The 57671-nt window shown below is 64.7% G+C and carries 54 protein-coding genes (1 of these 54 running past the window's edge); 42 read left to right on the top strand and 12 right to left on the bottom strand.

Going from position 1 to position 57671, the window contains the following annotated elements; all coding sequences use genetic code 11:
* Positions 1-180, top strand: partial view of a DapH/DapD/GlmU-related protein gene (locus ACIPVK_RS14655; RefSeq protein WP_407612716.1) — the end only. The gene continues 390 nt to the left of window position 1, outside the view; only the last 180 of its 570 coding nucleotides appear in the window; the start codon falls outside the window, past its left edge; it ends in the stop codon at positions 178-180.
* Positions 181-192: 12 nt separating this feature from the next.
* On the opposite strand, the gene ACIPVK_RS14650 is transcribed toward ACIPVK_RS14655, so the two are convergent.
* Both ACIPVK_RS14650 and ACIPVK_RS14645 read right to left on the bottom strand, forming a co-directional pair.
* Positions 193-1470, bottom strand: coding sequence for an MFS transporter (locus tag ACIPVK_RS14650; protein ID WP_407612715.1), 1278 nt, complete (start codon positions 1468-1470; stop codon positions 193-195).
* Positions 1467-2036 (bottom strand): winged helix-turn-helix domain-containing protein, encoded by a 570-nt coding sequence (locus tag ACIPVK_RS14645; protein WP_407612714.1) that lies wholly within the window; start codon positions 2034-2036, stop codon positions 1467-1469. The genes ACIPVK_RS14650 and ACIPVK_RS14645 overlap by 4 nt, the downstream gene beginning before the upstream one ends.
* 411 nt (positions 2037-2447) lie before the next feature.
* Here ACIPVK_RS14645 and otnK point away from each other — a divergent pair, with 411 nt between their 5' ends.
* From otnK to ACIPVK_RS14605, 8 genes are all read left to right on the top strand, one after another.
* Entirely contained in the window at positions 2448-3695 is a 1248-nt protein-coding gene (otnK, locus tag ACIPVK_RS14640) for a 3-oxo-tetronate kinase (RefSeq protein WP_407612713.1), read from the top strand.
* Positions 3696-3711: 16 nt separating this feature from the next.
* Positions 3712-4491 (top strand): 2-oxo-tetronate isomerase, encoded by a 780-nt coding sequence (gene otnI, locus ACIPVK_RS14635; RefSeq protein ID WP_407612712.1) that lies wholly within the window; start codon positions 3712-3714, stop codon positions 4489-4491.
* Positions 4488-5270, top strand: coding sequence for a DeoR/GlpR family DNA-binding transcription regulator (locus ACIPVK_RS14630; RefSeq protein WP_407612711.1), 783 nt, complete (start codon positions 4488-4490; stop codon positions 5268-5270). The genes otnI and ACIPVK_RS14630 overlap by 4 nt, the downstream gene beginning before the upstream one ends.
* 14 nt (positions 5271-5284) lie before the next feature.
* On the top strand, positions 5285-6247 hold the full coding sequence (gene denD / locus ACIPVK_RS14625; RefSeq protein ID WP_407612710.1) for a D-erythronate dehydrogenase: 963 nt from the start codon (positions 5285-5287) through the stop codon (positions 6245-6247).
* Positions 6248-6274: 27 nt separating this feature from the next.
* Positions 6275-7726, top strand: a complete 1452-nt coding sequence (locus tag ACIPVK_RS14620) for a GntP family permease (protein ID WP_407612709.1) — start codon at positions 6275-6277, stop codon at positions 7724-7726.
* A gap of 45 nt (positions 7727-7771) precedes the next feature.
* Positions 7772-8395, top strand: coding sequence for an aldolase (locus ACIPVK_RS14615; RefSeq protein ID WP_407612708.1), 624 nt, complete (start codon positions 7772-7774; stop codon positions 8393-8395).
* A gap of 150 nt (positions 8396-8545) precedes the next feature.
* The gene (locus ACIPVK_RS14610) at positions 8546-8959 is read left to right on the top strand and encodes a helix-turn-helix domain-containing protein (protein WP_407612707.1); all 414 of its coding nucleotides are present in this window, start codon (positions 8546-8548) and stop codon (positions 8957-8959) included.
* Between the two features lie 229 nt (positions 8960-9188).
* On the top strand, positions 9189-9590 hold the full coding sequence (locus ACIPVK_RS14605) for a VOC family protein (RefSeq protein WP_407612706.1): 402 nt from the start codon (positions 9189-9191) through the stop codon (positions 9588-9590).
* A 414-nt stretch (positions 9591-10004) separates the two neighbouring features.
* Here ACIPVK_RS14605 and ACIPVK_RS14600 read toward each other — a convergent pair whose 3' ends face one another.
* Positions 10005-10532, bottom strand: coding sequence for a GNAT family N-acetyltransferase (locus ACIPVK_RS14600; RefSeq protein ID WP_407612705.1), 528 nt, complete (start codon positions 10530-10532; stop codon positions 10005-10007).
* 186 nt (positions 10533-10718) lie between these two features.
* On the bottom strand, positions 10719-11732 hold the full coding sequence (locus ACIPVK_RS14595; RefSeq protein WP_407612704.1) for an AraC family transcriptional regulator: 1014 nt from the start codon (positions 11730-11732) through the stop codon (positions 10719-10721).
* Between the two features lie 80 nt (positions 11733-11812).
* Between ACIPVK_RS14595 and ACIPVK_RS14590 the strand changes: the two genes are divergently transcribed.
* Together ACIPVK_RS14590 and ACIPVK_RS14585 are read left to right on the top strand one after the other, a co-directional pair.
* A complete protein-coding gene (locus ACIPVK_RS14590) occupies positions 11813-12655 on the top strand; it encodes an NmrA family transcriptional regulator (protein ID WP_407612703.1) in 843 nt (280 codons plus the stop codon).
* Complete coding sequence (locus tag ACIPVK_RS14585; protein ID WP_407612702.1) at positions 12652-13140, top strand: DUF1772 domain-containing protein; 489 nt, start codon at positions 12652-12654, stop codon at positions 13138-13140. Before ACIPVK_RS14590 ends, ACIPVK_RS14585 begins: the two co-directional genes overlap by 4 nt.
* Before the next feature lie 79 nt (positions 13141-13219).
* On the opposite strand, the gene ACIPVK_RS14580 is transcribed toward ACIPVK_RS14585, so the two are convergent.
* The gene (locus ACIPVK_RS14580; protein ID WP_407612701.1) at positions 13220-13615 is read right to left on the bottom strand and encodes a VOC family protein; all 396 of its coding nucleotides are present in this window, start codon (positions 13613-13615) and stop codon (positions 13220-13222) included.
* 210 nt (positions 13616-13825) lie between these two features.
* Here ACIPVK_RS14580 and ACIPVK_RS14575 point away from each other — a divergent pair, with 210 nt between their 5' ends.
* Positions 13826-14665 carry a DUF1206 domain-containing protein gene (locus ACIPVK_RS14575; protein WP_407612700.1) on the top strand — a complete coding sequence of 280 codons (840 nt, stop codon included), beginning with the start codon at positions 13826-13828 and terminating at the stop codon, positions 14663-14665.
* 84 nt (positions 14666-14749) lie between these two features.
* Complete coding sequence (locus ACIPVK_RS14570) at positions 14750-14923, top strand: hypothetical protein (protein WP_407612699.1); 174 nt, start codon at positions 14750-14752, stop codon at positions 14921-14923.
* A 50-nt stretch (positions 14924-14973) separates the two neighbouring features.
* Here the strand turns inward: ACIPVK_RS14570 and ACIPVK_RS14565 are convergent, their stop codons facing one another.
* Positions 14974-15696 carry an AAA family ATPase gene (locus ACIPVK_RS14565; RefSeq protein ID WP_407612698.1) on the bottom strand — a complete coding sequence of 241 codons (723 nt, stop codon included), beginning with the start codon at positions 15694-15696 and terminating at the stop codon, positions 14974-14976.
* 42 nt (positions 15697-15738) lie between these two features.
* Entirely contained in the window at positions 15739-16179 is a 441-nt protein-coding gene (locus tag ACIPVK_RS14560) for a VOC family protein (RefSeq protein ID WP_407612697.1), read from the bottom strand.
* Positions 16180-16383: 204 nt separating this feature from the next.
* On the opposite strand from ACIPVK_RS14560, the gene ACIPVK_RS14555 reads away from it, so the two are divergent.
* The 3 genes from ACIPVK_RS14555 to ACIPVK_RS14545 all read left to right on the top strand — a co-directional run bounded on the left by ACIPVK_RS14555 (position 16384) and on the right by ACIPVK_RS14545 (position 22028).
* Positions 16384-16695, top strand: coding sequence for a hypothetical protein (locus tag ACIPVK_RS14555; protein ID WP_217387869.1), 312 nt, complete (start codon positions 16384-16386; stop codon positions 16693-16695).
* A gap of 143 nt (positions 16696-16838) precedes the next feature.
* Positions 16839-18203 carry a dihydrolipoyl dehydrogenase family protein gene (locus tag ACIPVK_RS14550; RefSeq protein ID WP_407612696.1) on the top strand — a complete coding sequence of 455 codons (1365 nt, stop codon included), beginning with the start codon at positions 16839-16841 and terminating at the stop codon, positions 18201-18203.
* A gap of 252 nt (positions 18204-18455) precedes the next feature.
* Complete coding sequence (locus tag ACIPVK_RS14545) at positions 18456-22028, top strand: DNA polymerase III subunit alpha (RefSeq protein ID WP_407612695.1); 3573 nt, start codon at positions 18456-18458, stop codon at positions 22026-22028.
* 17 nt (positions 22029-22045) lie between these two features.
* Here ACIPVK_RS14545 and ACIPVK_RS14540 read toward each other — a convergent pair whose 3' ends face one another.
* Positions 22046-23155 carry an ATP-binding protein gene (locus ACIPVK_RS14540; RefSeq protein ID WP_407612694.1) on the bottom strand — a complete coding sequence of 370 codons (1110 nt, stop codon included), beginning with the start codon at positions 23153-23155 and terminating at the stop codon, positions 22046-22048.
* A gap of 244 nt (positions 23156-23399) precedes the next feature.
* Here ACIPVK_RS14540 and ACIPVK_RS14535 point away from each other — a divergent pair, with 244 nt between their 5' ends.
* From ACIPVK_RS14535 to ACIPVK_RS14520, 4 genes are all read left to right on the top strand, one after another.
* Positions 23400-23777: a glyoxalase superfamily protein gene (locus tag ACIPVK_RS14535; protein ID WP_302266166.1), complete on the top strand. Its 378-nt coding sequence runs from the start codon at positions 23400-23402 to the stop codon at positions 23775-23777.
* Between the two features lie 160 nt (positions 23778-23937).
* Positions 23938-24138 carry a helix-turn-helix transcriptional regulator gene (locus ACIPVK_RS14530; protein ID WP_407612693.1) on the top strand — a complete coding sequence of 67 codons (201 nt, stop codon included), beginning with the start codon at positions 23938-23940 and terminating at the stop codon, positions 24136-24138.
* On the top strand, positions 24135-25331 hold the full coding sequence (locus tag ACIPVK_RS14525; protein ID WP_407612692.1) for a type II toxin-antitoxin system HipA family toxin: 1197 nt from the start codon (positions 24135-24137) through the stop codon (positions 25329-25331). The genes ACIPVK_RS14530 and ACIPVK_RS14525 overlap by 4 nt, the downstream gene beginning before the upstream one ends.
* Before the next feature lie 67 nt (positions 25332-25398).
* Positions 25399-25602, top strand: a complete 204-nt coding sequence (locus ACIPVK_RS14520; protein WP_407612691.1) for a hypothetical protein — start codon at positions 25399-25401, stop codon at positions 25600-25602.
* Here ACIPVK_RS14520 and ACIPVK_RS14515 read toward each other — a convergent pair.
* Positions 25584-26036 (bottom strand): carboxymuconolactone decarboxylase family protein, encoded by a 453-nt coding sequence (locus ACIPVK_RS14515; RefSeq protein ID WP_407612690.1) that lies wholly within the window; start codon positions 26034-26036, stop codon positions 25584-25586. The two genes, ACIPVK_RS14520 and ACIPVK_RS14515, sit on opposite strands and share 19 nt — an antisense overlap.
* A 589-nt stretch (positions 26037-26625) precedes the next feature.
* Here ACIPVK_RS14515 and thrS point away from each other — a divergent pair.
* From thrS to ACIPVK_RS14485, 6 genes are all read left to right on the top strand, one after another.
* Entirely contained in the window at positions 26626-28629 is a 2004-nt protein-coding gene (thrS, locus tag ACIPVK_RS14510; protein ID WP_407612689.1) for a threonine--tRNA ligase, read from the top strand.
* 5 nt (positions 28630-28634) lie between these two features.
* Positions 28635-29243 carry an HIT family protein gene (locus tag ACIPVK_RS14505; protein WP_407612688.1) on the top strand — a complete coding sequence of 203 codons (609 nt, stop codon included), beginning with the start codon at positions 28635-28637 and terminating at the stop codon, positions 29241-29243.
* A gap of 393 nt (positions 29244-29636) precedes the next feature.
* Complete coding sequence (gene pdxS / locus ACIPVK_RS14500) at positions 29637-30551, top strand: pyridoxal 5'-phosphate synthase lyase subunit PdxS (protein ID WP_264268996.1); 915 nt, start codon at positions 29637-29639, stop codon at positions 30549-30551.
* A 919-nt stretch (positions 30552-31470) separates the two neighbouring features.
* The gene (locus tag ACIPVK_RS14495; RefSeq protein ID WP_407612687.1) at positions 31471-31752 is read left to right on the top strand and encodes a pyrophosphorylase; all 282 of its coding nucleotides are present in this window, start codon (positions 31471-31473) and stop codon (positions 31750-31752) included.
* A gap of 52 nt (positions 31753-31804) precedes the next feature.
* Positions 31805-33715, top strand: a complete 1911-nt coding sequence (locus ACIPVK_RS14490; protein WP_407612686.1) for a hypothetical protein — start codon at positions 31805-31807, stop codon at positions 33713-33715.
* A 5-nt stretch (positions 33716-33720) separates the two neighbouring features.
* Positions 33721-34248, top strand: coding sequence for a hypothetical protein (locus ACIPVK_RS14485; RefSeq protein ID WP_407612685.1), 528 nt, complete (start codon positions 33721-33723; stop codon positions 34246-34248).
* On the opposite strand, the gene ACIPVK_RS14480 is transcribed toward ACIPVK_RS14485, so the two are convergent.
* A complete protein-coding gene (locus tag ACIPVK_RS14480) occupies positions 34245-34547 on the bottom strand; it encodes a hypothetical protein (protein WP_407612684.1) in 303 nt (100 codons plus the stop codon). The genes ACIPVK_RS14485 and ACIPVK_RS14480 overlap by 4 nt on opposite strands.
* Positions 34548-34615: 68 nt before the next feature.
* Between ACIPVK_RS14480 and ACIPVK_RS14475 the strand changes: the two genes are divergently transcribed.
* The 7 genes from ACIPVK_RS14475 (at position 34616) to ACIPVK_RS14445 (ending at position 45046) form a co-directional block, all read left to right on the top strand.
* Positions 34616-35041, top strand: coding sequence for a hypothetical protein (locus ACIPVK_RS14475; RefSeq protein ID WP_407612683.1), 426 nt, complete (start codon positions 34616-34618; stop codon positions 35039-35041).
* Between the two features lie 348 nt (positions 35042-35389).
* Entirely contained in the window at positions 35390-39520 is a 4131-nt protein-coding gene (locus ACIPVK_RS14470; protein ID WP_407612682.1) for an RHS repeat-associated core domain-containing protein, read from the top strand.
* Positions 39514-39954 (top strand): hypothetical protein, encoded by a 441-nt coding sequence (locus tag ACIPVK_RS14465; protein WP_407612681.1) that lies wholly within the window; start codon positions 39514-39516, stop codon positions 39952-39954. The genes ACIPVK_RS14470 and ACIPVK_RS14465 overlap by 7 nt, the downstream gene beginning before the upstream one ends.
* Before the next feature lie 2108 nt (positions 39955-42062).
* The gene (locus tag ACIPVK_RS14460; protein ID WP_407612680.1) at positions 42063-42542 is read left to right on the top strand and encodes a hypothetical protein; all 480 of its coding nucleotides are present in this window, start codon (positions 42063-42065) and stop codon (positions 42540-42542) included.
* Between the two features lie 89 nt (positions 42543-42631).
* On the top strand, positions 42632-43156 hold the full coding sequence (locus ACIPVK_RS14455; protein WP_407612679.1) for a hypothetical protein: 525 nt from the start codon (positions 42632-42634) through the stop codon (positions 43154-43156).
* Between the two features lie 494 nt (positions 43157-43650).
* Complete coding sequence (locus ACIPVK_RS14450) at positions 43651-43833, top strand: glycohydrolase toxin TNT-related protein (RefSeq protein WP_407612678.1); 183 nt, start codon at positions 43651-43653, stop codon at positions 43831-43833.
* Between the two features lie 871 nt (positions 43834-44704).
* Entirely contained in the window at positions 44705-45046 is a 342-nt protein-coding gene (locus ACIPVK_RS14445) for a hypothetical protein (protein ID WP_407612677.1), read from the top strand.
* A 791-nt stretch (positions 45047-45837) separates the two neighbouring features.
* On the opposite strand, the gene ACIPVK_RS14440 is transcribed toward ACIPVK_RS14445, so the two are convergent.
* Positions 45838-46593 (bottom strand): GNAT family N-acetyltransferase, encoded by a 756-nt coding sequence (locus ACIPVK_RS14440; RefSeq protein ID WP_264268994.1) that lies wholly within the window; start codon positions 46591-46593, stop codon positions 45838-45840.
* Positions 46590-48611, bottom strand: a complete 2022-nt coding sequence (locus ACIPVK_RS14435; RefSeq protein ID WP_407612676.1) for a M3 family metallopeptidase — start codon at positions 48609-48611, stop codon at positions 46590-46592. Before ACIPVK_RS14435 ends, ACIPVK_RS14440 begins: the two co-directional genes overlap by 4 nt.
* Positions 48612-48690: 79 nt before the next feature.
* Between ACIPVK_RS14435 and ACIPVK_RS14430 the strand changes: the two genes are divergently transcribed.
* The 9 genes from ACIPVK_RS14430 (at position 48691) to secF (ending at position 57502) form a co-directional block, all read left to right on the top strand.
* Positions 48691-49953, top strand: coding sequence for a CapA family protein (locus ACIPVK_RS14430; RefSeq protein ID WP_407612675.1), 1263 nt, complete (start codon positions 48691-48693; stop codon positions 49951-49953).
* A gap of 136 nt (positions 49954-50089) precedes the next feature.
* Positions 50090-50761, top strand: coding sequence for a pyridoxal 5'-phosphate synthase glutaminase subunit PdxT (gene pdxT / locus ACIPVK_RS14425; protein WP_407612674.1), 672 nt, complete (start codon positions 50090-50092; stop codon positions 50759-50761).
* Positions 50762-50763: 2 nt separating this feature from the next.
* A complete protein-coding gene (locus ACIPVK_RS14420) occupies positions 50764-51519 on the top strand; it encodes a YebC/PmpR family DNA-binding transcriptional regulator (RefSeq protein ID WP_407612673.1) in 756 nt (251 codons plus the stop codon).
* A gap of 9 nt (positions 51520-51528) precedes the next feature.
* Positions 51529-52137: a crossover junction endodeoxyribonuclease RuvC gene (gene ruvC, locus ACIPVK_RS14415; RefSeq protein ID WP_264268989.1), complete on the top strand. Its 609-nt coding sequence runs from the start codon at positions 51529-51531 to the stop codon at positions 52135-52137.
* A gap of 122 nt (positions 52138-52259) precedes the next feature.
* Positions 52260-52880: a Holliday junction branch migration protein RuvA gene (ruvA, locus tag ACIPVK_RS14410; protein WP_407612672.1), complete on the top strand. Its 621-nt coding sequence runs from the start codon at positions 52260-52262 to the stop codon at positions 52878-52880.
* 9 nt (positions 52881-52889) lie between these two features.
* Positions 52890-53948 carry a Holliday junction branch migration DNA helicase RuvB gene (gene ruvB / locus ACIPVK_RS14405; RefSeq protein ID WP_407612671.1) on the top strand — a complete coding sequence of 353 codons (1059 nt, stop codon included), beginning with the start codon at positions 52890-52892 and terminating at the stop codon, positions 53946-53948.
* Between the two features lie 175 nt (positions 53949-54123).
* Positions 54124-54573, top strand: coding sequence for a preprotein translocase subunit YajC (gene yajC / locus ACIPVK_RS14400; RefSeq protein WP_407612670.1), 450 nt, complete (start codon positions 54124-54126; stop codon positions 54571-54573).
* A gap of 219 nt (positions 54574-54792) precedes the next feature.
* Positions 54793-56526 carry a protein translocase subunit SecD gene (gene secD, locus ACIPVK_RS14395; RefSeq protein WP_407612669.1) on the top strand — a complete coding sequence of 578 codons (1734 nt, stop codon included), beginning with the start codon at positions 54793-54795 and terminating at the stop codon, positions 56524-56526.
* The gene (gene secF, locus ACIPVK_RS14390; protein WP_407612668.1) at positions 56519-57502 is read left to right on the top strand and encodes a protein translocase subunit SecF; all 984 of its coding nucleotides are present in this window, start codon (positions 56519-56521) and stop codon (positions 57500-57502) included. Before secD ends, secF begins: the two co-directional genes overlap by 8 nt.
* The last annotated feature ends 169 nt before the right edge of the window (positions 57503-57671 follow it).

Below are 57671 nucleotides of genomic sequence, written 5' to 3'. Positions count from 1 at the left end.
CCGGCACCCGTGGCCATCGGCCGCAATGTGTGGATCGGGTCCAACGCCACCATCCTTCCGGGGGTCAGGATCGGGGACGACGCCGTGGTGGCTGCCGCGTCCGTCGTCACCAAGGACGTCCCCGCGGGGGCCGTGGTGGTGGGTTCGCCGGCGCGGGTGGTGCGCTCGGTCACCGAGTAGCGGGAACCGGCTTCACCGGGGGCGTTGCCGGTCTTCGGGTCCGGCCGCAACGGTGGAATCGGGCACCCCGGCACCGGGCCCCACCCTGTGTCCGCGCCGCAGCATGGCCAGCGCACAGGCGGAGACCACCACACCGGCAACGATCATCAGCCAGCGGTAGTCCATGACCGCCACCAGCAGGGCGCCTACGGCAATCGAGGCCAGTTGCGGGACGTTGAGGACCAGGTTGGTGGCCGCGGCGGCCCGGCCCTGGAGCCGGGCCGGGGTCATGCGCTGCCGGGTGGTCACCAGTGCCACGAAGATCCATGGCACACCCACGCCGGCCAGGAAAAGGGCGGGGATGACGAGGACCAGCAGCAACCCGTGGCCGGCGACCAACGGCACCAGGTCGGACGCCGCGGCAAAGGCGGCCACCGCGATCAAGGCCAGTCCCAGGCCGACTGCCCTTCCCGGCCCGGCCTTGCGCATCAGCGTGGCCGCGGTGAGACCGCCCAGGATGCTTCCGGCTCCCTGCAGGCTCATGAGCACCCCGAAGAACCCCGGTTCCAGGCCCAGGCCCTTGTCGATCAGTTCGAAGAGGGCCGAATCGAACATCCCGATGACGCCCAAGGCCGTCGCGGTGACCATCACCATGCGCCACAGCAGCGGGATGCCCGCCAGGTGGCGGAACCCCGCGGAGTTCTCGTGCCAGAACCCGCCGCGTTCGGATGCCGCCTCGGGGGCGGATTCCCGCACGGACACCGTCAGCAGCAGGGCCGCGGTGAGCAACAGCGCCCCGGCGACGCCCAGGGCCAGCGCGCCGCCGCCCCACAGCGTGTAGAGCGCGGCGCCCAGCAGGGGAGTGAAGATCCGAAGGCCCTGGTCGATGGTGGACAGCATGCCGTTGGCGCTGTCCAGGTGCTCGTCATCGAGCATGTCACGCACCAACCCGGACTGGGCCGCGCCGTTGAGGATGCCCAGCAAACCGTAGATGAAGGCCACCGCGTAGATCAGCCAGAGCTCTCCGGGTTCGGTGACCAGCAGGAGCAGCAGCGCGCTGCCGGCGGATACCGCATTGCCCAGCACCAGCAGCCTGCGGCGTTCGAACCTGTCGGCGAGCGCACCGACCAGCGGGGAAAACACGATGGGCAGTCCCAGCGCCAGGAACACGAGGCCGGCCGCGCTCGAGGAGCCCGAGATGTCCTTGGCCCAGATGGACAGCGTCAGGAACAGGGCGCTGTCGGCGAGGTTGCCGATGGTCCAGACACCGGCGAACCGGCGGAAGACCGGGATGGACAGCAGCTCTTTCACGATTCCCCGCCCTCCTGGATGAGGTCGTGGGCCAGGGTGGTGGCCATGAAGACCCGCACGGGGGCGGAGCCTTCGGGGCGCAGGGCCGGGTCGGTGATGCGATCCAGGAACGGGGCAATGAGCCGCTGGTAGTGCTCGTTGAGGGTATCGGCTTCCTCGGGGGTCAGGAACAGCGTGGAACCGGCCTCGAAGAGGTGTCCCTTCCAGGTTTCGGGAACCGGCAGGTGCCGGCCGGCGCGCATGCGTTCGAATTCCCACTGCTGGAGCATGTCTCCAAGCGCCACGGCTGTGGTTTGGGCATCGGGGTCCACCTTGTTCCTGTCCAGGTTCTGGGTGACGTCGGTGATTTGCCAGGGCCTGTTGCGACCGGTGGCTCCGGGGGCGCGCTCGATGTAACCGTGTTCGGCCAGGGTGCGCAGGTGGAACGAGCAGTTGGCCGGGCTTTCGCCGACGTACTCGCTGCAGCGGGCCGCGGTGATCGGTCCCTGGGTGCCGACAAGCTCGAGGAGCCGGATGCGCAGGGGATGGGCCAGTGCCCGCATGGCCTTGCGATCGGTGATGTCCATGGACCACACGCTAGTGTCGAAAGAACTCTTTCGCAAGAGTTCTTTCGATATGGCGGCCACCGATCGCCGAGGGCATTGCGCGATGGCCAGGCCGCGGTCCGTGCGGAACTTCTCCTTGGCGGACACCGCGCTGGGGCGCAGGGCATGTGCGCGGTTTAGGCCCATTATGGTGCGCGTTACTGGGGCATGTGACGGGGTTGACGATGATGGGAATATTTGTGAAAGACAGGTATCTCATCGGCCTTGTCGGACCGGCACCAGGGGTTACCCGGTCCCGGTAATCTGGAAGTTTTACGTTACGCCCCAGCCTCGCTTGTCAAGTAAGCCATTGCTCCAGGGTGTGTGAATATGGTAACTTTTGTGAAACATTGTAAACAGCGGTGAAGGCGCCGCGGCAGACGGGGAGTGAACATGGATGTTCGGCTTGGTGTAATCGCCGATGATTTTACTGGTGGGACCGACATCGCGAGTTTTCTCGTGGCCAACGGGCTGAAGACCATCCAGCTCTCGGGTATCCAATCGCTCGACTCCTTTGCCGATGATGTGCAGGCAATTGTGGTCAGCCTCAAGAGCCGTTCCAATCCGGTAGATGAAGCCATTGAACAGTCGCTGCAGGCCCTTGAACTGCTCAAGACTGCCGGTGCTCGACAGATCTTGTTCAAATACTGTTCAACGTTCGACAGCACCTCCCAGGGGAACATTGGTCCTGTCACCGATGCGCTCCTGAACGCCTTGGACGAGAACTTCACCGTCGTCTGCCCGGCGCTGCCGGTCAACGGGCGCACCACGTACCAGGGCTACCTATTTGTCAACGGCGTGCCACTCCACGAATCGGGAATGCGTAACCACCCGGTCACCCCGATGTCCGATTCAAGCCTGGTCCGTCTCATGGACGGCCAGTCCCGGGGAACCGCTGGGCTGGTACCTGTGGAGACCGTTGAGCGGGGTCGCGAAGCAGTGGGCGATGCCCTGGCCGAACTGAAGGCCGCGGGAAACCGCTATGCGGTACTTGATGCCCTTAACGACCGGCACCTGGATGTACTGGGCGAGGCCGTTGCCGAGATGCGCCTGGTCACCGGCGGCTCGGGACTTGGTGGAGCCATCGCCCGGGCGCTCCCGGACACGGCCGTAGGCGAACGCTCGTCCTTCACTCCGCGGACCGGGCCTGCTGTGATCCTGTCGGGTTCCTGCTCGGTCATGACCAACGACCAGGTAGCCGACTACAAGACCAAGGGCCCTTGTCTCGCTGTGGATGTCGACCGGCTGCTGACCTCGCCAACGGGCCATGACGCGGATGTTCTGGCGTGGTTCAACGAACAACCCTCCACCGGCCCGGCTCCGCTGATCTTTGCCACTGCCGGCCCCGACGAAGTGCAGCGTCTCCAACGGACCTACGGATCGGTTGAAACAAGCCAGGCCATCGAGGGATTCTTCGGGCGCATCGCCATCCGGCTGGTGCAGGACGGAATCCAGCGCATGGTGGTGGCTGGCGGCGAAACCTCCGGTTCGGTCACCACCGCGTTGGGTGTCACGGGATTCGAGGTGGGCGAACCGATCGCCCCTGGCGTTCCCTGGGTCCGGACGCTTGATGGACAGGTCGACTTGGCCTTGAAATCGGGAAACTTCGGAACCATTGATTTCTTCAGCCAAGCCCAGTAAGTCCAGGAAGCCGATCATGCCGAAATTTGCAGCGAACCTGTCCATGATGTTCACAGAATTGCCGTTCCTCGAGCGTTTCGAGGCCGCGGCGACCGCTGGCTTCAACGCCGTCGAGTATCTCTTCCCCTATGACTTCGAGAAGTCTCTGATCGCGGACAAGCTGAAGACACACTCTCTCGAACAAGCGCTTTTCAACGCCTATGCGGGGGATTGGGACGACGGCGAGCGCGGGCTGGCCGCGCTGGAAGGACGCCAACAGGACTTTCGGGCTTCGATCAACCAGGCCTTGGACTATGCCCGGGCCCTCGCCTGCCCCAAGATCCACATCATGGCAGGAATCAGCGAAGTCACCGCCATGACCGAGGCCCTGTATGTCGAGAACGTGCGGTATGCGGCCGATCTGGCGGCCGCGCTTGACATCGAGGTGCTGATCGAACCAATCAACGCCCGCGACATGCCCGGATATTTCCTGGGCAGCGTTGCCCAAGCAGTCGACCTGCTTAAGCGGATCGACCGGCCGAACGCCCGCCTGCAGTTCGACTATTACCACGCCCAAATCACCGAGGGCGATGTCACCAGGCTGATGCGCGATTCCATTGATTCCATCGGCCACATCCAGATCGCCTCGGTGCCCGAGCGCAACGAGCCGGATGCCGGGGAGCTGAACTACCCCTACGTGCTGGCCGCATTGGATGCCGCGGGATACCGCGGATGGGTGGGGTGTGAATACCGGCCGGCAGGGGAAACCACCGCGGGCCTGGGCTGGCTCGCTGCATACCGTAACGACGCCAAGTGATTCCCCTAGAGCGCCAGCGCGCCATCCTTCAGATGCTTCAAGAGCAAGGAAGCGTCAGCATCACCAGCCTCGTCGAGGCCCTGGGCGTATCTCACATGACGGTTCGCCGCGACATTCACCGGCTCGAGGAACTCGGCCGTGTCGTCTCGGTCCCCGGCGGCGTGAGCAGGCCCGAGCGACTGGCCCTGGACCAGTCACATACGGTCAAGGAAGGTCTGCAACAAGCGCAGAAACTGGCCATCGCACAGGCTGCCGCCGAGCAGGTCCAACCCGGCAACGTGGTGTTCCTCGACGCCGGAACCACCACGCTGGCCATCGCCCAATGCCTGGCCCCGATGCCGAACATGGTCTTCGTGACCAACGACCTGTCGATTGCCCTGAGTCTCTCCGAGCGCTCGAGCAACGAACTCTACTTCGCCGGCGGCGCCCTGGACCGTGCCAACCTCTCGTCGGACGGTTCACTGACAGCCCGCATGATTGCCCAGTTCAACGTCGATGTGGCGTTCATGTCCACCTCGTCCTTTGATCTGCGCGGAACCTCCGTGCCCACCGACGCCAAGCTGGCGGTCAAACGGGCCATCAAGGAGACGGCCGCACGCACCATCTTGGTGAGCGACAGCAGCAAGTACGGCCGGGTGGCCAGCTTGCAGGCAGTCAAGCTCACCGACATCGACGGAATCATCACCGATTCCGGACTTGCCGATTCGGCGGTCGAGAAGATCAAGGAACTGGGCATTCCCCTCACCCTGGTCGACCCCCATCTCGAATTCTCCAACTAAAGAAAGTTTCAAAGATGAAAATCATAGTTACCGGCGGTGGCGGATTCCTCGGTAGCCGCGTCATCCAGCTGCTCCTTGAGCGCAAGGATGCAGGGACCGGCACCGTGGAATTCGACCAGATCGTATCCTTGGACCTGGCAGATTGCCCGGTCGAAGATTCGCGCGTCACCTCGGTCAAGGGAAGCATCGGCGACATCGAATTGCTTCACGGTCTGGTCGCAGCGGACACTGTGGGCATCTTCCACCTCGCGGCCGTACTCAGTGGCGGCTCCGAGGAAGACTTCGACCTGGCGATGAACGTCAACGTCGACGGAACCCGGGCACTTCTTGAGGCGGCCCGGAAAACCAAGGCCGCCCCGCGCTTCGTGTTCACCAGCTCCTTGGCCGTCTTTGGCGGAGAAATGCCGCAGACCGTCCCGGAAAACCTGGCCACGCAGCCGGAGTCGACCTACGGCACGGTCAAGTCCATCGGCGAGCTGCTGGTCAACGAGTACACCCGCAAGGGGTACATCGACGGGCGCATCTGCCGCCTGCCGACAATTTCCGTGCGCCCGGGCAAGCCGAATTCCGCGGCGTCGTCCTTTGCCAGCTCGATCATCCGCGAACCATTGAACGGCACCGGATCGGTGTGCCCGGTACCGGTCGAAACGAAGATGTGGCTTTCCTCGCCCAACGCCGCGGTCGCCAACCTGGTCCATGCCTTTGAGCTTGGTGGGGATCTGCTCGGCGGCTGGCGGGTGCTAAACGTCCCGGGACTGAGCGTCACCGCCGGGGAAATGCTCGAAAGCCTGGCCCGCGTTGGCGGCCAGCAAGCGCGGGGCTTGGTGGAGACCAAATACGACGCGAAGATCGATGCGATCGTCGGTTCATGGCCCGGTGCCTTCGACGTCGAACGCACGCGCAGCCTCGGCTTTGTTTCCGACACCGACTTCGACCAGGTCGTTCAGCAGTACTGCGACGATTTCATCGCGAACTAACTTTCCCCAGATCCTAGGAACACCATCATGAATTTTGCGGTTGAAACAATCGCAACTGCCAGCCCGGCGGCAATCGTCGGGCTTGTGGTTGCCATAGCAGTGCTTATCTTCCTTGTGCTCAAGACCAAAGTGCACGCACTGCTGGCCTTGATCATCGCGGCGTCCATTGCCGCGCTGGCCGCCGGCATGACGCCCGAAGCGGCGGTTGCCTCGATCACCGCCGGGTTCGGTTCCACCCTTGCCACCATTGGCCTGGTCGTGGGCTTTGGCGTGATGATGGGCCGCATTCTGGAAGTTTCCGGGGCCGCCGAAAAACTGGCCATCTCCATGATCCGCTGGCTTGGCCGCAAGCGCGAAGACTGGGCGCTGTCGGTCGCCGGCTACATCATCTCCATCCCGATCTTCGTGGACAGCGCGTTCGTGATCCTCACCCCGCTGGTCAAGGCGCTGTCCGCCAGCACCGGCCGCTCGAAGCTGACACTGGGCATCGCCATGGCCGGCGGCATGGTGCTGACCCACCACGCCGTCCCGCCGACCCCGGGCCCACTGGGTGCCGCAGGCATCTACGGCGTGTCGATTGGCGACATGATCCTCTACGGGTTGCTGCTGACCCTGCCTGCACTGGTGACCGTCACGCTCTACGCCCGTTTCGTTGGCCCAAAGATCGACGCCATGGCACCGGTTTCGGTGTCCGTGGCGGCCGGAGGCGGGGACAGCATCCTGCCCGTCGCCGACGACAAGACCACCGCCAAGGAAGCCTTCAAGGAATTCAACGAGCTTGCGGATGAACGCCTGAAGGAACTCCCTTCCCTGTTCCTTTCCCTGCTTCCGGTTCTCGGGCCCATCGTCCTGATCTTCCTGAACACCGGCATCTCGGCCGTTGCCAAGGCCACCGACGGGGCCATCCCGGACATGGTTGTCCAGATCGCCTCATTCATCGGCAACCCTGTGATCGCTGTAGGCATCGGCGTGTTGCTGGCCATCTACGGGCTGGCCCGCCAGATGGACCGCAACTCCGTTCTTGCCGAGATGGAAAAGGGCGTTGAATCGGCCGGCATCATCCTGCTGGTCACCGGTGGCGGCGGGGCGCTCGGTGCAGTGCTGCGCGACAGCGGTGTTGGCGATGCCATCGGCCAGTGGGTCTCGACCCTCCCGTTGCCGAGCATCCTGATCCCGTTCCTGATCGCAACCATGGTCCGCCTGGTGCAGGGCAGCGGGACCGTTGCCATCATCACCTCGGCATCCCTCTCTGCGCCGATCCTGGCTCAGATCCCCGACGTCAACATGGTCCTGGCCGCACAGGCTGCCTGCTTGGGCGCCATGGTGTTCAGCTACTTCAACGACAGTCTGTTCTGGGTCGTCAACCGCATGCTTGGAGTCACCGACGTGAAGCGGCAGATCCTGACCTGGTCCATTCCGACCACGGTTGCCTGGGCCACGGCCCTGGTCACGATCCTGGTCGCCGACATCTTCCTCTGATGGGTGCACACCCATCCACCAACATTCCAAAGCAAAGGGCAGTAAGTGAAGTTTCTCGAGACTAGAGCAGAAATGGTGGAGCTGGCGGCAAGCCTTTTCCAGCGTGGATACTCGGTGGGCAGCGCCGGCAACATCAGCGTCCGCGTAGCCGACGGCTACCTGATGACGCCCACGAACTCATCGCTGGGGCGGTTGGACGCCGAACGCTTGTCGCTCCTGGACCACGGGTGGAACCACATTTCGGGCGACGCCCCCTCCAAGGAAGTCGTCATGCACCGGGCCATGTACGAGGCCCGGCCAGACACCGGGGCCATCGTCCACTTGCACTCCACGCACGTGACAGCGCTCAGCTGCCTGGCACCAGGCAACGGGCCCTTGATCAAGCCGCACACCCCATATCTGGTGATGCGCTTGGGGGAGGACATTCCGTTGGTTCCCTACTACAAGCCCGGGGATGCCGGCATGGAGCGTGACATCTTTGAAGCCGCCCGGGAGGCCAAGGCCATTATCCTGGGAAACCACGGAAGCATTGTCGCTGGGAAGAGCCTGGTTAATGCGGTGGATTCCGCCGAGGAACTGGAAGTGTCCGCGCAGCTGGCGCTGTTGCTGCGCGGGCGGGACACCCGTCCGCTGACCGCGGTGGAGATCGATGCCTTGATGAACCGGTAGCACCGGTCGGCTGCGGTCGTCCTATTTGGGCGATAAGAGGGCCCGTGTCTGGTGATAGCTATGCAGTCGCCAGACACGGGCCTTTTCACGGGGCGGCGACAGCCACGGGACAGTGCAGACGCCGGTGCGTTCGCTGATAGCCTCGAACCCATGAAGCCGTACGAGCTCGAGGCGCTCACCGCACTGCGCCGGGCCAAGGACATGATCGACCGCGAGTACGCCAAGCCCCTTGACGTTCCCACCATGGCGGCCAAGGCCATGATGTCCCCGGCCCATTTCTCCCGGCAGTTCAAGGCCGCCTATGGGCAGAGCCCGTACGCATACCTGATGACCCGGCGCATCGAGCGTTCGATGGCGTTGCTTCGCTCCGGGATGAGCGTCACCGACGCCTGCATGGCGGTGGGCTGTACCTCCCTTGGCTCCTTCAGCACCAGCTTCACCCAGATCACCGGGGAAAGCCCCAGCGGCTACCGGAACCGGGAACATGCGGCGGTGGAGGCCATGCCCGCCTGCATCGCCAAGTCCGTGACCCGCCCCAAAAGCACCAGGACGCCCCGGTACTAGATCCCCGGGATCTCGCCCAGCGCGTCGGCGGACTCTTCCCTCGGCGGGCCCACGGCACCCGGTGGGTTGCCGTGGGCTCCCCGGACGGCAAGCGCTCGCCGGAGGGAAGGCGGGTCCCGCATGTTCGAGGTAAAGCAGCGGCTTGATCTCCCCGCCCCCTCGGGCCGCTGCCGGACATCGAGCAGGATCCAAGAAGCGCGCCCGGGGACCTGGTGCCTATCGTGGAGACATGGACATTTCACTGCAGTACTCACACATCACCGTCAACGACGTCGACGAAGCCATCCCGTTCTACCGCGACGGGCTGGGGCTGAAGGTGGAGAACGATGTGGCCTCGGGGGAGCACCGCTGGGTCACCCTGGGTTCGGACACCCAGCCAGGACTGGGGATCGTGCTTTCGGACCCTCACGCGGGGCGCTCGGAGGCCGACGGCAACGCCATGCAGGAGCTGCTCACCAAGGGCGTGCTGCCGATGACAGTCTTTTCCACCAGCGACGTTGATGCGCTTTTCGAGCAGGTGCGCGCCACCGGGGCCGAGGTCCTGCAGGAGCCCATCGAGCAGCCGTGGGGCCCGAAGGACTGCGCGTTCAGGGACCCCTCGGGCAACATGATCCGCGTGTCCCAGCGCTAATACGAAACCCCGCCGGAACCACAGCAGGCCGGGCACCGTCACTTTGACGATGCCCGGCCTGCTTCAAAGGTGCTGGTGCCTACCGGATCGGCGGGTACGGCCCGATGGGCTCGGGCTCGTCGGGCGGGTAGGGGCGTTCCGGATCCGGGGGATGGGGAACGGGGCCCGGATCGGGCGGAGGTTCATTCGGTGGAGCGGGCGGAACCGGTGGAACGCGGCCGGGGTCGCCCGGGCGGACCGGGGGCTCGGGAGGCTGTGGGATTGTCATGGTCACGCACTTTCTTCCGATAGTGGATGCAAGCCCAGTGTAGGGCCCGCCCGGGTGGCGGCGGAACCCCCGCTGCGGCGGGGCATCACGGCGTCGCGGCCAGCGGAACGGGCACTGTTCCATGCAGGAGATGCCCACCGCGTTGCTCAGGGCTGATCCTGTTCCAGGATCCTCTGATACAGGACGTGGTCCTGCCACCGACCCGCAATCTTCAGGTATTTCGGAGCGAGTCCGAACCGTCTGAAACCGTTCTTCTCCAGCACTCTCTGCGAGGCGGCATTGTGGGGGAGGGTTCCGGCCTGAAGCCGGTGGAGGTTGAGCGCGGTTGCAAGATCAATGGCCTCGGCGACGGCTTGGGACGCGAGGCCGGCCCCGTTTTCGTCCCGACTGACCCAGTAGCCCAGCGCACCCGATTGGAATGCTCCGCGAACGATTCCGCTGATATTCAATCGTCCCGCGAGGCCGCCGGTCGCGTTGAGAATGACCAGTGGAACCATGTCACCATTTTCATGGGAGTGAAGTGCGTGTCGGGCAATTTCCCCCTGCTTGGCCACTGTGAAGAACGCGTCGTCACGTAGCGGGTCCCATGGACCAAGGAACGTCCGGTTCTTGCGGAGAAGCTCGGTCAGTTCCGGGACGTCGCCTAGTTGTAGGACCCGGGTGGCGATTTCCATTGCACTTTTCCTTTCCTCAGGGAACTCATTTCGTGGGACATGAAAAAATGCGCGGGCGAACAAGCCCCACGTAAGCATACGGACTGCGACGAGTCACCCAATAACGCGCACGGATGCCGGTCGAACGCACCGGGAATCGACCAGCGGTTCTCTCGGAGTCTCGTTTCAATCGACGTTTGGGAACACCTACAAGTTGGCCGGCACGGCCTTCATCGGTTCGGGCGGGATTTCGTTGTGTGGTGATGTGCCCGCTTCGGCGGCAGGGGTGAGGTAGGTGCGCTCCCGGTACCCGGTGGGGCTCACCCCGAACCGTCGCTTGAAGGCCGCGCTCAAGGCGAAAGGGGTGCCATACCCGACCCTGGCGGCGATCTGTGTGGTGGTCAGCCGGGGGTCTGCGAGCAGCTCGCTGGCGAGCAGCATCCGCCAGTTCGTCAGGTAGGTCATGGGTGGTTCGCCGACGCCGGCGCGAAACCGGGCGGCAAGGGTTGCCCGCGACACGTTCAGGCGCCGTGCGAGCGATTCCAGGCTCCAGGCCTCGGCGGGGGACTCGTGGAAGAACGCCAGCGTCCGGGCGATGAGCGGATCCGTGCCGCCGGCGAGCCAGCCTCGGGCCGTCTCCGGGTGGAGTCCGGCCCAGGCGCGGATCGAGTGAACGAGAAGCACGTCGAGCAACCTGTCGATGGTGCTGCCTTGCCCCGGCGCGTCGCTGGTGATTTCACCTTCAAGGAACCCCAGCAGGGACGGACTGACGTGGCCGGCCGGAACGACGGCGATGCGGGGCAGTGCCGTCGTGACGGCCGCGCCGATCTCGGCGTCGGTTTCATAGGTGCCGATCAGCATCGTCGTCTCGCCGGCGGGGGCGTTGCCCCAGGTGCGTATCCCGTGGTCCATGCTTGTTTGGAGGTCCTTCCCGGACGGTGAAGTGCAGCGCTGGCCGGGATGGATGAGAACATCCGGGGCGCGGGAAGGATCATCCGAGACGGTGTAGGGGTCCGGGCCCCGGACGATTGCCACGTCGCCCGCCCGCAGCTCGAAGCGTTCATTGTCGGCTTCCAGCCATGCATTCCCCGACATCATGGACATGACCGTCAAGGGTGCACGGTCCCGCACATTGATGGACCAGTGCGGGGACATGACCACGCGGAGGGCGAAGGCGCGCCGCGCCCGGGGTCCGTCGAGGAGGTGAGTGAGTGGATCCATGCTTCAACTCTAGACGATCGCGTATGGATGTAAGCCGCAGGGCTATTCAAAGTGTGAACCAGCTGCCGTTGACTTGAGTCATGACCAATTCAAATGTGCTTGTCCTTGGCGGTACCGGTCGCACCGGCGGCCGCATCGTCCGCCGTCTTCGCGATCGCGGAATCCAGGCCCGTGTCGCCTCCAGGCGGGGAAGGGAGCCGTTCCGGTGGGAGGACCGCGCAACCTGGGATGTCGCGCTGCGCGGAGCCTCGGCCGCCTACCTCTGCTATTCACCGGACCTGGCCTTCCCGGGCGTGGCCGAAATGATCGGGGAGTTCGCCGGACGGGCGCGGAACCTGGGGGTGGATCGGATGGTGTTGCTCTCGGGCCGCGGGGAAGCCGGTGCCCGCGCCAGCGAGAAAGCTGTCCAGGAAACGGCGGCGCAGTGGACGGTCATCCGTTCCTCGTGGTTTGCACAGAACTTCAGCGAACACTTCCTGCTGGGCCCCACGCTGCGCGGGCGGCTGGTCCTGCCCGCGGGCGATGTCCGCGAACCCTTCATCGACATCGACGACCTGGCCGAGATCGCAAGCGCCGCGCTCACCGAGGACGGGCATGCCGGCACCGTCTACGAGGTCACCGGCCCGCGCCTGTTGTCCATGCACGATGTTGCGGCCGAGATCTCCGCTGCTGCGGGACGAAACATCGAATATGTGCCCGGCACGGCGGAAGAGTTCGTTGCCGACGTGGCCCGTGACGGAGTCCGGCCCGACGATGCCCGGCCGCTGGCCGAGCTCTTCGAATCGATCCTCGACGGGCGCAATGCCTCCATCGCCACCGGTGTGGAATCTGCCCTTGGCCGGCCCGCGACGGACTTCACCGACTACGCACGCCGCGCCGCCGCCAGTGGCATCTGGAACCCACGCATCGAGTCCCGCGCATGAGCGGCACGCTCGTGACCGCTGCTGCCGCCACCTCGGCCGTCTGCGCCGGGGTGGCGGGCGGTGTGTACTTTGCCTTCTCCGCAATCGTCACGCCCGCCCTGCGCGCCCTTCCCGCCGACCAAGCGGTTGAGGCGATGCAACGCATCAACACCAGTGCCCTCCGGTTGCCCTTCATGGCCGTCTTCTTCGGGGGTGCCGCCGCCTCGGCCGCCGTGGTCGTCGCGGAGCTCGCCTCGGACGGGGCTTCCCCGGGGGCCGCAAATCGCATGGCCGGCGCCGCACTGGCCCTTGCCGCCTTCGGCATCACCATCGTGCGCAACGTCCCGCTCAACAATGAACTTGCCCGAATCGCGCCCGATGCGGGGGACGCCGCGGCACGATGGAGCGCATTCGACCGGGGCTGGAGCCGTGCCAACCATGTGCGGGCAGCGGCCTCAATAGCGGCGACGGTCGTTCTCCTGGATTCGCTCGCACGCTTCGAGTGACCAATCCCGTGTCATTTGCCCCAATGCCATTGCCCGCCGGTGGAACGCCGCCGGCCAATGGCGACGCGGGCGGATGCCCTCACGTCGCGCACTGGAAACGGAGTTCGTGCCCGTCGGGGTCCTTCACGTGCGGCAGCACCCAGCCGATGGCTCCGGGGTGGACGCCGGGATGGCGTTCCCCCAGGGCCGTCAGCCTTGCGGCCAGCTCCTCCAGGGCCTTGCGGTTTGGTGCGCCGAAGGCAAAGTAGTCGAAACCCGCGGCGGCGGCGGCCCGTGCCGGATCGAGCCACAGGCCCAGCTCCGGGCCACCGCGCGGATGCCGCAGCAGCAGCCCGGCGATTTTCTCGCCGTCCCGGATTTCCATGACCTGTTCATAGCCCAGGCGGCTCTCGTACCAGGTCCGGCTGCGTTCCAGGTCCGTCACCGGAAGCTTCACGTGGTGGATTCCGTCAAGTTCCGGGATCTCGGTATTCATGGGCTTCGCCTTTCGGTTGCCGGCAGTTAAACGATAGGCCCGCGCACGGAATAATCACAGGGGAACCGGGAGTTTGCGGCCGCTTGCCTTGTCCTTGCCCCGGCGGCACCGATCGAGGCCGGAAAGCCCTTCGGGGTGCAGGTGTGTGCGATCGCCCGGATCGGTGGCAGGATGACGTTATCAACGCGGGGCTCCTGGGGGCGTCTTCGCATGAACGGGGAGAACACCATCAAGAAGGACATCGAGGGAGCGGCCGGCGCGGCGGAACAGGCCTCGAATTCGCGGGCCTTTGTGGCGGTCGCGAGAGCGGGTTTTGCAGTCAGCGGCGTCCTGCACGTGTTGATCGGGATCATCTCCATCCAGCTGGCCTTCGGGGATTCCGGGGACGCCGACCAGGGCGGGGCGATTGCCCAGCTTGCCGCCCAGCCGGCAGGCTACGCCTTGATTTGGATCGGCGCCGTGGCCTGCCTTGCCTTGGGGCTGTGGGAAGCCAGTAGCGTGGTCTTTGGCTATCGCCAGGCCACGGCCCGGAAGCGGCTGGGCAAGAAACTGGCCGCAGGCGGGCGGGGAATCGTGTTCCTTGCCCTGGCCGCGGGCTTTGCATCCTTTGCCCTGGGCAACCGCAAGGACAGCGGCGATTCCACCAGCGATGCCTCGGCCCGGCTCATGCAGATGCCCGGCGGCTCGTTGCTCTTGCTGGCCGTCGGTGCCGGCATCGCCGTCACCGGCATCGTGTTCGCCGTCAGGGGCGTCCTGCGGTCCTTCGCCAAGCGGCTGGTCCTGCCAGCCTCGAGGCCCCTGCGCACTGCCACCGTGGTCCTGGGGGTTTTCGGGCATGTGGCGAAGGGCATCGCCCTGTTCCTGCTCGGGCTCTTGTTCATCGTGGCAACGCTGCAGTCGGACCCGGAGGAGTCCACGGGGCTTGACGGCGCGCTCAAGTCGGTGCTGGCCCAGCCCTTCGGGATCTACGCGCTGGTCTTCATCGGCGTCGGGCTGGGATGCTACGGGATCTACCTGGTCTTCAAGTCGCGGTTGGCGAAGATGGACTGAACTCCCTGCCCCGCTTGTCCGCGGGGACATGCCCGATGGATCGCGGTGTCGCGGAAAGCCCGGGAAGGCGATAGCGTGGGCCACATGAGTGCAGATACCCCGAACCCGGCTGAAAACGAAGAGTTTGAGAACAACCTGACACCCAACACCGACGAACGGATGGTGAGCGAGAAGCAGCTCTCCAAGTGGAAGGGCGAAGGCGGGGCATTGCCCGCGGACTTCGACCCGGACCGGACAGAAGGCCAATCCGAAGAGTAGCCGGCGGTTGCTTTCCAGGTGTGCAGGGCCAGGTGCCCTGCACACCTTTTTTACAGGTGCCTCAGGTAGCGTCCCGGCAGGTTCATGAAGGAGCGCCAATTGGTGACCAGATCGAGGCTTTCCCAATCGCTGGCACGCAATCCCCACGGGCCTACTTCATAAATTTCTGCTCCAGGCAGGGCTGCCAGCAGGGGCGAGTGCGTGGAGAGGACCACCTGGGAGTTCCCCTCGGCGACGAGGTCCTTCAGGATGCCCACCAGCGCCAGGGCGCCGGAGAACGAGAGCGCGGACTCGGGCTCGTCCAGCACCCACAGCCCGCCCTCGCGAAAGCGATCCGTGATGAGCTCGAGGAACGACTCCCCATGGCTCATGGTGTGGAACTCCGGGTCCTTGCGCCGTGTGGAGGGATTGTCTTCCAGGTAGGTGTAAAGCCCGTGCATGGTTTCGGCGCGCAGGAAGTAGCCGCGGCGGCTGGCGCCGATGTTCCGGAGGATCTGCAGGTGCCGCTCGAGGCCCGATTCCGTGGCCCTGGTGCTGTGTTGCGCACCGGTGGAGCCGCCCTCGGGCGAGAGGCCGTAGCCGAGGGCGATGGCCTCCACCAGCGTCGACTTTCCCGAGCCGTTTTCGCCCACGAATATCGTTGCCGGGCCGAGGTCCATGCCCTCGTCGAGCAGCTGGCGCACCGGCGGGAGCGTCTGGGGCCATTCATCCCGCGGCGCGGGGGAAAGCGCGTGTTCGGCGATGCGGCGGACCGGCAGGTTCGAAAGCCTCACCGGTGGCCGGGCCTCGCGTTGGCGAAGGTGCGCCGGCGCCGGCTAGACACCGGTGACGGTTCCGTCGTCGTCGATGGCGAAGGACGGGTTGTGCACAAAGTCCCAGCGGAAGCCGTCGGGGTCGGCCACGCAGGCGCTGGTGCCGCCCCACTCCCGGAGGGTTGGCGCGCCGATGGAGGTCGCACCTGCTGCAAGGGCCATCGCGTAGAGCTCGCCGACCTCCTCGGCCGTTGCGGTGTTGTGTCCCACCGAGAGCGGCGGGGCCAGCGCGCCGTGCCCGACCTCCCCGTATTCACCGGGCATCGATTCGACGTTCCACAGCGCGAGCAGCAACCCGTACCCGGCCTGGACGAACAGGATCTCGCCGGGAATGTAGTTGATTTCGCGGAATCCCAGGCCCGTGACGTAGAAGTCGCGTGAGCGCTGGACGTCGCGGACGCCAAGGGTGAGCGCGGTGACGGCAGGGGGCGTGTTTGAGGTCATGGACCCCAGCATAGGCCCACGTGAGACCGCTGCAACAGGGCGGCAAAACAACAAATCGTCGCACATGTGTTCTAACCTCACCTTGTATAGAACAAAGTTTCTAATAAAATGGTTGAGTGCACGGGTGTATCCCGAGTCTGCCGCGCGCCCCCCGGGGGTGTGGTGGCGACGGGCGCGCTTGTGCGAGGGGAAGGTGGCGAGCGAATGGGAATCTTTACCCAGTCGATCGAAGTTGACTGCACGCCGGCGGGGGTGCCGATTCGCCTGCGCTGGCAGGGTCGGGAATACAAACTGGCGGCCGAGCCGGTGCGCTGGTTCGAGCGGCGCAAGTGGTGGACCGAGGAATTGCGGGCCGAACGCGGGCGCGGCCCGGGGCTCGTGGACTACGAGGTCTGGCAATTGCAGGTCAAGCTCGCCGGCGTGGGTCCGCTGCGCACCTTCGAGGTTTCCCGCCAGGTCGAGACCGGCCGGTGGCGCATCATCCGCATGCCCGAGGCATACCGGGAGAGCGCCTAGCGAAGGTGCGGAGGCGCAAAAGCCCGCCCCGGCCACCGCGCGTGCGGGGCGGGGACTCTGGCCGTGGGAGGGGGCAAGGTGCAAGGCTAGGGGGCAGGCGCCTGGATGATGGCCGCAAAGGACTCGAACACGGGAGTGCCCTGATGGAAGAAGTATTCGATGCGGCAATCATCGGGATGGGCCCCGGCGGCGAGGTCGCGGCCGATCGGCTGCTGAGCGCCGGCAAGAGGGTCGTTGTCTTCGAATCCGAACTCATCGGAGGGGAGTGCGCCTACTGGGCCTGCATCCCGTCCAAGACCATCCTGCGCGGCCCCGAGGTCAACATCGAGGCCGACGGCACCGCGGGAGCCTCGGTGAACGCCCTGGACTGGGAGAAGGCCCGGGATTACCGCGACTACATGGCCCGTCACCTCGACGACGGCGCCCAGGCGGACGGGTATGCCAAGCGCGGGGCAACGGTGGTGCGCGGCAAGGCTGCCATCGCCGGCCCCGGGCACGTGGCGGCCAACGGGCGCGAATACCTGGCGCACCACATCATTATCGCCACGGGAACCATTCCCGTGGTCCCCGACTTCCCGGGCGTCGAAGACATCACCGCCTGGACCAATCGCGAGGTCTACACGCTGAAGGCGCTGCCCCGCTCGGTGGCCATCGTGGGCGGAAGCGCCGTGGCCCTGGAAGCCGCGTTTTTCCTCTCCGGGTTCGGGGTCGAGGTCACGGTGCTGAACCGAAGCGCCCGGCTGCTGGGCCGAGAGGAACCCGAGGCCTCGGCGCTCGCCGAAGGCTACCTGCGCGATCGCGGGGTCAAGGTCCTGGCCAACAGCTCCGTGGCACGCGGGCGGCGCGGAGAGGACGGAGCCAGCATCCTGGCGTTGCGCGAGGGCGGGGAGATCGCCGTCGACGCGGTCATCTTCGCCACCGGGCGGACCCCGCGCACCGAAGGGCTTGACGTGGCCCGGGCGGGGGCAACCCTCGACGGGCACGGCAACGTGAGGGTGGACGAGCACTGCTGGGCTGCCGAAGGGCTCTGGGCCATCGGGGACGTCACCGGGATCATGCCCTTCACCCACGTGGCCAAGTACCAGGGGCGCATCGTCGCCGACTGCATCCTGGGCAGGGAGAGAAGCGCGAGCTATGACGGGATTCCGCGCGTAGTGTTCGCCAGCCCGGAAATCGCCGCCGTGGGCCTCACCCGCGAACAGGCCGAGGGGCGCGGGATCGACGCGGTGTCCATCCAAGTCAACCTGCCCGAGGCGATCTCCCGGCCCTGGACCTACGAACAGGACCCGCGCGGGGACCTGGGCATCCTGGTGGACCGGCATCGGAGGGTCATGGTCGGGGCCTGGGCCATCGCCCCGCAGGCCAGCGAATGGATCCACCAGGCGTCCATGGCCATCAGGGGAGGGATCCCGCTGGAGGTCCTGCGCGACATGGCACCGCAATTCCCCAGCTATTCCGAGGCCTACCTGGTGGCCCTCGACAGGCTCGGGGCGACCGAGGGGATCTAGCCGCCCGGGAAGGTGGGCATTCTCACCGGACCGGATTCCGCCGCAGGTCGGCGGCGGGATCCGGCCGCCCGCCCGCGCCACCTGGGGGCGCATGGGCCGCCCGAGGGCTTGAATCGAACACGTGTTCTAATATGATGGTGTTATCCCCTCATCCGGGCACGGCGCCGACCCGGCACCCGGGCCCAAGACCACGCCCCGGCATCCGCCGGGGCACCTGAACCAGGGGGGAGCGGAAGACAGGGGGATGCGGCCATGGCCTTCACCCACCTGCACGTCGCCTCGGCCTTCAGCGCACACTACGGGGTCTCCTGGCCCGAGGACCTGGTCGCCGCCGCGATCGCCGACGGGGCCGACGCCCTGGCCATCACCGATCGCGACGGGCTCTACGGAAGCGTCAAGCACCTCAAGGCCTGCCATGAGAACGGCATCGACCCCATCCTCGGGGTGGACCTGGCCATCCTCGAACCCGCACCGCCACCTGCCGCCCCCGGCAAGCCCCGGCCGATGCGAACCGCGGGACGCCTCGTCGTCCTGGCCAAGGGGCACGCCCACGGCGCCGGATACGCCGCCCTCTGCCACCTGGTCACCGCGGCGCACCAGCCAGCCACCGCCGCCGGGGCGCCCAAGGGACATGTCGGGATCACCCGCGAGGAACTGGCCCAGCATGCACTGGGCCCGGAGGGGGAAGTGCTGCTGACCACCCTGCTGGGACCGGGCTCCGACATCGGCCTGGCCGCCGGGCACCGCCACTACCCCCAGGCCCGCGCCGCCCTGCGCACCTGGCGCACCCTGCTGGGACCCGACGCGCTGCGGGTGGAGATCACCACGCACCTGAACAACCCCGGGGACAGGCTCAGCACCGCACACGCCATCCGCATGCTGCGCTGCGCCGCCTCCGCGGACATCGCCCCCGTCCTCACCAACGCCGTGCGGTACGCCGAACCCGACGGGGCGGCCACCGCCGACGTCCTGGACTCGGCCCGGGCACTGAGCTCCCTGGAAACCCTCCACGACATCCAGCCCAACGGACAGGGCTGGCTCAAGCCCGCCGGACAGATGCAGCACCTCGCCGCGGAGATCGCCCGCTACGCCTCCGACTCCTCCCTGGCGGCCACCTTGCTGCGCAACACCGCGGCGCTCGCCGACTGGGCGCGGATCGACCCGGTCACCGACACCGGGTGGGGAATCCCCGTGGTCCCCGAGGCCCACATCATCGGCATCACCGCCGACCCCGACACCGAGCTCGCCGCCCGCGCCGAGGCGGGCATCACCCGGCTGCTCCCCAGCGACGCCAACGACCCCGCGCTGCGCCACCGCCTGAAGGCGGAACTGTCCACCATCTCCGACCTCGGATTCGCCCCCTACTTCCTCACCGTCGCAGAGGTCAGCTCCATGATCACGGGGATGGGGATACGCTCCGCCGCCCGCGGGTCCGGCGCCTCCTCCCTGGTGAACTACCTCATCGGCATCAGCCAGGTAAACCCCCTGGCCCACGACCTGCTCTTCGAACGCTTCCTCTCCCGCGACCGCGCAACCCTGCCCGACATCGACATCGACGTCGAATCCGCCCGGCGGCACGAGATCTACCACAAGATCTTCGACCGCTTCGGGCACCGACGCGTCAGCCTCATGAGCATGCAAAACGGCTACCGCGCCCGCGGGGCGGTACGCGACGCCGGAGCGGCGCTGGGCATGGAGGAGGAAGACATCGATGTGATCGCCAAGCAGCTCTGGCGCTTCTCCGCCTCCTCCTTCCGCGACGCCCTGGAGGAGAAGCCCGAACTCGCCCCCTTCGCCGACCGCCTCGGCACCGAAAAACAGCTCGACCTGCTCGTGGACCTCACCGAACGCCTCGACAGGCTGCCCCGCCACATCTCCATGCACCCCTGCGGCGTCATCCTCTCCGACGCACACCTGCGCGACCGCACCCCCGTGGAACCCAGCGGCATCTCCCTGCCCATGAGCCAATTCGACAAACACGACATGGACCCCATGGGAATGCTCAAGCTCGACGTGCTGGGGGTGCGCATGCAATCGGCCATCACCTACGCGCTCGAAGAGATCCAGCGCATCCACCCCGACGCGCAAGCCGTCGCCAAGGCGGGGGGACACCGGGGGGAGGCGCCGGGACAGATCCCGGACTACATCGGGCCCCACGGCGCCATCGACCTCGCCCTGGTCCCGCTGGACGACGAGCCCACCTTCGACCTCATCCGCTCCACCCACACCCTGGGCTGCTTCCAGATCGAATCACCCGGACAACGCGAACTCATCGGCAAGCTCGCCCCGCGCGAATTCAACGACCTCATCATCGACATCTCCCTCTTCCGCCCCGGACCGATGAAATCCAACATGGTCAAGCCCTACCTGGAAAACCGCCACGGATTCGCACCCGAAAAATACCCCCACCCGGATTTGGCACCCGCGCTCGCCGAGACCCACGGGGTCACCGTCTTCCACGAGCAGGTGCTGCGGATCTTCGACAAGATGACAGGCTGCGGGCTGGCCAAGGCCGACGTCTACCGCAGGCTGCTGGGCAACCCGAAGGCCGAGCCGGCGGTGGAGTCCCTCTTCCGCTCCCGGGCGCTGGGGCGCGGCTACTCCCTGGAGGTCATCGACGAGGTGTGGCACACGCTGGCGGCCTTCGGCTCCTTCGGGTTCTGCAAGGCCCACGGGGCGGCCTTCGCCGTGCCCACCTACCACTCGGCCTGGCTCAAGGCCCACCACCCCGAGGCCTTCCTGGCCGGGATCTGGGAACACGACCCGGGCATGTACCCCAAGCGGCTGCTGGTGGCCGAGGCCCGGCGCATGGGCATCAAGATCCTGCCGCTGGACATCAACCGCTCCGCGCCCGGCTACAAGGTGGAAAGGCTCAATGGGCTGCTGCCTCCCGCGCAGCTTCCGGTGGTGCCGCGGGCCGCGGGCGCGGCGCCCCCGGGGCGGTACGGCATCAGGCTCTCGCTGCGCGGGATCCGTTCGGTCTCCGAACGCGAGGTCGCCCGGGTGGCGGCCGGACAGCCCTACGACTCGATCGCCGACGTGCGGGCCCGCTCCGGGCTCACCCGCACCTCGCTGAACCACTTTGCCGCCCTGGGCGCCTTCGATACGCTGCAGGCCGATGTCGGACGCGGAAACCGGGCCGACCTGGTCGAGCACCTGCGTGCGCGCTCCGGCAAGGTCCTGGCCCAGCGCCACCGGCCGATTCCCGGGCAGCTGTCCCTGCCGCTGGGGGACGTGGAGCTTTCCAACATGGCCATCGGGGCGGCGCACACGCCGTTGGACGAGGTGGTGCGCACCGAGCTCGACCTGATGTCCATCGACGTCAGCGCCCACCTGATGGAATCCCACGCGCCGCTGCTGGACTCCCTGGGCGTCTCGCGCGCGCAGGACCTGCTGGGCATGCGCAACGGCACCGAGGTCCTGGTGGCCGGGGTGCGGGTGGCCACGCAGACCCCGCCGATGCGCGGCGGGCGACGGGTGGTGTTCATCTCGGTGGACGACGGCACCGGCTGCGTCGATGCCACGTTCTTCCACGAGGCCCAGCAGCGCTGCGGACCGCTGCTCTTCTCCACCCGGCTGCTGCTGATCCACGGGCTCACCCGCCGCACCGGGCCCCGCGGCATCAGCCTGCAGGCGCTGGATGCCTGGGACCTGTCGGAAAAGGGAACGCTGCCCGTCCCGGGCTACCTGGCCGACCCCGCCAGGGCACGCAACGAGGACTTCGGGTCCTCCGCCGCCGGGCCTGCCGTGAGGCAAACCGGGATGTCGTTGGCCCAGCGCATGGCCGCCGAGGACCTGGACACCCGCGGCTACCTGGGTGCCTGATTGCGCGGGGTCATTGGCTAGCCGAGGCGTTCCCCGTTGCGCAGGTGTTCGCGCAAGCCAGGGATCGAGTACCTGACTTCGCCGCGTCCGGCCGGTTCAATCAGCCCGGCCTCAATGAGGCGGGCGCGGTAGTTGGCGGCCAATTGCAGCGAGGCCTTCATGCGCTGGGCCACCGCGGCGGTGCTGGACGGGCCGTTGTCGCGGGACATCGCCCGGAGGTAGTCCATGTCCCGGTCGGAGGCCTTGGAGATGGCCGGGCCGACAACCATGCGGATGTTTCGCTTCAGTGCCGCGGCAACCGCCTTGTCCGCTGATTCCCGATCAACCACGCCCTCACCCCGTTCGGCTTCCTTCCACAGGAAGTAGCCGACCAACTGGATGAGGAACGGGTAGCCGAAGGTCGCCTCGGCCGCCTCTTCCAGGAACCCGTCGGGAAACCGGATCCCGGCCGCCGAGAATTGCCGCGCGTAGGAATCCCTGACATCCCGAACCTCGACGGAGTGTAGGTCGATCTTGTCGGCCCTGCGAAGGAAGGTCGCCACGCCTTCGTTGAGGATGTCGGAGATCGCCGCCGGCAGGCCGGCGCAAACGAAGCTGATGGGCAGCCCGTCCCGCACCCAGTGTTGGATGACGGCGGCCAGCTGCAGCAATTCACTGCGGTCGGCGTCCTGGATTTCATCCAGCGTGATCAACAGCCCGGTGCCATTTTCGTCCAGGCGATGCAAGAGCTTCGCCCCGAGATTGCGGAACTCGACCTGGCGCTCCCGGGGAAGCTGCGTGGTGACCCCGAAGCCTGCGGCCGAGAACGCAAGAATCTTCCTGGGTGGTGGGCCGTCACCCAGTTCCTCATCGATGAGGAGTGCGGAGTCTGCGATCCTTGCCAGGAAGCCTGCGGTGGAAGTCTCGGAGATGACGGCCCAGCCCTGCTCCTGCGCCAGCCCCTGCGCCTCGTTGAGCATGACGGTCTTCCCCACGCCGCGGGCCCCGGTGATGATGCTCAGCAGACCCAGGACGCCGGATCGGATGCGCAGGCCGTATTCGAACTCTTCCAAGGTGTCGTTGCGGTCAATCAGCTCCGGGGGAGTCCTGCCGAAGGTCGGCCGGAACGGGTTTTGCAATCCTGGCATCGAATCTCCTACCGGTGAAATGCTGTGAATTCTATTTATTCACACTTTACACATCTATTCACAACGCAGCTAGCCGTGCCTTGCCATACACGCGGGTAGCCTCCTATTCATGGATACAGCCCGAGAGGATCTGACCGGACGGGCCCGGTTGCGCGACGCCGCCATCTAGTGCTTCGCCGCGCACGGGTTCGACGGGTCCCACAACCCTTTACACGGGTTTCGTGGCCGCGTTAGCGTGTGCAGCATGGATTGGAAACTGGAGCTTGTGTTTGTCCCCGTGTCCGATGTGGACCGCGCCAAGGATTTTTACGTGAACAAGGTCGGATTCAACGCCGACTACGACGAACGCCCCACCGAATCGATCCGCTTCGTCCAGCTGACCCCGCCGGGGTCGGCCTGCTCGATCACCATTGGCGAGGGGCTGAGCGATGCGGCACCCGGGACCGCACCCAGCCTGCAGATGGTTGTCAGCGACATCCAGGTCGCCCACGACCAGCTCAAGGCCAACGGCGTGGACGTCAGCGACATCGACATCCAGCCGTGGGGGCATTTCGTTCACTTTGCCGATCCGGACGGGAACAAGTGGGCGGTGCAATACCTGCCGCAGCGGCCGAACGGATAGCCACCCGACCGGCAGTAAATTGCCGGTTGGGCGCCTAGTTGCGGGTCCGGACCCTCCAGGAACCCGTTTTCGGCAAGATCTTGCCGAAAACGGGTTCTTCATGGATCATGGGAAGGGAAAGCATCAAGAACGGCAGCATCTTGCCGGTGCAAGGAGTGGCATGGATACCGTATCGGCACTGGCGTTGGGCATTCGCCGGGCCCGCAAGGATGCCGGGTTGACCCAAGGAGAACTGGCCGACCTAGCCGAGGTCTCCGAAAGAACCGTCCGTGCCCTGGAAACAGCCACTGGCAACCCGTCGCTGCGCGCCGTGGTGTCAGTGCTCAATGTCCTGGGGCTCAAGCTTGGCGTCGGGCGATGACCGCGGATCTCCAGCGGCTCAAGTTCATCGAGCGTGCCGACGTATACAAGAACGGCGTCCACGCGGGGGAGCTGTCCAGGACGGCTACCGGGGGCATCCGCTTCGGCTATCTGGAGGGCTATCTTTCCGGTGGCCACGCGCCGGTGGCCTTTTCCCTGCCGCTGGAAAACGCCGCGGTCGAGACGCCCAACGGTGCCCTTCCCGCGTTCTTTGCGGGGCTGCTTCCCGAGGGACACCGCCTGACGGTGTTGAAGAACGCGACCAAGACCAGCTTCGACGACGAACTGACCTTGCTGCTGGCCGTGGGGGCCGATGTCCCGGGCGACGTGCAGGTCGTCCCCCAGGGAGATGTTCCCGCCGAGCCCGAGGTGCTGGCGGACACCTCGACACCGGAGGACCTGGACTTCGCGGTCCTGGCGAACTCGGTGGACCTGCACGCACTTCCCGGGGTGCAGGACAAGGCCAGCGCCTCGATGCTCACCACGCCGTTGGCGACGCGAGGCCAACGCTATCTGCTCAAGCTGGATCCCGCCGAGAACCCCCATCTGGTGGCCAATGAGGCCGCGCACCTGGCCGCGGCAAGAAACCTGAACCTCCCGGTGGTGGGCAACCGGATCATCCATGACAAGCATGGCCTGGCCGGCCTGCTGGTCGAGCGGTTCGACCGCAGGGAGGGAGCCAACGGCCACTGGAATCGGGCTGCCCTCGAGGACGGAACGCAGGTCATGGGCCTGCCTCCGGCCGCAAAGTACGGCGTGGCTGCCGAGGACGTTGCAATTGCCCTGGCCGGTTTGTGCGTTGCGCCGGTGGTGGCCAGCCGAAACCTGTACCTGCAATTTGCCTTCGCGTGGCTGACCGGCAACGGCGACCTGCATGCCAAGAACCTCTCCGTGCTGGGCAGGGAGGGCGGCGGATTCGAGATTTCGCCCATGTATGACCTGCCCTGCACGCTGCTCTACGGGGATGAGACCATGGCGCTGCCGATCGCCGGAAAACTCAAGAACCTCAAGGCCCGGCATTGGGCGGAATTTGCCGACGCCCTCGGATTGCCGGCCAGGGCCGCGGCTTCGGCAAACCGGCTTGCGCTCAAGGCCGCGGCCTCGGTGGACCTGGCCGCGCTGCCATTCGAGGGTTCCCCGTTGCGCGGGGCGGAGCGGGAACTGCGCTTCCGCCGACACGAGATGCAGGGGTAGGAACGCACCGGCGCCCTCGTGGGTTGACCCGTCGTCGGCGCCTTGCTGACTGCTCTGTCACGGCGGATTGCGTGACGCCTCGCGCCCGGTGCGCATGGTCTCACCGACCCGGGCATTGCCCGACACCCGTGACCGGCACCCCGTGGAAACACATGTGGGCAACATCCCGGCCAAGCTCGAGCTGCCTGTGGCCGCGCAGGACCACCGCAGGGTCCTGGCTGTCATCACCTACCTGCAGGCGCAGGGACGCAATCAGGGCTTGACCGGGTAGCGGGAAGTGATCGCGACCCGGTTGAACATGTTGATCGCCGCGCTCAGCCAGGAGACCGCGGAGATCTGTTCGTCGGAAAGCACCGCCCGGGCCATGGTGTACACCCCGTGCGGGACGTGGTCCACCGAGACCATCGTGATGGACTCGCACAAGGCCAAGGCCGCGCGTTCCACCGCCGTGAAGTATTCGGAGTCGGCCCATGCGGAGACCAAGGCCAGGCGGTCGGTGCTCTCGCCCAGTTTCAGGGCGTCGCGGGTGTGCATGCGCAGGCAATAGGTGCAGCCATTGATTTGCGAGGCCCGCACCTTGAGCAGCTCGCGAAGCTTGGGATCGATTCCCGCGGCATCGGCGGAATCGCTGGCGGCCTTGTTCATGGCAAGCAGCGCCGCATACGCAGCAGGATCGGACTTGCTGAGATTAACCCTGGGTTCCATGACTAGATGCTAGCCCGGCTTGCCCACAAGTAGTAGGGGGTTGAACGCAGGTCTCAGGAACCCGGCAGCCCGCGTTTGGACAGATGGGCAAGTACATTCGGCGTCAACAGGTCCTCGCGATGTTTGCCGATGCGCTCGACGCTTGACCGCGTTTCCCGCGCCCCACGAATTTGAGCACTCCCGCATTCGCGAGCTTCTGGATCCCCGAGTTGGCGGCGGTTTCGCTGGGATTCAGGCGCCGCGCAGTCGTTTGAACCGCGACCGAGGGTTGGCCAAGGTTGAGGCCCCAACCTTGGCTGTCTCCATTTCTATCCAAGGTCAGGACCTTAGCCTTGGATAGTGAATCCGTTATCCAACGGTGGGCACCTAACCTTGGACCGCGGTTGTTTTGACCAAGGTTGGCTCCCCAACCTTGCCCCGCCGTGCATGGGGAGCGGCCCCGCGTCGCGCACTTCCCTGCCCTGACACGATGACATGCACGGTTTTCGATTGGTTGGCACGCGCGGGAGTCGGTTAAGCTGGGTGGTGGCTGGCTGTGGCCACCGTACGCCACAAGCCATGAAGCCGAACCACGAAACGAGGAGCCGTAGTGCTTGAGCAAATCACACTGACCGTCGATGGGGAACAACGCGAGGTGAATGCCGGCACTACCGGGGCCGAGCTGTACTTTGACGACCGCGAGGTCGTTGTCATGCATGTCGATGGCGTGCTGCGCGATTTGGCCCGCCCGCTGGAGGCCGGAACCGCCGTCGAGCGCGTGACCATCGATTCGCCCGCCGGGCTCGAGGTCCTGCGCCACTCCACCGCACACGTCATGGCCCAGGCCGTGCAGCAGCTGCGCCCGGACGCCAAGCTGGGCATCGGCCCGTACATCACCGACGGCTTCTACTTCGACTTCGACGTCGCCGAGCCGTTCACTCCCGAGGATTTGAAGACCCTCGAGAAGATGATGCTCAAGATCGTCAACCAGAACCAGAAGTTCGCCCGCCGCGTCGTCACCGAGGACGAAGCCCGCAAGGCCATGGCCAACGAGCCGTACAAGCTCGAGCTGCTGAACAAGGCCAACGAGGCCGATTCGGCCGGCGAGGGCGTCAACGTCGAGGTCGGCGCCGGCGAAATCACCATCTACGACAACGTCGACCGCAAGTCCGGCGACACCGTGTGGTGCGATTTGTGCCGCGGCCCGCACCTGCCCAACACCAAGCTGATCTCCAACGCCTTCGCGCTGACCCGCACGTCGGCCGCCTACTGGCTGGGCAACCAGGACAACCAGCAGCTGCAGCGCATCTACGGCACGGCCTGGCCGACCAAGGATGCCCTGAAGGCCTACCAGGAGCGCATCGCCGAGGCCGAACGCCGAGACCACCGCAAGCTCGGCGTCGAGCTTGACCTCTTCTCCTTCCCGGACGAGCTGGGCTCCGGCCTGCCGGTGTTCCACCCGCGCGGCGGCATCATCCGCAAGGAGATGGAAGACTACTCGCGCGCCCGCCACGTCGAGGCCGGCTACGAGTTCGTCTACACCCCGCACATCACCAAGGGCCACCTCTACGAGGTCTCCGGGCACCTGGACTGGTACCGCGACGGCATGTTCCCCCCGATGCATGTGGACGCCGAGCTCAACGAGGACGGCACGGTGCGCAAGCCCGGCCAGGACTACTACCTCAAGCCGATGAACTGCCCCATGCACAACCTGATCTTCCGCTCCCGCGGACGCTCCTACCGCGAACTGCCGCTGCGCCTGTTCGAGTTCGGCTCGGTCTACCGCTACGAGAAGTCCGGCGTGGTCCACGGCCTGACCCGCGTGCGCGGCATGACACAGGACGACGCCCACATCTACTGCACCAAGGAGCAGATGAAGGGCGAGCTCACCGAGACGCTGAACTTCGTGCTGGGGCTGCTCAAGGACTACGGGCTGGACGACTTCTACCTGGAGCTCTCCACCAAGAACCCGGAAAAGTTCGTCGGCGACGACGCCATCTGGGAGGAGGCCACCCGCACCCTGGCCGAGGTCGCCGAGGCCTCGGGCCTTCAGCTGGTCCCGGATCCCGGGGGAGCTGCGTTCTACGGACCGAAGATCTCCGTCCAGGCCAAGGACGCGCTGGGCCGCACCTGGCAGATGTCCACCATCCAGCTGGACTTCAACCTGCCCGAGCGCTTCGAGCTCGAGTACCAGGCTGCCGACGGCACCCGCCAGCGCCCGGTGATGATCCACCGCGCCCTCTTCGGCTCCGTGGAGCGCTTCATGGGCGTGCTCACCGAGCACTATGCCGGCGCCTTCCCGGCTTGGCTCTCCCCGGTGCAGGTCGTGGGCATCCCCGTGGCCGAGGCCTTCAACGAGTACATGTTCGATGTCATCGACAAGCTCAAGGCCGCGGGCATCCGCGCCGAGGCCGACATCTCCAGCGACCGTTTCCCGAAGAAGATCCGCACCGCATCCAAGGACAAGATCCCGTTCGTGCTCATCGCCGGCGGCGAGGATGCCGAGGCAGGTGCCGTGTCCTTCCGCTTCCGCGACGGCAGCACCGACAACGGTGTGCCGGTGGACGAAGCGGTGGCACGCATTGTCGCCGCGGTGAAGAACCGGGAAGCCTAGAGTCCATGGGGGAGTCCACGCGCGAACACGCCATCGAAGCACCGCAGAGTATTTCGCAGGATGAACAGGACGCGGCCATCACCGACGATTTCGAGATCGCCGGGGTGCCCGATTCCTTCCAGCGCCTGTGGACTCCCTACCGCATGGCCTACATCAAGGCCGGCCAGAACCAGGACAAGGGCGAGGAAAGCTGCCCGTTCTGTGTCGGGCCGACCCGCAGTGACGAGGATGCGCTGATCCTGCACCGCGGCAAGACCGCGTATGTGATCCTGAACCTCTTCCCGTACAACCCGGGGCACCTGCTTATCTGCCCGTACCGGCACGTTCCGGACTACACGGACATCACCGAGGAGGAAACGGCGGAGATGGCGGCCCTGGCGCAGAAGTCCATGCGGGTGCTGCGCCACGTCTCCCGTCCGACCGGATTCAACCTGGGCATGAACCAGGGAGTCACCGGGGGAGCGGGCATCGCCGCGCACCTGCACCAGCATGTCGTGCCGCGCTGGGCGGGGGACGGGAACTTCTTCCCGATCATCGCCCAGACCAAGGCGATCCCCGCCACCTTGAGCGATATTCGTGAAGACCTGGCCGCCGGTTGGCTGGAAGTCGACTAGGGGTAAATGGAAATCCATGAATGGACCGCCGTGCGTGTGCACGGCGGTCCATTCATTTAAGTCCCGCGGCGGAAAATGCCGCTCTGCCCGGACCGAGCTATTCACGGGTGCCGGGGGAAACTTGTCCCGAAATCCTCCGGGGAACGCCCCACGGCACTTCGGGGCCGAGTGTCCCGAAGTGGACTTGGTCTTGCGCTCGGCGGGTTTCCTGTGGGCCGCCGTCAAAACCCTATGATCCAGCGGTATTTGGTGCTTTGCTTGAAGGTGGGCAGCATCCAAAATCCAGGAGACTTGTCTACCGGTTTTGAATTGTGACGACATGCCCGAGGTCTTTGTTACGTCCTCGTCCTACGATGATTCGCATACTGCTCACCTTATTGAAAGGAAACCAAGGTGTCTGAAAACGAAGGCGTCTCGACCCCCGCAACTACCGTAGGTAGCGACCGCGTCAAGCGCGGCATGGCGGAAATGCTCAAGGGCGGCGTCATCATGGATGTTGTCACCGCCGAACAGGCCCGCATCGCCGAAGACGCAGGCGCCGTCGCCGTCATGGCGCTCGAGCGCGTCCCGGCCGACATTCGCGCCCAGGGCGGCGTCTCGCGCATGAGCGACCCGGACATGATCGACAGCATCATCGATGCCGTGTCGATCCCGGTCATGGCCAAGGCCCGCATCGGCCACTTCGTCGAGGCGCAGATCCTTCAGTCCCTGGGTGTCGACTACATCGACGAGTCCGAGGTCCTGTCCCCGGCCGACTACGAGCACCACATCGACAAGTGGCCGTTCAAGGTCCCCTTCGTCTGCGGCGCCACCAACCTCGGTGAGGCACTGCGCCGCATCAACGAGGGTGCTGCCATGATCCGCTCCAAGGGCGAGGCCGGCACCGGCGACGTCTCCAACGCCACCGGGCACATGCGCAAGATCCGCGCCGAGATCGCCAAGCTCGCTGCCCTTCCGAAGGACGAGCTGTACGTGGCCGCGAAGGAACTGCAGGCCCCGTACGAACTGGTCAAGGAGATCGCGGCCACCGGCAAGCTGCCGGTCGTGCTCTTCACCGCCGGCGGCATCGCCACCCCGGCCGACGCAGCCATGATGATGCAGCTGGGCGCCGACGGTGTCTTCGTGGGCTCGGGCATCTTCAAGTCAGGCAACCCGGCACAGCGTGCCGCCGCCGTGGTCAAGGCCACCACCTTCTACAACGACCCGGACGAGCTGGCGAAGATCTCGCGCGGCCTGGGCGAGGCCATGGTCGGCATCAACGTCTCCGACATCCCGGCGCCGCACCGCCTGGCCGAGCGCGGCTGGTAAAGACCGGACGGTCGCCCGCTTCTTCCTCAGGTTGGAGCGCAAGCGGTGATCCGTGCCCTTCGCCCCCGCGGCGGGCGGGCGATTCATCCCGGAGAACGGCACCGGGGCCCGTTGGACTTTTCCATCGCGCCCCGGTGCCGTTCTCTTTGCCAATCCCTCGAATACCGCACCTCCACGGAACGGAGCGCCGTCGATGCATGGTCCGGCGCAGCTGTTCCATACTCCGAGGCTGCCTGAGCGGCGGCGCGCCTTAGGCGGCCCAGCACGCGTCACCCAAGCTGCCCGTCCGTCGCACCTGGGGATGACTCTGTCCGCCCGACGGAGGGGACTAGGCATTTGTAGGTGCCCGCGCCACTTTTTGGGTCGTGATCGCCGCGGCGAGGTCCAGTCTGGCTTCCGCCATCGCATCGCCGCTTCTGGTGCTGAGTTTGGGAGAGCCTAGCCATGCCCATGCGAACCTTGAGCACGTTGTCACCCCCAGTCGAGAGGGAAACGAGCTGTTGACTGGGACCTCAACGGCAGTCAATCTCAGAGTCAGGAAGACCGATGATTGGTGGCGTCGACTCGCTGAACGTCGCCTTCTCGACGGCGGTCGCCCTTTACGCGACACGGTAACGATGGGTGCCTCGGCATCATCCGGGTCGCGAAGATGCTAGAAACTTCGACGGCGACGAGGTCTCCGGACAGTATCGGCCATGTCAGCCGCTTCCTTCCAAAGTTGAGTACTGCTGTCCGCGCCAACCATGACGACCCGGGTAGCCAAGGGCGCGCGGTCGCGTGCGGAAGCTAAGACGAGTTGCTGCCGTCGAGTCACCAATGCCGAGACGTCGACATGCGGGCGTTTATACATAGTTTGGAGTTTCCGAATTTAGTCAATACAGTGGGGTTAATTGTTGCTGGGTATCTGAAGGAGTTTGGCATGTCACGGGTGTTGTCGACCGAGCAGGCGAAGAGTGCGATTGCGCAGGTGCAGGGCATCGTCACCGGGGGTCTGACGGATCAGATCTCGGCGTTGGACGGTCAGGGCAGGGTTCTGTCGGATCCGAACGTTTGGGACGGTCCGTTGGCGGCGCAGTTCCGCGGGTCGACGTGGCCGGAGACCAAGGCTGCGCTTGACAAGGCGAAGCAGGAGCTTGAGCAACTGCGCGTGCAGTTGCAGAAGATCAGTCAGGACATCTTCTCCGCAGGCGGCGGGGCGTAGCCGCGCAGTAGGTGTTCTAGGACCGGTTTGTTGTTGGATTACGGGGGTTTGCGTGGACTTTGACGAGGGTGCAGCTGATCGGCTGATCGCCGCATGCGATGAGGCGGTAGCCGTGTTGGATGAGCAGCGTGGGCCGCGGGCGTCGGTGACGGCTGAGGCGTTGGCGGAGTTTCGGGGGCCTTTCGCCGAGTCGTTTCGGCGGAATTCCGCTGCGCAGTCGGCGGCGCGAAAAAGCCTGGTCTCGGCTCTTGCGGATGTGAAGAGCCAGGTTCGTTTCGCGAAGGCCCGGGCCGAGGAAGCGCGCCGGGAATTGGAGGCCGAGCAGGAGAAGGCCCGATGGTTTCTCTCCCAGGGCGAGGCCTTGGTTCCCGGTGTGGAAACTTTTTGGGCCCGGATTCTGGGGCTTGGTGTGCCTGAGTGGTTCGCCGAGTCTCAGGTGCGCCGCCCCGAGGTTGCTATTGCATCGATACGCTTTGAGCCTCACGAGTGGACGACAGACGGGGGCGCGGGGACAAGTTCTGCTGTGCCTGCCGCGTTGGAGCGGGCGGCGGCACTGTTCGCTCGTCAGGGTGCTGCCGCGAGTCGGGTGTACCAAGAGGTTGTGGGGGCCCTGGGCCGGTTCCAGGGTTCGTGCTCGTGGGTTTTGAGCCATTTTGGCACGTTCGCTGTGGCGGCTGCTCGCTCTAGTATGGATGACCGTGAAGATGCCGAGAAGCTGAGGCAAATAGCTGACGCGTTCCGTGTTGCTGGGCACGGATCGGGACTAGCGGGGACGGTGTCGTTGTCTACGACGACTCTGGCGGTCGCCCTTGAACACGAGTCCGGGATCAACTTGTTGAAGTTCCTCTCCACCGCCACTCCACGGCAGTTGCAGGCACGGACAACAACGAAGGACTGGGGTCAGGCGTTGGAAGGGATGCCTCCGGAACTCGTCTCTGGGTGGTGGGCCGGACTCGGCGGGAATGCGGCCGGTCCCGGCGCGGGGGAGGGGCTTCACCCGGCGAAGGCGTACTCGGTCCAGCAGCGGGTGTTGCTGGGGGCGGCACCGAAGATGTTCGGGTCCTTGGATGGGGTTCCCGCTTTGGCTCGGGTGTATGCGAACCAGCTGGGGGTGGTCTCGGATCTTGAAGCGGCTGAAAAGGACCTCGTTGAAGTACGGACGTTCTCGGCCCGCAACTCGGTCATTGACAAGAAACGGGAGGCGTTCCTCGCCTCGGAGATCGCGTACCTGAAGGCGGTCCAGTCCGGGGACGTGCAGCTGTACTTGTATGACCGTGGCGAGTCGCGGATCGTAGAGATGATCGGCACCCCGGGACAGGACACGCGCAGGGTGGTCACCTATGTGCCGGGCACGAATACGAGCCTGAAGAGTTTTTACGACGGTGGAACCCAAGGATTCTCCAGATACCTGGTGGGAGAAGTCCCGGGTACGGTGGCTTTTGTATATAAGGACGGGATCTTCCCGGGGGAAGACACGCGTACTGGCGGCCGAGGCGCTCTCGGCCTCGCCCAGGCGAACGATCCAAAACGTGGCTTGGAATCCGGAGAACAGTCGGCACGCTTCCAAAAGGGCATGCAATCCGATCCGCTCCTGCGTGGCGCCGAGCAGGTCGGGATCGGGCATAGCTGGGGGTACCAGAACCTCACGAGCTCCGAAATCTTTGGAGCCGAGTACGAGAAGTCAGTATCCCTCTCCGGGGCAGGGATGCACGACAAGTGGGTCCTCGATGCGGAGACACTCTACTCGAATTTCGTGTACGAGGACGACACCCTACTCAAGGCCCAGGGGACAGGGTTGGTGTGGGACGGCAAGGTACCGAGCACCCAAGAAGGTTTCGTGAATCATTACTACGCTAGGTCTGAAGGCGAAGGCGGTTCGACAGACAGTCACAATCTTATCGCGACCACGAATCAGGATAACCAAGAAGTACTCGAAGACGTGAAGGAATTGGTGGAGAAATGAATCGAGTGAGAATCACTGCCATCGCCGCGATGGTGCTGATGGTAGGTCTCAGTGGGTGCATGCCAAATAATCATTCTGGAGACCCGACCAGCGTGACGACAACGAAGAAAGGAGGCGCTGTGGAGAGCGAGTTGACATGGCAGAAGGCCAAGGCCCAATCGCAGGCCATGGAACAGGAAATCGCCAATCTGATTCCCGAAGACAAAATGGTCAAGATCGAGCAGAAGGCCACCGGTATCCTATTCGAATGCGGTGAGGCCCAACATCTATGGAAAGGTTCAACCACCGTTACATTGACAGAGGGCACTGAACCAGAGCCACTCGTGAAAGAGATCGAAGCGCACTACCAGGACAGTCGATTCAACATAAAGACGAGTACCAGCGTCACTGGAAATTATCGGATACAGCTACGTTCACCGGACACTTCAGAAAATTACATCATCGTCAAGGATGGTCCGGGAGAGGTTCGAATCGCATCCGGTTCGCCGTGCTTCACCCTATCTGAGGGTATCTATCCGGGCGGCGATTTCTAGGCTTCGCCGCGATTGAGGGGCGTGTGCAGTGGCGTTACTCGGAGGCGTTCTGTTGGCTGGTCGTTAAGGACCTGGATGCTTTCCTTCTGCGCCTCGGGGACGACGGTGAGTGCTGCGACGGTGTCGAGCAGTTCGGTTGCTGCGGTGCGCGGGTCGACATCGAACCAGTCAAGATCGGCAGCAGCGTCGACAGGATGGTCGCCGCGTGCTACTTCGGTTAAGCCGATCGCGGCTCGCACTTCCGGGTGCTCGCCCAGCCTTCCGCAATAATTGCGGAAGGCTGCCCGATGGACAATCACAGTCCCATCGCGAGCAACAGCCTAGACAATTGGAATGTTCTCGAAGACGTGCTCAGGGAGGTAATGAAGTGATCCGGACACGATTCGTAGCCATCGCTGCGGTGGTGCTGATGGTGAGTCTCAGCGGGTGCATGCCCGGTAACCCGTCTGAGGACCCGACCAGCTCGACGACAACGGAAGAGGGGGAAGCAGTGGAGAGCGAGTTGACGTGGCAGGAGGCCAAGGCCCAATCGCAGGCCATGGAACTGGAAATCGCCAAGCTGATTCCCGAAGAGAAAGTGGTCAAGATCGAGCAGAAGGCCAACGGTATCCTGTTCGAATGCGGTGAAGCCCAACATCGCTGGAAAGGTTCAACCGCAGTCACTTTGAGTGCGGGGACCGACCCAGAGCCTCTCGTGAAGGCGATTGAAGCCAATTTCCAGGACAGCCGCTTCAATATTAAAGACGGGCCCCGATATCGTTGGGGACTATCGCGTGCAGCTACGCTCACCTGACACCTCGGAAAACTACATCATCGTCAAGGATGGTCCGGGAGAGGTTCGAATCGCATCCGGTTCGCCGTGCTTCACCCTATCTGAGGGTGTCTATCCGGGCGGCGACTTCTAGGGTTCGGAGCCACTGATGGGCGTGAGGCTGCCGGCACCGGGAGGATGACGCGGCTGGCGCAGGTGCGGGGCAGATTCCTCGAGGTCGACTATGCCGACGGACTTGTCGCCGTGGTCAGGGCCTCGGACGGGCGGCGCCTCGAGTACGGGTACGACTCCGCCGGCCGGTTGACATCCGTGGCAACGGAGCGGGGCGCACGTACGTACCGATGGAACGACTAAGGCCTGATCGACGCCGTGGTTTCGGCCGCGGGCGTCCTCGAGGCCGAGAACACCTATGACGAACACGGCAGGGTTGCCCTGCAGGTGACCCAACACGGGCGCCGCACACGCTTCGCGTACCTGCCCGGCCGCGTCACGGCCGTCTCCGACGAGGACGGGTCGCGTTCGAACGCGTGGATCGCCGACGCCAGGGGCCGCTTGGTCGGCGTCCTGGACAGCGATGACCGGCGCCAGTCCATGGCGTATGACACCCACGGGAACCTCGTCTCCTTCACCGAGCGCGACGGGTCTGTCACCGTCCACGCCTACGACGAGAGAGGCCGGCGGATCCGGACAGTGACTCCGGAGGGCGCCGACCTCACCTACGGGTGGGACGGACAGGACCGGATCACCACCCTCGTGACGGCATCCGGCGCCGTCGTGGCGTACGAATATGCCGACGACATCTGCCGCGATCCGTCGGCGATGATCGACGCGTTGGGCGGGCGCACCGAGCTGGACTGGCGCAACGGGCTGCTGGCCCGGGTCATCGACCCTGTCGGGGTCGAGATCGGGTTCGAGTACGACGGGTTCGGCGACCTCGTCGCGACCCGCAACGCGGTCGGCGATCTCGCGCGGATCGTTCGCGACGGCGCGGGCCGTCCCGTCGCGGCGATCAGCCCCTCCGGCGCGCAGACCCGTTTCACCTACGACGCCTCGGGTGCCCTGGTGCGGCGCGAGAGCCCGGACGGCGGCGTCTGGGCCTTTGAACACGACCAGTCGGGGCGGATCACCGCGTCCGTCGCCCCCGATGGCGGGAGGACCGAGCTTCAATACGCTGCCAACGGCGAACTGGCCCGGACGGTGGACGCGTTGGGCCGCAGTGTCGAGCGGATCTTCGATGAGCTGGGCAACGTGACCGGCACGGTGTTGCCGGACGGTGCCCGGTGGGGCTTTGTCCACGACGATCTTTCCCGCCTGGTCGGCATCAAGGATCCCGCCGGCCATGACTGGGCGCGGGAATACGACTCTCTCGGCAATTTGACCGCGGTCGTTGACCCGACGGGCGTCCGCACGGATTCCAGCACCGACCGCAAGACCGGCACGGCGACGCTGTCGGAGGCGTTTGCCTCCTCGACCATTCGCTTTGACGAGTATGGCCGCCCCCTGCGCGTGGAGGCCGAGGACGGCTCAGCGGAGCTTATCTCCTATGACGCGGCGGGGAACCCGGTCGAGCTCGTCGACGGCGAGGGCGGGCTGACGGTGTTGGGCCGCGACGTGGCCGGGAAAATCACCTCGGTCACCTCCCCGACGGGCGCCGTGACCCGGTACGAGTATGATGCGTGTGGTCGGCCGTGGCGGACCACCGACCCGTTGGGTGCCATCACCGAGTTGGCCTACGACGCCGACCAGCGCGTCGCCGCCCGCACGCTGCCCACCGGTGAGGTGGAGAGGTTTGAATACGATCCGTGCGGGCGTCTTTTGCTGCACCGCAATCCCGGGCGGGGCGTGTCCCGGTATGCGTACGACAAGGCCGGGCGGCTGACGTTCTCGCAGGATTCCTGGAACGGCACGCGCCGGTTCAAGTACAACGTGGCGGGGGAGCTGACCGAGACCGTCAACGGCGTGGGCGGGCGGACCCGCTTCGAATACGACGTTCGCGGGCGTTTGGTGCGGGTCACCGATCCGGTGGGCGGGGTGGTGACGCGCACCTATACGGACACCGACCAGGTGGAGTCGGTGTCCGATCCGCTGGGCCGGGTGAGCACCGCGACATATGACCCCGCGGGGCGGCTGCTGTCCCGGACGGACCCGGACGGGCAAACCACGTCCTGGGCCTACGATGCCGCCGGACGAGAGGTTTCCGTCTCGGTGGACGGGGAGCTGGTTTCCGCGCTCGAGCGTGACCTGCTCCGCCGCCGGGTCGTGGTCACCGACTATTCGGGTGCCAACGGGCTGGCGGTCGAGCATGAGTTGTCGTTCGACCGGCGGGGCCTGCTGACGGGTCGCACCCGCGGCGGTGCGGGCCTGTCGTGGGAGTACGACGCGGATGGGAACCGCGTCCGGTTCACCGACGCCCAGGGGACGGTGACGGCGTACACGCGTGATGCCGCCGGCCAGGTGGTTGCCGTGGAGAACTCCCTGCTGGGCCCGGCGGTGTTCGCCCACGATGCATCGGGGCGCATCACGTGCGCGACGGTGGGGGACCTAGTGCAGGAATGGGTCTACCGGAACGGATACCTGGCCGAGCACACCCGGTCCGACCGCAGCGGTGCGGGCGCAACGGATGTGACGCTGATCGGCCGGGATGCCGAGGGCCGGATCACGGGACTGACGCGTGCCGGGGACGTGACGCGGTACGGGTATGACGGCGCCGGGCAGATGGTCACCGCCGACACCACGCGGGGTGGCGGCGCCAGCACGCATTCGGGGTGGGAGTACGATTCCGGCGGGCGTCTGGTGCGCGAGAGCACGCCGGATGGAGTGCGGGTGTACGAGTACGACGTTGCGGGGCAGTTGCTCGCGGTGACGGATCCCGACGGGACTCGGGTCGAGTACGTGCATGACGGATTGGGCCGGCGGAGCCGGTTGATCGCCCCGGATGGGTCGTGGACCGAGTATGCCTGGGGTTCCACCGGCTCCCTGGCGGGCACTGTCCTGCGGACCTCGGAAGGTGGTGAGGTCTCCCGGCACAACTTGTGGGTCGATGCCCTGGGTGAGCTGGCAGGCGTCGACGGCGCCGAGCTCTGGTGGGATACGGCGAACCCGGTTCCGACGTTGGCCGGGATCGGCGGCGGGCAGGTTCTGTCCCTGCCCGGTGGCGTGACCGGTCTCGGTGGTCGGTGGGCGAGCGACGGGTGGCGTGCGGCGCGTCCGACGGATCAGCTCGATCCGTGGGCTGTCATCGGCGCTCCTTCCCTTTCGGGTGCGACGCCTGGTGCCGAGGGGCCTGCAGGTGTGTTGCCGGCGGGTATCGGCCTGACCGGCGGTGGCGGGCTGGAGGTTGCGGGGTTGGAATGGCTGGGGGCTCGTGCGTATGACCCTTCCGTACGCGGTTTCCTGTCGACCGATCCCTTGGCGCCGGTTCTGGGGGCCGGGTGGGACGGCAACCCGTACGCCTATGCGGGCAATAATCCGCTGAATGCGATGGATCCGACGGGGCTGACTCCGCTGACCGACGCCGAGCTGAAGGCCTACGACGGATCGATCGGCCGCAGTGCGGTTTCCGCGGTGGGGGATTGGTTGAATGACTACGGGGCGTATGTCGCCGGGGGTGTGATGGTGATTGCCGGCGGCGCGCTCATGGCGACCGGTGTCGGGGGGCCGGCGGGCATGATGTTGATCGGTGCCGGTGCGGACACGATCATTCAGAAGGCCACGACAGGCGGCGTAAATTGGGGGCAGGTGGCCCTGACGGGAGCCGTCGGGATGTACGCCGGCCCTTTGGCCGGCCGGGTGGGTGGCCTTGTCGCTTCCGGAGTCGGACGTGCCGGAACCGCGGTGACCTCGCGGTTGCTGCCGGCTGCGGGCCGCATCGGCTCTGCAGCGGTTTCGGGGGCAAGCCGGGCGGGTGCGGCCGTCTCGGCGATTGCCTCGCGGGCTGGTTCTTCGGTGGCTTCGGGGGTATCGCGTTTCAGTTCGAGTGCTGGGGGCTACATCGCGAGGTTGCAGGGACGGCAGATGGGCATGTCTGCGGTCTCCAACGGCATCGGCGGAGGTGCGGTCAACACGGGCATTTACTACGGCACCACCCCTCGCACGGATTGGTCGACGCGGGGCGGTTTGGGAGCCGCTGCGGGCGGGTTCCTCGGCGGTGCGGTCGCTGGCCAAGGCGGGTATCTCTTCCCTCGCGCAACAGGTCGAATCCTGCGCGCTGCCCAATACGTTACGGGCGGAGGGGGAAGCTGGGCCGGCGGGTTCCTCGACCATGCCATTACGGGGGAAGATTACGACGGGATGGAACAAGGTTACGACATTGCTGGTGGACTGCTTCTTTCACGGTTCCCGGGCGCTTCAGATTTGGGCCCGAATTTGGGCTCGAACCCGAGTTGGATGACGCACTCCTTTGCTGCGTACGGTGGGGCCCACGCGGGCGCTATTGTTGAGAGCGCGAAATTCGTCGGTGGAGAACTTATTGATAGATGGACAGGAATAGAGCCGTGGTAGCAAAAAATGATGGTGCGGGTGCGGGTGCGGGTAAGCAGGATCCGGATCCGGATACTGAGTTCACTGAGCAGGATCTACTACTCGGAAGGAAGGCCTCGAAATTTGTAGACATTATTTGTATTATTTCGTTTGTCATATGCATATTAGTTGCAATTTTCGTTTTCATGAACGTTCCATTGGATACCAGGATGCCTTACGATGGAAAGTATAACCGCAGTGGAACCGGAGTTCCCATGCCGATTGCTTTGATTGTATTCCCGATATTCATTGTTATTTTTTGGCGAACAGGCAAGAAGCCTGACGCTCATCATATGCGTAAAGGGTTAAGAATCGGATTGTATATTCTTGGGCCGGCTTTGATGGCGGTAAGCGTCTATTTTCAATTCGTTTTTGCGGAGGGGATTCTCGTCGAGGGGGGATACCTTGCGGGGTGAAGTGATTTAGGGGTCTGAGCGTCGATGGTTTGAATCGATGTAAATCGGCTCCCCCAGGACCCTTCCCTGATGGCGTGTCGCAGGATCAGGTCGATGCCCGGGTACCAGGTGTGTTTCACGGTGAGGCTCCGGCAGAGTTCCTTGAAAACGGGCGTTTGACGCTTCGTCGGCATTGGATCCAGGGTCTGGACTTGGACGGCGGGGTCGAAGTAATTCGTGTCGACGCGCACAGCCGTTCCCGAAAGGCGTAGCGCAGGACCAAGCCGGTGCCGACGTAGCGGGTCCGGGTCTCGGTCAGACCTCGGCATGGCCTGGCGACCGCGCGGTCTCGTGGCCGATGGGCACCGGGTCCAGGGGATGGTCAGAAAGCCCGGGGCGGTGGGGTCTATGTCGCCGGGTAGCTGTGAGGATCTCCCAGCGAGGGTGGCGGCGGCCATTGCACATTTCAGTGGGCCCGCGAGGCACCCATCTTGAACACCAGCCGCACCGCCGAGGACCTCGCTCACCAACGCTCCCAATGCGTCCCGCATCGACCAGTCCTTGCGAGGAACGGTGCCGTAGTACATTCCCGTGTTGATCGCACCCCCGCCGATTCCGTTGGCGACCGCAGACATGCCCATCCGGCGTCCCGACAACCCCGCGAGGCAACTGCCGAGACGGCCCTTATGTACATTAGGCAGGGCGCTGGCCCAGGAGCGAGCCAGGGTGGTGGTTTCAATGATCATGAGATAACTGGTGAACCATGGAGTTATACCGAGATGCTCTTTGACGGCGCTGTGGCGCGGCGCTTACACACTTCCCCGGGGGCATCAGGGTTGGCCTCAAACCCCAGTTGGACGGCGCACTCCCTTGCTGCGTAAGGCGGGGCCCACGCGGGCACTATTGTTGAAAGCGCGAAATTCCTCGGTGATCAACTCATGAAGAGAGTGACAGTGGTGGAACCGTGGTAAGACCTAGGAATGATGCGGGTTCAGGAATGGAAGATCCACAGGATAGCCTCACTTAAGAGGATCTGATCTTGGGGAAAAAATCTACGAAATTCATGACAATTTACACTATAATTGCATTATCTTTATGCGTCGGGATGGCTGTTTTTACGTTCCTAAACGTTCCTTGGGACACTCGACTGCCCTACGATGGCAAATATGATCGAAGCGGAAACGGGATAGCGATGCAAATCGCAATGTCCCCCATTCTCATCGTGCTTTTCATGTCAATTAGGGGCCTAAGGAAGCCAGGCGCTCATCACATGCTCAGAGGCTCCCGAGTGGGAACCTACATCCTTGGATCGACCATAGTATCGGCGTGCATCATCGGCCAGTCGGTTTTGGCTCGGTCAATTCTTGTTGAAGGCGGGTATGTTGCAGGGTGAGATCATTCACGCCCAGACATCAAGGAACAGTAGGATCATCGGCGCGATGAGCAAGAGCGAAAATTCTGCTGCAAATCAAGAGTTTTCCACTGGTGGACTCACTCACTAAGATTTGCTTCTTGGAGCTGGGCCGAGCACGGGATTTGCCATCGGGTTGCGTCGCATCTCGGATGCTGCGTCGAGTGCGTGCGGATGTGGTCCACGTAAGCCGACATGGATGACGGCCGCGTAGCAGGGGGTGCAACGCGGAAGAACGCCCAGTGCGGGAGCTCGAGCAATGGGTTAGCGAGTGGTGCCGGGCCGGCGAGGGACTGAAGAGGGCTGCCAGTTTCGGGGTGGGGATCGACCGCCAACACCGGAAGTGGTCGCGCTGTTCGACGCGAACCAGCACGACATGGTCGGGTCACCCGCTCGGACTCGAGCCCCCTACAACCTGTTGCAAAGGGGCTCCGAGCGCGTACTGCGCATGGGAACTGCCGATCACTCCAAGGTATCCGGATGGATGGAAGCCACCTTTGATCGCACCGAACGTTCCGTGCTGGACAACAGGCATTAGCGAATCAGTAAACTGTGTTTTTGGAGGACTTCAAGGCTTGATAAACGAGCATTTCCGCCCCGCAAGCAACACCAGCCGGCAAGCATATTCGTCAGCCTTCTTGCAGGGCTTGGCATCGGGCGCAAAGGGACCAGCAGCCGCTATCCATTGCGCGCCATGAGTTTGGGAGATAATCAAGAAATGAGCCGACGAGAACAACCTGGAGATGATGAACCCGAGAGGGACGCTTGGGGGAGACGCGTTCCGCCGCAATCGCGACGACGGGTGATGATGGGCCGGATTCTTGCTTTGGCAGGCATGCTTGTCGTCGTAGTCGTTGGGGTATTAGGTATTTTCGGTTCGTTCGTGATGACCGAATATGACAAGACCCACCAGGTGGCGATTGAATGTATCGTGACCGGTGCCGATGGGGAAAAGGCTGCAAGTGGTGGTGGCCGTGGGGCCACCTCGTTTTCGCAAGTCATGATCGAAACATCAGACTGCGGTCCACTGGCGATGACATTTGGTATCAACAAGTCGAACCGAGTTGAAGTAGCTGCCGAATTGTCTGAGGGCGGATCTTTCATTTTCCAGTTTGGTGCGGCCGAAGAGTCTTTGCGCCCATTTTTCGACGTCTTCGATGTGAGGGCTACGGTTTATTCGTATTCAAAGATCGATTGAGTTTGAGTCCAGAGGATATCGCGGGAAACGATAAGACCTTGGCCGCAAGATCCGTGGCGCAAGACGTATTTAGGAGTCCGTGGTCGGGAATGGATCATGACCTGCTAACGGCAGGTCGGGTTGGCTCTGGTTCGTGCCGCATCGGGCGCTTTGTTGAGTGGGCGTCGTTCAAGTGGCTGGGGAAACGATTAGTGGGGGGGATTTCGATGACCAGCGAGAAGCCGGCTCAAAAGGCGAGCGGGCAAGGATCCAAGTGGTTCTGGAGAGTGTTTGGAATTTTCATGATGATTGGCGGTGTGGGCGTCCTGTTTATCCCGCTGTGGGCGTCGATTGACGTCGAGACTATTCAATGCGAGGTGGTGTCCGCGGAGCCGGAGACGAGCTCGGGAGGCTTGAGGGGTTCGTCGTCGACGGCAGGGGTGTTGGTCAACACGGCGAATTGCGGGGATATCTACGTGTCCCCTGGAGTCACCTTCAAAAATCAGGAAGAGGTTGCGGCGTCCTTCAAGGCCGGTGATGAGTATGAGTTTGATATTGGCTGGTTCTCCCGGGTCATCATGGAGGGAATCTTGGACCGAACTCCGTCGGTACAGGATTACCGGCTGGTGCCCTGAACGCTGAGAGACACCATGGTCAGCCATGGAGTGGGCCCTTAGCCGGCGGACGATTCCGCCGGTGGCCATCTGACTGAGATGGATCTACCGTTTTGGCAGCCACACCGCCGATCCCCACGGTCAAGAACGGGGATGATGACCCATCGACCCCCGTCATGGTCCGTGACTGATCCGCCGGGCACACTTTCGATCCCGTGCGAGAAGCGTCAGAGCGCTTCCAGTGCCGGGCCCTGTTGGTGTGCTGCCGGCGGTGGCGGGCTAGAGGTTGCGGGCCTGGAGCCAAACTCCACGACTTGGCACCTAACCCCTATGCGGGTGTGCAGGACGCGTCCGCATGGCTGCAGAGTATTGCATTTCCACGTCAGTTCAGACGGGAATCTTTGCAATCCTTTTCTTCTGGAACAATATCGCTCGATGTGGCAGGCTCTCACGAGTATGGCTTGAGATTTTACGGCGGCGGATCTGAAGCTTTCGGTCGTTAAATCACACCTAGCTTGCCTGCGACTAGAACTGATTTGGCTTTACCTTCGGTGAATACCATGGAGAATCTGGGGCAATTTAAGCTGTCCGATGGATCCACGTATATCTCTGGACGTGTTGGGCCCAACTTCGGCTATCCAGGTGGAGGAATTCAGTACTATGTTCCTGATCCGAGTGTTCTAACTAGAATGGAGTAATGACCGTGAAGATTGAAAATTTGCTTACCTCATTGGGTGAGGAACTGAAACTCGCTAGGGAGGCACGCCTCTCAGGCGAATCAGATTTGTCGCTTCGATCGGTCAAAAGCTACTTCAGCGAGCCGATAAGTTAGCAAATGCCGGTCAGTCAGAAAAATCCCGAGAGCTTTTGGTTCTGCCTCACGTCAGGTAGCGGATTTTTGGTCCTTCGGTTCGGTCTTGGGCATAGAAGTTCTTGAATTTGCGCGATCGGAAGGCAGGAAATCGTAAATGAGTTATCCAATAAGAACTGGAAGGAAAGAACCAAAGGACGGTTTACTTCAAGATGGTTATTACGAAATGAGGGAAAGTGGTCAACCCTTCCAGGCGCGGTGAGCGACCAAGTGTGACGAGCAAGATAACGTTCTTCTCGATTTTGGGAATGATCGTACTTCTTGGACTATTCATTATAGTGGGATTGCCGGCATTATTCGCGTTTGACCGGAATAATCTGGACTCTATAGTGTGCACCGTTTCCAGTGTCGAAGAAGAGATCGGTCCTCGCACAGGTACTTCCATCCTAATCAAAACACAAGAGTGTGGCCAACTTAGATTCTCGGACGGAGTGACATCCGAAAATTGGAAATCCGTGGCAGAGAATCTCAAGCCTGATAGCCGCTATGAGTTTCAAGTTGGGAAGATTTCCAAAGCGGCCATGTCAATTGCCGGATCAATTGGATGGAGCGTTTCAGTGTGGTCATTTGGGGAGCTGTAGCGAGGTGTGCATCGAGCACCATGAATCCGGGCGATAACCAAGGAATGAGACGACGAGAACACCCTGCAGAGAGGGGATGACCATCTGTAGATTGACGGTACAGTTCCTGACGACTCGGTGCGTACGATGATTTTAAGATCACCAGCCAAAAAGGTTGAGGGCTACTTTTCAAAGCATAGAAGAGCCAGTTTGGTCCTGCCGGACGGTTGGTACGGGCGACCTTTCGATTCTCTCTTTGCGCTAACGCTTGCTGAGGATACGGCAAATGGTCTGAGGATTGAGCTTGAAGGCGGGAGACAGCTGATTTTTCAAGGCGACTTGGATATTGTCAAGACGGGGTTTGAAAAGTTTCCTGCTTTGAAACTAGACAGTTATCGATCATTTTCCTGGTGGCCGCATGACGGAATCTCTGAGGAACGTGAATACGGAAAATCGGGTCCGGTGTTTTTTGTTTCTTAACGCTTGAACGGATCGGTGACAGCTTCGGTTCGGCCGCGACGGAAGGGTTCTCGGTTCTTCAAGACTCGATATTTATTGGGACCAACCGCTCATGGCACAATTGCGGATGCTGAGGTGGAAGGTCGGGACATTTGGTATACGAATGCGATTCGCAAAATTGCTCGCGAGTGCCCCAGGCCTTGTTGTGAAGGCGCTTTCTTGCGGCAAGAAGGGGATCGATTCCATCGAGGTCTTTTTGCTGTTGCCGACGTGGTCCAATTAATCGGCCAGCCCCGTGCCGCCGATGCTGAGTTAGGTTCTGTCTGGGGTGTGGTGGTGGTCAAGCCAGTTTGACTGGGACAGCTGTGCCGTCTGGGTTCGATGTGCGGGAGTACGCAAAGATACATTCGTTGGACCAGGTGCAGTGCGGTCGATCGACTTTTCGGTTGGCCCACGAAGTACGGGCGGATGAACTCCTGCTCCATATTCCGGCCGCCGAGAATTTCGCGGATTCCTCTCAAGTCCTGGCAGGCGAAGGTGGTGTCAGTGATGAGCCGGAAGCGATGGGGCTCCTCGAGAAACGAACGCGGGATTGCACCTTGCAAAGCTTAAACACCTGTGAAGGTGACGCCCGCTCCCAAACCCCGGTTTCTCCCGGATGAAAGGCCATCTTGCGGCAGCCCATCGGCGCATTGGCCTCGTCACCGAGCAGACGTCTCTGAGTCCCGCCGCAGCGGTACACGAAGAACGACTCCGGGCCCATGTGTTGCGCCCGGTGCGGTTCTTCGTGTACCACTTGTCGAGGCTGGATGTCATCGCAGTACCAGGTGCCGTCCCCGGCCTAACAGGCGCATCCCGTTGGCTTCGAAGAACGGTGCCGAACGCGGCGACGCGGCGGCGATGAGTTCGATGCTTGATTCCTCGTCCAGCCCCAGCGGGTTGACCATGCCGCGGGCCAGCCCGTTGAGCAGGGCCGATCCAATGCCAAGCCTGCGATGCGCGGGCGAGACAGCCAGTCCGTGGATGGCCAATTGTCCGCCGAATGCCTGCTGGGCAAAGGCGCGGCCCACCAGATCACCCTCGAGGGTGCGGGCTGTGGCCTGTTCTACACGGCGCAACGCCGGGTGTCCGGCGCTAAGGCCCGCAGTGGCCGGATCGCGCCACAGGTTGGCGACCTGGAGTTCCTTGGCATCGGGACCGACGGCCTCGGGGATGTCCGTTCCCAGGCGCACGCGCCCGTCCCAAGGCTCCTCGGGTCCCACCAGTTCCCCGGCATGCCAGGAAATCTGTGCGGCATCGGAGAATCCTGCGGCCTCGAGCGGGCCCGAGGGTGCACCGGAATTGACCCAGGCATCCACGCGGCGTGCACCGAGGCGGGTTCCCTCGGCCAGGCCCGGGCGCAGCCCGGCTTCCTGCGCGTGGGCGGGGAAGAGCAATACCAGCCGCGCGCGGGCCGGCTGCCAGGCCCACGAACATCCGTGCGTGGTGAACAGCTTGCCGCCCGTGGCAATGGCTACCGCCTGGTGCCAGTGGGAGAGCGCCTCCTGGGCAAAACTAATGGTTGTCACGCTTTGATTTCCTTTGCCAGGCCGCGGCGAAGCAGCAACGGTTCGATCAGTGCCGGGCGGCCGCGGAAGATCTCATAGGACTCCAGCGGGTCCCGCGTGTTGCCGCGCGAGAGCAGCTCGGTGCGGAACCTTTCCCCGTTCTCCCGCTTCGGCCCGCCGTTCTCGGTGAACCATTCAACGGTGTCGGCGTCGAGCACCTCGGACCAGATGTAGGAGTAGTACCCGGCCGAGTATCCGCCGTCGAAAATATGCTTGAAGTACCCGGTGCGGTAGCGCGAGGGGACCAGGTCCGGGATCAATCCGGCCTCGGTGAGCGCCCGCTGCTCGAATGCGAGCGGATCCGCGATGAGTTCGCCGTCGGTGAGCGAATGCCAGGCCAGGTCCAGGACGGCGGCGGAGAGGTACTCGGTGGTGGCAAAGCCCTCGCCCCACAGGGCAGCGGCATCCAGCGCCTCGACCATGCCGTCGGGCAGCGGGTCCCCGGTGCGGGTGTGTGCCGCATAGCCTGGCAGCACCTCGGCGTGCAGGGCCCACATCTCGTTGACCTGCGAGGGGTATTCGACAAAGTCCCGCGGGACGCTGGTGCCGGCCAGCGACGGGTAGGCGCCATTGGAGAAGAGCCCGTGCAGCGCGTGCCCGAACTCGTGGAAAAGCGTGTTGACCTCGTCCAGGCTCACCAGGGCAGGCTCGCCCGCCGCTGGCTTGGGAATGTTCAGGGTGTTGGTGACCACCGGAAGCTCGCCCAGCAGCGACGCGGATTCGCGGATGGAGTTCATCCACGCGCCGCCGGCCTTGGTGGAGCGGGCAAAGTAGTCGCCCAGGAACAGGCCGAGGCTCGACCCGTCCTCGTTGAAGACCTCCCAGGTGCGCACGTCGGGGTGGTAGGTCGGCAAGTCGAAGCGCTCGGTGAAGCCCAGACCGTACAGCCGGGTGGCGGCGGCGAACACGCCGCGCTCGATCACCGCATCGAGCTCGAAGTATTCGCGCAGCGCCCCGGTGTCCAGCGAGTGGCGTTCGCGCGCCACGGCCGCCGAGTAGTAGGCCCAGTCCCAGGGCATGATGGGGGAGCCGGAGATCTTTTCCAGCTCCTTCGCCTCGGCGCGGGCATTTGCCACTGCCGGGGGGATGAGTTCGGCCAGCCGGCTACGCACCGCGTCCGGGCCCGGGGCGGTGGCCTCCTGCAACACCACGTCGGCGTGCGTTTTGTGGCCCAGCAGCCGGGCCCGGGTCGAACGCAGCGACGCCATCCGGGCCGCCAGCTCAAAGGTCCGGTTCTCTCCCTCCAGCCCGCGGTTCACCGAAGCCTCAAAGAGCCGGCGGCGGGATTCGGAACGCACAAGCCGCTCCAGCAAGGGCTGCGAGGTGGGCAGCACCAAGGTCAGCAGGTAGCCGTCGGCGTGGCCGGCGGCCAGGGCCGAATCGGTCGCTGAGGCAAGTTCCCCGTCGCTGAGCCCTTCCAGTTCCGCGGCATCGGCAAAGTGCACGGCCGCCTCGTTCATGGCGCCCAGCAACCTGCGCGAGTATTCGCTGGAGAGGTCGGTGATCTCGCTGTTCAGGGCACGCAGCCGTGCCTTGCTGGCCTCGTCGAGTTCGGCGCCGGCGGCACGGAAGGTGCGCAGGGTCTCGGCGACCAGCCGGGCATCTTCGCCCGCCAGCCCGGCGGCGTCCAGGGAGACCAACCGGGCGAAAAGCTCTTTGTCCAGGTGGATAGCATCTTGGTGCGCCGAGACCAGCGCCTGAAGCTCGGGGTCGATCTCGCGCAACTCATCGGTGCCGTGTGCCGAGAACACCGTCCAGTACGCCATCAGGGACCGGCGCAGCAGTGCGCCGCTGCGCTCCATGGCCACGAAGGTGTTCTCGAAGGTCGGTGCCTCGGTGTTTTGTGCGATGGCCCGGAGTTCCTCCAGCTGACCGTCCACGCCGTGCCGGACCGCGTCCAGGTAGTGGGGAGCTTCCAGGGCTGAATAATCTGGGAATTCAAACGGCAAGGTGCTTCGCTCAAGCAACGGATTATGCATGATGTTAACCCTGTCATAAGCCCGCGGTGCTGTCTGTTTCCCGCGCCGCAAGAACCGGCGCAGGGTTAGGCTTTTGGCTATGTCTCATCGATTCGTGCGCGGCACCGTTGTCCGAAGAAGCGCAGCCCTTTGCGCGGCGTTGCTGCTCGTCGCCGCGTTGGGTGCCTGCGCCCCCGCGCCGCCGTCGCCAAGGCCCTCCGGAAGCACCGCGGCGACGGCTTCAAGCCTCCCCGCGCCCACCGGCCAGGCAGCACCAACCGCAGCTGCGAGCGCGCCGGGGACCCCAACCAATGCCGCGTCGACGTCCCCGAAGGACCCTGGTTGCCCGGGGGATGAGTGCATCGAGGTGGCCGTGGCCGGCGACATCCTGCTGCACCCGGCCCTGTGGGACCAGGCGGAGAAGGACGGGAAGGGCTCGATGGACTTCGGGCCGCTGCTGGCCGGCATCGAACCGTACCTTGCGGACAGCGACCTGGCGCTGTGCAACCTGGAAACCCCGGTCGCGGCCCCGGGCGGGCCGTTCAAGGGATACCCCATGTTCAGCGTTCCGCCAGCGGTCATCCCCGCCCTGAAGGACGTCGGCTACGACGGCTGCACCACCGCCAGCAACCACTCCATGGACGCCGGCGTGCCAGGGGTCAAGCGCACCCTGGACGCACTCGATGCGGCGGGGCTGGTCTCCACCGGCTCCTACCGCAGGGCCGCGGACTCCGCGAAACCGTTGTTGGTGGAGGTCGGCACCGCAAGCGTCGCCGTCATTGCCGGCACCTACTCGCTCAACGGGGTGGCGGAGGATGCATCGTGGCGGGTGGACGACATCGCCAGGTCCTCGCTGGTTGCCCGGGCGAAGGCCGCACGTGCGGCGGGCGCCGACATCGTAATGGCGGCGCTCCACGACGGTGCCGAATACAGCAGCGAGCCCACCGCATCCCAAATCACCCTGAATCGCTCGCTGGCCGACAGCGGGGAATTCGATTTCGTCTACTCCCACCACACCCACTCGGTGTTGCCGATCGAGAAGCACCAGGGCACCTGGATCGTCTATGGCCTGGGGAATTCGGTGGCCAAGCATGCAACCAGGACGGTGCTGAACCAAGAGGGCCTGACGGTGAAAATGCAATTCGTGCGCACCGGGAAAAGCTGGAGTCCCGGTGAACTGGCGTGGGCACCGCACATCATGAAGCAGGACCCGCTGCGGTGGTGCGCGCTGCCCGCCGCCGACGGGGAACCCTGCACCACCAAGCAGCAGGACGGCGCCTCGCTCAAGCGCACCACCGACACCGTGAACTCCATGAACGCACGCACCGGTGGTGCGAAAATGTGGTCGTCGCCACAGCCGTAGTTGTCCGACGCGCCCGAGAGCGTCATCAAAATATTGCCGGAAGGCCGCCCGGGTTTACGCTGAGCTGTCCACGCGCTCCATCGCGGTGCGCCGGGCACCCACCATTCATTTCCACGAGACTAGAAAGTGATCCACGATGGCGCCACGAATTGGGGTTCTTGCCCTGCAAGGGGATGTACGCGAACACCTGGCCGCACTCGAATCGCTGGGCGCACAGGCCCTGCCGGTCAAGAGCCCTGGCGAGCTCGCCGAACTTGACGGGTTGGTCATTCCCGGCGGCGAATCAACGGTGATCGACAAGCTCTCGCGCATGTACGGCGTGGCCGAGGTGCTCAAGGCCAGGATCGCCGACGGTTTCCCGGTCTACGGGTCGTGTGCCGGAATGATCATGCTGGCCGACACCATCGCCGACCCGACGAGCAACCTCAAGGGCGAACCCCAGCAAAGTTTCGGGGGAATCGATATGGTGGTCAAACGCAACGCCTTCGGGCGCCAGGTCGACTCCTTCGAGGTGGACCTGGCGATCCGCGGGCTCGAGTCCCTTCCCAGCCAGGACCCGAACCGGGAGACAGCACCGGTGCGGGCGGCATTCATCCGTGCACCGTGGGTCGAAAGCGTGGGCGAATCGGTGCAGGTACTGGCCAAGGTCCCCGCCGAAAACACGCCCTTGGGCGCGGATGGGCTTCGGGTGGATAGAATTGTTGCAGTACGTTCGGGAAAATTGCTGGCGACCTCCTTCCACCCAGAGGTGGGCGGAGAGCGTCGGATCCACGAACTCTTTATTCAAATGATCAGAGGAGACGCGTAAGCATGTCCGGCCACTCCAAATGGGCTACCACCAAACACAAGAAGGCTATCCTCGACAGCAGGCGTGCCAAGTCCTTCGCCAAGCTGATCAAGAACATCGAGGTCGCCGCCCGCGCGGGCGGCGCCGACCTGGCCGGAAACCCGGGCCTCGAACTCGCGGTGTCCAAGGCCAAGAAGACCTCGGTGCCCAGCGACAACATCGACCGTGCCATCAAGCGCGGCGCCGGCCTGACCGGCGAGGTCATCGACTACACCGAGATCCTCTACGAGGCTCGCGGCCCGCAGGGTTCGGCATTGCTCATTGAGTGCCTGACCGACAACAAGAACCGCGCGGCCTCCGAGGTCCGCCTGGGGATCACCCGCAACGGCGGATCGATCGCCGATCCGGGTTCCGTTGCCTACATGTTCGCCCGCAAGGGCGTCGTGGGCCTGCCGAAGAACGGCCTGACCGAGGACGACGTGCTGATGGCAGTGCTCGACGCGGGCGCCGACGAGGTCAAGGAAGCCGGGGAATCCTTCGAGATCCACTCCGAGCCCACCGACCTGCGCGCCATTGTTGCGGCACTCGAGGAAGCCGGCATCGCCTACGAGAGCGACGAAATCGAATTCGTTCCCTCCATGCAGGTGCAGCTGGATGCCGATTCGGCCCGCAAGTTCCTGAAGCTGGCCGACGCGCTCGAGGAACTGGACGACGTCCAGAACGTTTACTCGAACGCCGACATCAGTGCCGAGGTCATGGCAGAACTCGAACAGGACTAGTCCTCTTCCATGCCCTTGAGAGTGGTTGGCGTCGACCCCGGACTGACCCGTTGCGGTCTGGCCGTGGTCGACGTCGAACCCAACCGCCGGGCAACGCTCATCGACGTGCGCGTCGTGGGCACCCCGCCGGGCACCCCGCTGGATGCGCGCCTGCTCGCCATCGCCGACGGCATCGATGCCTGGCTCGACGAGCACAAGCCCGACGTAGTGGCCCTTGAACGGGTCTTCAGCCAACTGAACGTGAGCACCGTGATGGGCACCGCCCAGGCCTCGGGAGTCGTCATCGTTGCCGCGGCCCGCCGCAACATCCCGGTCGCCCTCCACACCCCCACCGAGGTCAAGGCCGCGGTGACCGGCTCCGGAGGAGCCAACAAGGACGCGGTGGGCAAGATGGTGGCCAAGATCCTGCGCCTTGACGCGCCTCCGTCGCCCGCCGACGCGGCCGATGCCGCGGCCCTGGCCATTACGCACGGCTGGCGCGGTGCCGCATTCGGCGCCGCCGGCGCCGCTGCCTCCGCCTCGGGCTCGCGACCCGCAGGCGGATCTTCGGGGCTGACCCCCGCCCAGCGCGCATGGATCGCCGCCGAAGCCAAGGCCCGCTCGGTCAAGGCCCGGTAACCCGGAAGGCGGCGCCTCCGCGGGAGGCGCCCTCCGAACCTGTAAGCTGTTCGTAGATATATTCGCATGGCTTGCGTGTTCGGGAACCACCGCGCAGCCCGGTACCACGGAGGAATACCCACATGATCAGTATGCTGCGAGGAGTGCCGCAACAGGTCAACCTGAACAATGCGGTCATTGAGGTCGGCGGCTTCGGCATGCTGATCCAAGCCACCCCGCAGACGCTGGCCACCTTGCAGGTGGGCCGCGAGGCGCTGGTCCATACCTCCATGGTGGTCCGCGAGGACTCGATGACGCTCTTCGGCTTTGCCAGCGGGGACGAACGCGAGGTCTTCGAGGTGCTGACCGGGGTCTCGGGCATCGGCCCGCGCACCGGCCTGGCGATCCTCTCGGTGCACACCCCCGAAGAGGTCCGCATTGCGGCGAGCACCAAGGACACCAAGGCCTTCACCAAGGTCTCGGGCATCGGGCCCAAGGGCGCCGAGCGCATCGTGCTGGAACTCAACGGCAAGCTCGTCCCCACCGGCGCCGCGGTGCCCGCGGGCAGTCCCCTTGCCGCCCGGTCTTGGGAACCACAGGTCCTCGAGGCGCTGACGGGCTTGGGCTGGACGGAGAAGGACGCGGTCAAGGCCCTGGACGCACTGGCCAAGAACGACCCGCAAATTGTTGCAAGCGGCAGCGTGCCGGAAATCCTGCGGGCGGTGCTGCGTTCCCTGGGGCGCGGGAACCGGCCCGGAAACTAGGAGTAGGACATGACCGAAACCGGCGCCCTGACCAATGCCGGCCCCGAGCCCGAGGAACGGGTGCTCGAGGCCGCGTTGCGCCCGAAGAACCTCGACGACTTCGTCGGCCAGGCGCGGGTGCGCCAGCAGCTGTCCCTCGTGCTCGAGGCATCCAAGATCCGCGAACGCACCGCGGACCATGTCCTGCTCTCGGGCCCCCCGGGCCTGGGCAAGACCACGCTGTCGATGATCATTGCCGCCGAGATGAACGCGCCGCTGCGCATCAGCTCCGGCCCGGCCATCCAGCACGCCGGCGACCTGGCCGCCATCCTCTCCTCGCTGACCGAGGGGGAGGTGCTCTTCCTGGACGAGATCCACCGGATGAGCCGCCCGGCCGAGGAAATGCTCTACATGGCCATGGAGGACTTCCGGGTCGACATCATCGTGGGCAAGGGTGCCGGCGCGACGGCCATCCCGCTGGAGCTCCCGCCCTTCACCCTCGTCGGGGCCACCACCCGCGCCGGCCTGCTGCCCGGGCCGCTGCGGGACAGGTTCGGCTTCACCGGGCACCTGGAGTTCTACAGCGTCGAGGAACTCGAGCTGGTGCTGCGCCGCTCGGCGATGATGCTCTCGCTGTCGGTCAACTCCGCCGCATTCTCCGAGATCGCCGGCCGTTCACGCGGCACCCCTCGCATCGCCAACCGGCTGCTGCGCCGCGTGCGCGACTGGGCGCTGGTGAACCGGCTCGAAAGCATCGACGCGCGCGCCGCCTCCGCGGCCCTGGACATGTACGAGGTCGACGCCCGCGGGCTGGACCGGCTGGACCGCGCGGTCCTGCACGCCCTGTGCACCAAGTTCGGCGGGGGACCGGTGGGCCTGTCCACCCTGGCCATCGCCGTGGGCGAGGAGACCGAGACGGTGGAGACCGTCGCCGAACCGTTCCTGGTCCGCGAGGGCCTGCTCGGGCGCACCCCGCGCGGCCGCATCGCCACGGCCGAGGCCTGGAACCACCTGGGGTTGCGCATGCCCGCGGACGCCATCTTCGCCGGTCAGCCCAGCTTTGAGCTCGACGTGGACGACGACGAATAACAGCCGGTCAACGCCAAGTTGCGGCGCGCACGTGGATTCAGAGGACATTCGCAGGCCAAATCGTCCCCTTGGTCGGGGTTTGGCCGAAAACTCCCTATAGTATGGATAAGCCCACCGGCTGCGCAATTGCGATTGTGCGCGTCGTTGACCATGACTTAGAAACAGGTATTTTCACGTGACCGAAAACGTTTTGGCCCAAGCCGCTGCCGGCGGCCCGGCCCCGTTCGACCCGACCATGTTGATCATGCTCGCCGCCTTCGGCCTGCTGATCTTCATGATGATGCGTGGCCGCAAGAAGGCAGCCAAGGCGCAGGAGGAAATCCGCTCCAACCTCGCCGTTGGCGCAGAGGTAATGACCCAGTTCGGTCTCTTTGGCACCATCTCGAGCATCGACACCGATGAAAACAAGATCGTCCTGGAGGTTTCCCCGGGCAGCTTCGTCACCGTGCACTCCCAGGTGGTCGCCAAGGTTGTGGCCCCCGAGCAGGCCGCCGCCGTCGAGGTGCCTAACGACGCGTCGTCGCTGACCGGCGAACAGGCCGAGAAGGCCGAGAACGCGGAGACCGAAACCCCGGAGGAGACCCTGCGTCGCCTCAACAACGAGGACAACGGCCCCAAGGCCTAGAGGCAGTGCCTTCGGGCGCCGCCTGCCCGTCCTTAGCAGTGAACGGCGGCCGGTTTACTGCGGGCCACCGGCCCGCTGGTGAGCGACCCGGCCTCGACCGACCTTCACCAAGCGGCCCGGAGCAGCCCAGGACCCCCGCGGGGGAAATGAGGCCGGCTTCGGGTTTTCCGCGGAATCTTCGTCCCCGCGAGGGAGACGGAACAACCAGAAAGCCTCACGATGTCATCTACTGGTCCGATCAAGCAGGCGCGTAAATCCCTGCTGTGGCTCGGCGTGATCTTCCTTATTTCGGCAGCCATCCTGATTACCGGTGTGCTGAGCGGGAAGGCAGCATTTGCCCCCAAGCTTGCCCTCGACCTTGAGGGAGGCACACAAATGATCTTGGCACCACGAGTTCAGGGCGGCGCTGCGGCAACGCAGGAGCAGCTGGACCAGGCGGTCGAGATCATCCGCCAGCGCGTGGACGGCACCGGTGTTTCCGAAGCCGAGATCACCACCCAGTCCGGCCGCAACGTCGTGGTCTCCATGCCCGGCGTCCCCGACGCCCGCACCCGCGAGCTGATCCAGGCCTCGGCCAATATGGAGTTCCGCCCGGTCATCCTGGCCGGCCCGTTCACCGCCGTTCCCGAGGACCAGCGGCTCGCCAAGGCCGACCTGCCCAAGCCGGACGCCAAGCCGGAGAACGGCTCGGACCTGAACTGGGTCGACGCGGCCCTGTACCAGCAGTTCGAGGCATACGACTGCCCGGCGGAGCTGGGCCAGGGGTCCGAGGAAACGCACGACCCGGCCAAGCCGATGATTTCCTGCGACCCGGACATGGGCGCCAAATACATCCTGGGCCCGGTCGAGGTTCCCGGGGCCGACATCTCCGATGCCTCCTTCAGCATGGTCCGCGGCCAACAGGGCGCGGTCACCGGCCAGTGGGGCGTGACCCTGGAATTCAACAGCGAGGGCACCACGAAGTTCGCCGCCGTCACCCAGCGGCTCACCGCCATGCAGGGTGCGCAGAACCAGTTTGCGATCGTGCTTGACGGAACCGTCATCTCGGCCCCGACCTCGAACGCTGTCATCGCCGACGGCCGAGCCCAGATCACCGGCAACTTCACCGAGCAGACGGCAAAGGCCCTGGCCGACCAGCTGAAGTTCGGCGCCCTGCCGATCAGCTTCGACATCCAGTCCGAGCAGCAGATCTCCGCGACCCTGGGCTCCGACCAGCTGCGCAGCGGCCTCATCGCCGGGCTCATCGGCATGGGCCTGGTGGCGATCTACTCGCTCTTCCAGTACCGCCTGCTGGGCGTGGTGACCATCGTGTCGCTGCTGGTCTCCGGCGTGCTGACGTACCTGGCGCTGGTATTGCTGGGCTGGTCGATGAACTACCGGCTCTCGTTGGCGGGTGTCGCCGGCTTGATCGTGGCCATCGGCCTGATCGCCGACTCCTTCATCGTCTACTTCGAACGCATCCGCGACGAGCTGCGCGACGGGCGGCCCCTGCCCTCGGCCGTGGAGATCGGCTGGAAGCGCGCCAAGCGGACCATCCTGGCCTCCAAGGCCGTGAACATCCTGGCGGCCCTGGTGCTCTACATCGTGGCCGTGGGCAACGTGCGCGGCTTCGCCTTCACCCTGGGCCTGACGGCCGTGGTGGACATCGTCGTGGTCTTCCTGCTCACCCACCCGGTCCTGCAGCTGCTGGCCAAGACCAAGTTCTTCGGCGAGGGGCACCGCTTCTCCGGGCTCGACCCGTCGCTGCTGGGCGCGGTGCCGCTGTACCTCGGTGCCGGGCGCGTGCGCAGCTTAAGCCCCGCGGCCGAGGCGGCCCGCGGCAAGAAGAACGCCAAGGCGGCGTCCGAGGCCGGGCGCCGGCAGACCATTGCCGAACGCCGCAAGGCCGCGACCAGCGTCTCGGTGCCCACCCAGCAGGACGATCAAGCCGGTAAGGATTCATCAAATGGCTAATCTCGCAACATGGGGCAACGCGCTCTACACCGGCAAGCGCTCCTACCCGTTCACGGGCAAGCGCAAGCTGTGGCTGGGAATCTCCGCCGTCCTGGTCCTGCTCGCCATCCTGGTCCCCGTCGCCAAGGGCGGATTCAACCTGGGCATCGAGTTCCGCGGCGGATCCGAGTTCACCATCTCGAAGGTCGAGCACACCGAGGTCCCCACCGGGGAGGCCGCCGTCGTGGCGATCGCCCCGGACCACCACCCGCGGGTCACCAACATCGCGCCGAACACCATGCGCGTGCAGACCGACAAGCTGACCGACGACCAGACCCTGGACGTCGCCGAGGCATTGGCGGGCGCCTACGGCGTCACCAAGGCCGAGGTGACCTCGACGTTCGTCGGGCCGACCTGGGGCGCCGACATCTCCAAGCAGGCCATGATCGGCCTGGTCGTCTTCGTGGTGCTGGTGGCGCTGCTCATGGCCGCCTACTTCCGCACCTGGAAGATGTCCCTGGCCGCGATCATCGGGCTGCTCCAGGTCGTCGTGATCACCGCCGGGATCTACTCGCTTTCCGGCTTCGAGGTCACCCCCTCGGCGATCATCGGTTTCCTGACCATCCTGAGCTACTCGCTCTATGACACCGTGGTCGTCTTCGACAAGGTGCGCGAGAACACCGCAGGGTTCGAGGGCCAGACCAAGCGCAACTTCGAGGAACTGGTGAACCTGGGCATCAACCAGACCCTGGTGCGTTCCATCAACACCTCGGTGGTGGCGGTGCTCCCGGTGGCCTCGATCCTGTTCATCGGCTCCTACCTGCTGGGTGCCGGAACGCTGAAGGACCTGTCGCTGGCGCTGTTCATCGGCATCATCGTCTCGGCGCTCTCGACGCTCTTTGTCCAGGCCCCGCTCTACTCGCTGCTACGCGACGGGGAGCCGGAGATCGAACGGCACAACAAGAAGATCCAGGAGCACCGACTGGCCAACGCCTGATCGTTGCGGCCGCACCGCATGCCGGCGGTGCGTTGGACGGCGGGGCCCGGAGGATGACTCCGGGCCCCGCCCTCCGCCGTTGGCGCCGAAGTGCGATAACCGAGCAAGAGGAAGTCGGGCAGGCCATCGTGCGGGTGGCCCCGCGTGGCGCCCCGCGCGGGGGCCTGTT

Source organism: Paeniglutamicibacter sp. MACA_103, assembly GCF_045798555.1.
GTDB lineage: Bacteria > Actinomycetota > Actinomycetes > Actinomycetales > Micrococcaceae > Paeniglutamicibacter.
The sequence above is the reverse complement of the archived record's forward strand: the minus strand, read 5'-3'. Positions and strand labels throughout refer to the sequence as shown.

Bases quoted from the DNA above. Each gene is read 5' to 3' on its own strand.
- ACIPVK_RS14460 (WP_407612680.1), top strand. From the start codon at position 42,063: ATGAGCCGACGAGAACAACCTGGAGATGATGAACCCGAGAGGGACGCT.
- ACIPVK_RS14585 (WP_407612702.1), top strand. From the start codon at position 12,652: ATGAGCGGCACGCTCGTGACCGCTGCTGCCGCCACCTCGGCCGTCTGC.
- ACIPVK_RS14495 (WP_407612687.1), top strand. From the start codon at position 31,471: ATGTCACGGGTGTTGTCGACCGAGCAGGCGAAGAGTGCGATTGCGCAG.
- ACIPVK_RS14455 (WP_407612679.1), top strand. From the start codon at position 42,632: ATGGATCATGACCTGCTAACGGCAGGTCGGGTTGGCTCTGGTTCGTGC.
- ACIPVK_RS14435 (WP_407612676.1), bottom strand. From the start codon at position 48,611: ATGCATAATCCGTTGCTTGAGCGAAGCACCTTGCCGTTTGAATTCCCA.
- otnI (WP_407612712.1), top strand. From the start codon at position 3,712: ATGCCGAAATTTGCAGCGAACCTGTCCATGATGTTCACAGAATTGCCG.
- ACIPVK_RS14420 (WP_407612673.1), top strand. From the start codon at position 50,764: ATGTCCGGCCACTCCAAATGGGCTACCACCAAACACAAGAAGGCTATC.
- ACIPVK_RS14575 (WP_407612700.1), top strand. From the start codon at position 13,826: ATGAACGGGGAGAACACCATCAAGAAGGACATCGAGGGAGCGGCCGGC.
- ACIPVK_RS14550 (WP_407612696.1), top strand. From the start codon at position 16,839: ATGGAAGAAGTATTCGATGCGGCAATCATCGGGATGGGCCCCGGCGGC.
- ACIPVK_RS14590 (WP_407612703.1), top strand. From the start codon at position 11,813: ATGACCAATTCAAATGTGCTTGTCCTTGGCGGTACCGGTCGCACCGGC.
- ACIPVK_RS14580 (WP_407612701.1), bottom strand. From the start codon at position 13,615: ATGAATACCGAGATCCCGGAACTTGACGGAATCCACCACGTGAAGCTT.
- ACIPVK_RS14645 (WP_407612714.1), bottom strand. From the start codon at position 2,036: ATGGACATCACCGATCGCAAGGCCATGCGGGCACTGGCCCATCCCCTG.
- ACIPVK_RS14540 (WP_407612694.1), bottom strand. From the start codon at position 23,155: ATGCCAGGATTGCAAAACCCGTTCCGGCCGACCTTCGGCAGGACTCCC.
- ACIPVK_RS14515 (WP_407612690.1), bottom strand. From the start codon at position 26,036: ATGGAACCCAGGGTTAATCTCAGCAAGTCCGATCCTGCTGCGTATGCG.
- ruvC (WP_264268989.1), top strand. From the start codon at position 51,529: ATGCCCTTGAGAGTGGTTGGCGTCGACCCCGGACTGACCCGTTGCGGT.
- ACIPVK_RS14610 (WP_407612707.1), top strand. From the start codon at position 8,546: ATGAAGCCGTACGAGCTCGAGGCGCTCACCGCACTGCGCCGGGCCAAG.
- ACIPVK_RS14530 (WP_407612693.1), top strand. From the start codon at position 23,938: ATGGATACCGTATCGGCACTGGCGTTGGGCATTCGCCGGGCCCGCAAG.
- ACIPVK_RS14600 (WP_407612705.1), bottom strand. From the start codon at position 10,532: ATGGAAATCGCCACCCGGGTCCTACAACTAGGCGACGTCCCGGAACTG.
- ACIPVK_RS14430 (WP_407612675.1), top strand. From the start codon at position 48,691: ATGTCTCATCGATTCGTGCGCGGCACCGTTGTCCGAAGAAGCGCAGCC.
- pdxT (WP_407612674.1), top strand. From the start codon at position 50,090: ATGGCGCCACGAATTGGGGTTCTTGCCCTGCAAGGGGATGTACGCGAA.
- ACIPVK_RS14620 (WP_407612709.1), top strand. From the start codon at position 6,275: ATGAATTTTGCGGTTGAAACAATCGCAACTGCCAGCCCGGCGGCAATC.
- otnK (WP_407612713.1), top strand. From the start codon at position 2,448: ATGGATGTTCGGCTTGGTGTAATCGCCGATGATTTTACTGGTGGGACC.
- ACIPVK_RS14505 (WP_407612688.1), top strand. From the start codon at position 28,635: ATGGGGGAGTCCACGCGCGAACACGCCATCGAAGCACCGCAGAGTATT.
- secD (WP_407612669.1), top strand. From the start codon at position 54,793: ATGTCATCTACTGGTCCGATCAAGCAGGCGCGTAAATCCCTGCTGTGG.
- denD (WP_407612710.1), top strand. From the start codon at position 5,285: ATGAAAATCATAGTTACCGGCGGTGGCGGATTCCTCGGTAGCCGCGTC.
- ACIPVK_RS14605 (WP_407612706.1), top strand. From the start codon at position 9,189: ATGGACATTTCACTGCAGTACTCACACATCACCGTCAACGACGTCGAC.
- ruvA (WP_407612672.1), top strand. From the start codon at position 52,260: ATGATCAGTATGCTGCGAGGAGTGCCGCAACAGGTCAACCTGAACAAT.
- ACIPVK_RS14595 (WP_407612704.1), bottom strand. From the start codon at position 11,732: ATGGATCCACTCACTCACCTCCTCGACGGACCCCGGGCGCGGCGCGCC.
- ACIPVK_RS14535 (WP_302266166.1), top strand. From the start codon at position 23,400: ATGGATTGGAAACTGGAGCTTGTGTTTGTCCCCGTGTCCGATGTGGAC.
- ACIPVK_RS14555 (WP_217387869.1), top strand. From the start codon at position 16,384: ATGGGAATCTTTACCCAGTCGATCGAAGTTGACTGCACGCCGGCGGGG.
- ACIPVK_RS14570 (WP_407612699.1), top strand. From the start codon at position 14,750: ATGAGTGCAGATACCCCGAACCCGGCTGAAAACGAAGAGTTTGAGAAC.
- ruvB (WP_407612671.1), top strand. From the start codon at position 52,890: ATGACCGAAACCGGCGCCCTGACCAATGCCGGCCCCGAGCCCGAGGAA.
- secF (WP_407612668.1), top strand. From the start codon at position 56,519: ATGGCTAATCTCGCAACATGGGGCAACGCGCTCTACACCGGCAAGCGC.
- ACIPVK_RS14560 (WP_407612697.1), bottom strand. From the start codon at position 16,179: ATGACCTCAAACACGCCCCCTGCCGTCACCGCGCTCACCCTTGGCGTC.
- ACIPVK_RS14545 (WP_407612695.1), top strand. From the start codon at position 18,456: ATGGCCTTCACCCACCTGCACGTCGCCTCGGCCTTCAGCGCACACTAC.
- ACIPVK_RS14525 (WP_407612692.1), top strand. From the start codon at position 24,135: ATGACCGCGGATCTCCAGCGGCTCAAGTTCATCGAGCGTGCCGACGTA.